Annotated in this window: 55 protein-coding genes (2 of these 55 running past the window's edge); 42 read left to right on the plus strand and 13 right to left on the minus strand. The window is 51.4% G+C overall.

Translation table 11 applies throughout. The features are described 5' to 3' along the window. The 10 genes from PAEVO_RS23320 to PAEVO_RS23365 all read left to right on the plus strand — a co-directional run. Positions 1 to 832: the 3' portion of an extracellular solute-binding protein gene (locus tag PAEVO_RS23320; protein WP_009595683.1), read on the plus strand. The gene continues 776 nt to the left of window position 1, outside the view; only the last 832 of its 1,608 coding nucleotides appear in the window; the start codon falls outside the window, past its left edge; the stop codon is at positions 830 to 832. 79 nt (positions 833 to 911) lie between these two features. Further along, a complete protein-coding gene (locus tag PAEVO_RS23325; protein WP_009595687.1) occupies positions 912 to 1,877 on the plus strand; it encodes an ABC transporter permease in 966 nt (321 codons plus the stop codon). Next, positions 1,871 to 2,752, plus strand: a complete 882-nt coding sequence (locus PAEVO_RS23330; RefSeq protein WP_009595681.1) for a carbohydrate ABC transporter permease — start codon at positions 1,871 to 1,873, stop codon at positions 2,750 to 2,752. The genes PAEVO_RS23325 and PAEVO_RS23330 overlap by 7 nt, the downstream gene beginning before the upstream one ends. A 65-nt stretch (positions 2,753 to 2,817) precedes the next feature. Further along, the gene (locus PAEVO_RS23335) at positions 2,818 to 5,058 is read left to right on the plus strand and encodes a helix-turn-helix domain-containing protein (RefSeq protein ID WP_100539911.1); all 2,241 of its coding nucleotides are present in this window, start codon (positions 2,818 to 2,820) and stop codon (positions 5,056 to 5,058) included. Positions 5,059 to 5,079: 21 nt separating this feature from the next. After that, positions 5,080 to 6,105 carry a zinc-dependent alcohol dehydrogenase gene (locus PAEVO_RS23340; RefSeq protein WP_100539912.1) on the plus strand — a complete coding sequence of 342 codons (1,026 nt, stop codon included), beginning with the start codon at positions 5,080 to 5,082 and terminating at the stop codon, positions 6,103 to 6,105. Positions 6,106 to 6,429: 324 nt separating this feature from the next. Next, positions 6,430 to 7,653, plus strand: coding sequence for a family 8 glycosyl hydrolase (locus PAEVO_RS23345; protein WP_100539913.1), 1,224 nt, complete (start codon positions 6,430 to 6,432; stop codon positions 7,651 to 7,653). A 275-nt stretch (positions 7,654 to 7,928) separates the two neighbouring features. Then, on the plus strand, positions 7,929 to 10,334 hold the full coding sequence (abnB, locus tag PAEVO_RS23350) for an arabinan endo-1,5-alpha-L-arabinosidase AbnB (protein ID WP_100539914.1): 2,406 nt from the start codon (positions 7,929 to 7,931) through the stop codon (positions 10,332 to 10,334). Between the two features lie 290 nt (positions 10,335 to 10,624). Beyond that, positions 10,625 to 11,029 (plus strand): DoxX family protein, encoded by a 405-nt coding sequence (locus PAEVO_RS23355; protein WP_090910112.1) that lies wholly within the window; start codon positions 10,625 to 10,627, stop codon positions 11,027 to 11,029. A gap of 22 nt (positions 11,030 to 11,051) precedes the next feature. Further along, the gene (locus PAEVO_RS23360; RefSeq protein ID WP_100539915.1) at positions 11,052 to 11,681 is read left to right on the plus strand and encodes a nitroreductase family protein; all 630 of its coding nucleotides are present in this window, start codon (positions 11,052 to 11,054) and stop codon (positions 11,679 to 11,681) included. 167 nt (positions 11,682 to 11,848) lie between these two features. Beyond that, positions 11,849 to 12,955 carry a hypothetical protein gene (locus PAEVO_RS23365; RefSeq protein WP_243390911.1) on the plus strand — a complete coding sequence of 369 codons (1,107 nt, stop codon included), beginning with the start codon at positions 11,849 to 11,851 and terminating at the stop codon, positions 12,953 to 12,955. A gap of 84 nt (positions 12,956 to 13,039) precedes the next feature. Here the strand turns inward: PAEVO_RS23365 and PAEVO_RS23370 are convergent, their stop codons facing one another. From PAEVO_RS23370 to PAEVO_RS23395, 6 genes are all read right to left on the minus strand, one after another. Then, entirely contained in the window at positions 13,040 to 13,474 is a 435-nt protein-coding gene (locus PAEVO_RS23370; protein WP_100539916.1) for a DUF6376 family protein, read from the minus strand. A gap of 146 nt (positions 13,475 to 13,620) precedes the next feature. Then, the gene (locus tag PAEVO_RS23375) at positions 13,621 to 14,118 is read right to left on the minus strand and encodes a hypothetical protein (protein WP_100539917.1); all 498 of its coding nucleotides are present in this window, start codon (positions 14,116 to 14,118) and stop codon (positions 13,621 to 13,623) included. 266 nt (positions 14,119 to 14,384) lie between these two features. Continuing rightward, on the minus strand, positions 14,385 to 15,035 hold the full coding sequence (locus tag PAEVO_RS23380; protein ID WP_100539918.1) for an amino acid ABC transporter permease: 651 nt from the start codon (positions 15,033 to 15,035) through the stop codon (positions 14,385 to 14,387). 42 nt (positions 15,036 to 15,077) lie between these two features. After that, positions 15,078 to 15,737, minus strand: coding sequence for an amino acid ABC transporter permease (locus PAEVO_RS23385; protein ID WP_100539919.1), 660 nt, complete (start codon positions 15,735 to 15,737; stop codon positions 15,078 to 15,080). A 136-nt stretch (positions 15,738 to 15,873) separates the two neighbouring features. After that, the gene (locus PAEVO_RS23390; RefSeq protein WP_100539920.1) at positions 15,874 to 16,683 is read right to left on the minus strand and encodes a glutamate ABC transporter substrate-binding protein; all 810 of its coding nucleotides are present in this window, start codon (positions 16,681 to 16,683) and stop codon (positions 15,874 to 15,876) included. 105 nt (positions 16,684 to 16,788) lie between these two features. Beyond that, a complete protein-coding gene (locus PAEVO_RS23395) occupies positions 16,789 to 17,562 on the minus strand; it encodes an amino acid ABC transporter ATP-binding protein (RefSeq protein WP_100539921.1) in 774 nt (257 codons plus the stop codon). Positions 17,563 to 17,709: 147 nt separating this feature from the next. Between PAEVO_RS23395 and PAEVO_RS23400 the strand changes: the two genes are divergently transcribed. From PAEVO_RS23400 to PAEVO_RS23445, 11 genes are all read left to right on the plus strand, one after another. Next, positions 17,710 to 18,891, plus strand: a complete 1,182-nt coding sequence (locus tag PAEVO_RS23400; protein WP_100539922.1) for an acyltransferase — start codon at positions 17,710 to 17,712, stop codon at positions 18,889 to 18,891. 225 nt (positions 18,892 to 19,116) lie between these two features. Beyond that, positions 19,117 to 20,757 carry a glycoside hydrolase family 5 protein gene (locus PAEVO_RS23405; protein ID WP_100539923.1) on the plus strand — a complete coding sequence of 547 codons (1,641 nt, stop codon included), beginning with the start codon at positions 19,117 to 19,119 and terminating at the stop codon, positions 20,755 to 20,757. Between the two features lie 28 nt (positions 20,758 to 20,785). After that, positions 20,786 to 21,250 (plus strand): pyridoxamine 5'-phosphate oxidase family protein, encoded by a 465-nt coding sequence (locus PAEVO_RS23410; protein WP_100539924.1) that lies wholly within the window; start codon positions 20,786 to 20,788, stop codon positions 21,248 to 21,250. A 303-nt stretch (positions 21,251 to 21,553) separates the two neighbouring features. Beyond that, positions 21,554 to 21,754, plus strand: coding sequence for a cold-shock protein CspD (gene cspD / locus PAEVO_RS23415; protein ID WP_006207896.1), 201 nt, complete (start codon positions 21,554 to 21,556; stop codon positions 21,752 to 21,754). 96 nt (positions 21,755 to 21,850) lie between these two features. Further along, positions 21,851 to 22,087 carry a cold-shock protein gene (locus tag PAEVO_RS23420; protein WP_071222231.1) on the plus strand — a complete coding sequence of 79 codons (237 nt, stop codon included), beginning with the start codon at positions 21,851 to 21,853 and terminating at the stop codon, positions 22,085 to 22,087. 188 nt (positions 22,088 to 22,275) lie between these two features. Next, a complete protein-coding gene (locus PAEVO_RS33945; protein ID WP_165789739.1) occupies positions 22,276 to 22,449 on the plus strand; it encodes a hypothetical protein in 174 nt (57 codons plus the stop codon). A gap of 342 nt (positions 22,450 to 22,791) precedes the next feature. Further along, positions 22,792 to 23,781, plus strand: a complete 990-nt coding sequence (locus tag PAEVO_RS23425) for an ABC transporter permease (protein ID WP_100539925.1) — start codon at positions 22,792 to 22,794, stop codon at positions 23,779 to 23,781. 31 nt (positions 23,782 to 23,812) lie between these two features. Further along, positions 23,813 to 24,694, plus strand: a complete 882-nt coding sequence (locus PAEVO_RS23430) for a carbohydrate ABC transporter permease (protein ID WP_100539926.1) — start codon at positions 23,813 to 23,815, stop codon at positions 24,692 to 24,694. Between the two features lie 136 nt (positions 24,695 to 24,830). Continuing rightward, complete coding sequence (locus PAEVO_RS23435) at positions 24,831 to 26,495, plus strand: extracellular solute-binding protein (protein WP_207797520.1); 1,665 nt, start codon at positions 24,831 to 24,833, stop codon at positions 26,493 to 26,495. Between the two features lie 183 nt (positions 26,496 to 26,678). Continuing rightward, the gene (locus PAEVO_RS23440; protein WP_100539927.1) at positions 26,679 to 28,604 is read left to right on the plus strand and encodes a cache domain-containing sensor histidine kinase; all 1,926 of its coding nucleotides are present in this window, start codon (positions 26,679 to 26,681) and stop codon (positions 28,602 to 28,604) included. Further along, positions 28,579 to 30,162 carry a response regulator gene (locus tag PAEVO_RS23445; protein ID WP_100539928.1) on the plus strand — a complete coding sequence of 528 codons (1,584 nt, stop codon included), beginning with the start codon at positions 28,579 to 28,581 and terminating at the stop codon, positions 30,160 to 30,162. Before PAEVO_RS23440 ends, PAEVO_RS23445 begins: the two co-directional genes overlap by 26 nt. 151 nt (positions 30,163 to 30,313) lie before the next feature. On the opposite strand, the gene PAEVO_RS23450 is transcribed toward PAEVO_RS23445, so the two are convergent. Continuing rightward, positions 30,314 to 31,081 (minus strand): ArsR/SmtB family transcription factor, encoded by a 768-nt coding sequence (locus PAEVO_RS23450; RefSeq protein ID WP_100539929.1) that lies wholly within the window; start codon positions 31,079 to 31,081, stop codon positions 30,314 to 30,316. A 251-nt stretch (positions 31,082 to 31,332) separates the two neighbouring features. Between PAEVO_RS23450 and PAEVO_RS23455 the strand changes: the two genes are divergently transcribed. The 4 genes from PAEVO_RS23455 to PAEVO_RS23470 all read left to right on the plus strand — a co-directional run bounded on the left by PAEVO_RS23455 (position 31,333) and on the right by PAEVO_RS23470 (position 34,074). Next, the gene (locus PAEVO_RS23455) at positions 31,333 to 31,884 is read left to right on the plus strand and encodes an NADPH-dependent FMN reductase (protein WP_100539930.1); all 552 of its coding nucleotides are present in this window, start codon (positions 31,333 to 31,335) and stop codon (positions 31,882 to 31,884) included. A 129-nt stretch (positions 31,885 to 32,013) separates the two neighbouring features. Beyond that, positions 32,014 to 33,207, plus strand: a complete 1,194-nt coding sequence (locus PAEVO_RS23460) for an SGNH/GDSL hydrolase family protein (RefSeq protein ID WP_100539931.1) — start codon at positions 32,014 to 32,016, stop codon at positions 33,205 to 33,207. 49 nt (positions 33,208 to 33,256) lie between these two features. Beyond that, positions 33,257 to 33,604, plus strand: coding sequence for an ester cyclase (locus tag PAEVO_RS23465; RefSeq protein ID WP_100539932.1), 348 nt, complete (start codon positions 33,257 to 33,259; stop codon positions 33,602 to 33,604). A gap of 68 nt (positions 33,605 to 33,672) precedes the next feature. Continuing rightward, a complete protein-coding gene (locus PAEVO_RS23470) occupies positions 33,673 to 34,074 on the plus strand; it encodes an ester cyclase (protein ID WP_100540248.1) in 402 nt (133 codons plus the stop codon). Between the two features lie 143 nt (positions 34,075 to 34,217). Here the strand turns inward: PAEVO_RS23470 and PAEVO_RS33950 are convergent, their stop codons facing one another. Together PAEVO_RS33950 and PAEVO_RS23475 are read right to left on the minus strand one after the other, a co-directional pair. Continuing rightward, a complete protein-coding gene (locus PAEVO_RS33950) occupies positions 34,218 to 34,370 on the minus strand; it encodes a hypothetical protein (RefSeq protein WP_164817478.1) in 153 nt (50 codons plus the stop codon). Positions 34,371 to 34,553: 183 nt separating this feature from the next. After that, positions 34,554 to 35,423, minus strand: a complete 870-nt coding sequence (locus tag PAEVO_RS23475; protein ID WP_100539933.1) for an AraC family transcriptional regulator — start codon at positions 35,421 to 35,423, stop codon at positions 34,554 to 34,556. A 156-nt stretch (positions 35,424 to 35,579) separates the two neighbouring features. On the opposite strand from PAEVO_RS23475, the gene PAEVO_RS23480 reads away from it, so the two are divergent. Continuing rightward, entirely contained in the window at positions 35,580 to 36,971 is a 1,392-nt protein-coding gene (locus tag PAEVO_RS23480) for an MATE family efflux transporter (protein WP_100539934.1), read from the plus strand. Positions 36,972 to 37,044: 73 nt separating this feature from the next. Here the strand turns inward: PAEVO_RS23480 and PAEVO_RS23485 are convergent, their stop codons facing one another. Continuing rightward, positions 37,045 to 37,383 carry a TipAS antibiotic-recognition domain-containing protein gene (locus PAEVO_RS23485; RefSeq protein ID WP_165789741.1) on the minus strand — a complete coding sequence of 113 codons (339 nt, stop codon included), beginning with the start codon at positions 37,381 to 37,383 and terminating at the stop codon, positions 37,045 to 37,047. A 25-nt stretch (positions 37,384 to 37,408) separates the two neighbouring features. Continuing rightward, a complete protein-coding gene (locus PAEVO_RS23490) occupies positions 37,409 to 37,615 on the minus strand; it encodes a cation transporter (protein WP_100539936.1) in 207 nt (68 codons plus the stop codon). A 229-nt stretch (positions 37,616 to 37,844) separates the two neighbouring features. Between PAEVO_RS23490 and PAEVO_RS23495 the strand changes: the two genes are divergently transcribed. From PAEVO_RS23495 to PAEVO_RS23560, 13 genes are all read left to right on the plus strand, one after another. Beyond that, positions 37,845 to 38,459 (plus strand): TetR/AcrR family transcriptional regulator, encoded by a 615-nt coding sequence (locus tag PAEVO_RS23495; protein ID WP_165789742.1) that lies wholly within the window; start codon positions 37,845 to 37,847, stop codon positions 38,457 to 38,459. Between the two features lie 159 nt (positions 38,460 to 38,618). Next, the gene (locus PAEVO_RS23500) at positions 38,619 to 39,161 is read left to right on the plus strand and encodes an RNA polymerase sigma factor (protein ID WP_100539938.1); all 543 of its coding nucleotides are present in this window, start codon (positions 38,619 to 38,621) and stop codon (positions 39,159 to 39,161) included. Next, positions 39,151 to 39,966, plus strand: coding sequence for a hypothetical protein (locus PAEVO_RS23505; protein ID WP_100539939.1), 816 nt, complete (start codon positions 39,151 to 39,153; stop codon positions 39,964 to 39,966). Before PAEVO_RS23500 ends, PAEVO_RS23505 begins: the two co-directional genes overlap by 11 nt. Positions 39,967 to 40,436: 470 nt before the next feature. After that, positions 40,437 to 41,657, plus strand: coding sequence for an asparaginase (locus tag PAEVO_RS23510; protein ID WP_100539940.1), 1,221 nt, complete (start codon positions 40,437 to 40,439; stop codon positions 41,655 to 41,657). Between the two features lie 315 nt (positions 41,658 to 41,972). Beyond that, entirely contained in the window at positions 41,973 to 43,010 is a 1,038-nt protein-coding gene (locus PAEVO_RS23520) for a LacI family DNA-binding transcriptional regulator (RefSeq protein WP_100539942.1), read from the plus strand. A gap of 334 nt (positions 43,011 to 43,344) precedes the next feature. Next, positions 43,345 to 44,658, plus strand: coding sequence for an ABC transporter substrate-binding protein (locus tag PAEVO_RS23525; protein WP_100539943.1), 1,314 nt, complete (start codon positions 43,345 to 43,347; stop codon positions 44,656 to 44,658). Between the two features lie 79 nt (positions 44,659 to 44,737). Further along, complete coding sequence (locus PAEVO_RS23530) at positions 44,738 to 45,619, plus strand: carbohydrate ABC transporter permease (RefSeq protein WP_090910407.1); 882 nt, start codon at positions 44,738 to 44,740, stop codon at positions 45,617 to 45,619. Next, positions 45,612 to 46,442 carry a carbohydrate ABC transporter permease gene (locus PAEVO_RS23535; protein ID WP_009591862.1) on the plus strand — a complete coding sequence of 277 codons (831 nt, stop codon included), beginning with the start codon at positions 45,612 to 45,614 and terminating at the stop codon, positions 46,440 to 46,442. Before PAEVO_RS23530 ends, PAEVO_RS23535 begins: the two co-directional genes overlap by 8 nt. Before the next feature lie 16 nt (positions 46,443 to 46,458). Then, positions 46,459 to 47,700: a Gfo/Idh/MocA family protein gene (locus PAEVO_RS23540; protein ID WP_100539944.1), complete on the plus strand. Its 1,242-nt coding sequence runs from the start codon at positions 46,459 to 46,461 to the stop codon at positions 47,698 to 47,700. Continuing rightward, positions 47,697 to 49,817 (plus strand): alpha/beta hydrolase family protein, encoded by a 2,121-nt coding sequence (locus PAEVO_RS23545; RefSeq protein ID WP_100539945.1) that lies wholly within the window; start codon positions 47,697 to 47,699, stop codon positions 49,815 to 49,817. Before PAEVO_RS23540 ends, PAEVO_RS23545 begins: the two co-directional genes overlap by 4 nt. After that, entirely contained in the window at positions 49,810 to 51,084 is a 1,275-nt protein-coding gene (locus tag PAEVO_RS23550; RefSeq protein WP_100539946.1) for a Gfo/Idh/MocA family protein, read from the plus strand. Before PAEVO_RS23545 ends, PAEVO_RS23550 begins: the two co-directional genes overlap by 8 nt. Before the next feature lie 45 nt (positions 51,085 to 51,129). Further along, complete coding sequence (locus tag PAEVO_RS23555; RefSeq protein ID WP_100539947.1) at positions 51,130 to 51,867, plus strand: glucosamine-6-phosphate deaminase; 738 nt, start codon at positions 51,130 to 51,132, stop codon at positions 51,865 to 51,867. Between the two features lie 14 nt (positions 51,868 to 51,881). Further along, the gene (locus PAEVO_RS23560; protein ID WP_100539948.1) at positions 51,882 to 53,042 is read left to right on the plus strand and encodes an N-acetylglucosamine-6-phosphate deacetylase; all 1,161 of its coding nucleotides are present in this window, start codon (positions 51,882 to 51,884) and stop codon (positions 53,040 to 53,042) included. A gap of 107 nt (positions 53,043 to 53,149) precedes the next feature. Here PAEVO_RS23560 and PAEVO_RS23565 read toward each other — a convergent pair whose 3' ends face one another. After that, positions 53,150 to 55,150, minus strand: coding sequence for an alpha/beta hydrolase family protein (locus PAEVO_RS23565; RefSeq protein ID WP_100539949.1), 2,001 nt, complete (start codon positions 55,148 to 55,150; stop codon positions 53,150 to 53,152). A 300-nt stretch (positions 55,151 to 55,450) separates the two neighbouring features. Here PAEVO_RS23565 and PAEVO_RS23570 point away from each other — a divergent pair, with 300 nt between their 5' ends. Both PAEVO_RS23570 and PAEVO_RS23575 read left to right on the plus strand, forming a co-directional pair. Next, entirely contained in the window at positions 55,451 to 56,035 is a 585-nt protein-coding gene (locus PAEVO_RS23570) for a nitroreductase family protein (protein ID WP_100539950.1), read from the plus strand. Positions 56,036 to 56,136: 101 nt separating this feature from the next. Next, positions 56,137 to 56,508: a hypothetical protein gene (locus PAEVO_RS23575; RefSeq protein WP_100539951.1), complete on the plus strand. Its 372-nt coding sequence runs from the start codon at positions 56,137 to 56,139 to the stop codon at positions 56,506 to 56,508. A 104-nt stretch (positions 56,509 to 56,612) separates the two neighbouring features. Here the strand turns inward: PAEVO_RS23575 and PAEVO_RS23580 are convergent, their stop codons facing one another. Further along, positions 56,613 to 56,804, minus strand: coding sequence for a hypothetical protein (locus tag PAEVO_RS23580; RefSeq protein WP_100539952.1), 192 nt, complete (start codon positions 56,802 to 56,804; stop codon positions 56,613 to 56,615). A gap of 209 nt (positions 56,805 to 57,013) precedes the next feature. Here PAEVO_RS23580 and PAEVO_RS23585 point away from each other — a divergent pair, with 209 nt between their 5' ends. Next, positions 57,014 to 57,671: the 5' portion of an aldo/keto reductase gene (locus PAEVO_RS23585; protein WP_100539953.1), read on the plus strand. It continues 167 nt past the right edge of the window; 658 of the gene's 825 nt are visible here — the first part of the coding sequence; its start codon is at positions 57,014 to 57,016; its stop codon lies off the right edge, out of view.

The following is a 57,671-nucleotide window of genomic DNA, read 5'->3' on the forward strand; positions in this document are numbered from 1 at the left end:
GGTATGGAAGTACGCTACCATACAGCCCGAGCATAAAGAAATGCTCGATTTCATGAAGAAGCTGTACAACGAGGGACTCCTCGATCCGGAATTCATGACGGACACCGACGATTCCTGGACGGCGAAAATGACGTCAGGCAACAAATCCTTTGTGACCTATGACTGGATCGGACGTTTGGACCTGTTCTACAACCAGGTCAAGGACCAAAATCCGAACTATGATCTGCGATACGGCAATCCGGTCGGGCCGACCGGAAACGGCAAGACGATTGAGAGCATTACGAACGGCTTCAGCATCGCGGTAGCCAACAATGACAACAAGGAAGCTTCCCTGAAGCTGCTCGATTACCTGACGAGCCCGTCCGGCGCCACGCTGGTGACGATGGGCGTGGAAGGCGAGACGTTCAAGATGGAAGGCGATAAAGCCGTCTATCCGGAGCTGACCGACGTGCCTCTGGTGGATATCAGCGTGCTGGAGGACCGCTATGGCCTGTGGCTGCAAGGAGTGTATGTCAATTCCGACAAGCGCAGCGTGTACTTCAACTATACGGAGAAGGAGCAGGAGGCTCAGGATAAGCTCCTGAACGGCAATAAATTCGAGCCGCTGGATCCGGTCGTGAACTTTACGGATGACGAAACCGCAACGATTGCGGAAATCCAAACCTCGCTGAAGAAATTGGCGGATGAATTTAACGCCAAATACATTCTCAACAAAAACTACGGCGATGCGCAGTGGCAGCAATGGCAGGCACAGGCTGAAAAGCAGGGAGCCAAGCAAATCGTCGATATTTTCAACGCAGCCCAGAAGAGATTGGATGAAGCCACGAAATAATCCGCAGAAGAAATAGGAGTGATGGCGGCATCCGGGTACAACGCTCGGGTGCTGCTCATCATCTAAAGGAGGGAACACCATGTCAAGTGCAGGGACAGAGACAAATCTCGCCAAACCCCGCGGCGGGTTTGGGAGAAGAATGGTTTCGGCCTTTCAGCATATGAAGCGGGACAGACAGCTGTTGATTCTGTTTATCCCGTGCCTGTTGTTTTATGTTATTTTCCGATACGGGCCCCTGTACGGCTTGATCATTGCCTTCAAGGACTACAGCGTATTTACCGGCATCATGGAGAGCGAATGGGTAGGGCTCAAGCATTTCGAGAAATTTTTCGGCAGTCCGGATTTCTGGCTGTTGTTCAAGAATACGCTCCTTCTTGGCGTATACAATTTGATTTTCGGCTTTCCTTTTCCCATCATTCTGGCGATTCTCCTTAACGAGGTCAGAGTGAAATGGTTCAAAAAGTCGGTTCAAACGCTCAGCTATCTGCCTTCGTTCCTGTCCGTGGTCATTATAAGCAGCATGATTATCGACTTCCTGTCGCCCAATCAGGGGATCATTAACCAGCTGATCGCGGCGTTAGGTTTCGAGAAGACCTATTTTCTAATTGAGCCGAGCTGGTTTAGAACCATCTATGTTTCATCGGATATCTGGGCAACCGTCGGTTATGAGGCTATCATCTATATGGCTGCGATTGCAGGGATCAGCCCGTCGCTTTACGAAGCGGCCAAGGTGGATGGTGCCAAAAGGCGCCACATGATTTTTAAAATCACGATTCCCGCCATTCTTCCAACGATTATTATCATGTTTGTCTTGAAGACCGGGTCGATGCTTCGGATCGGATACGAAAAGGTATTGCTGCTTTACAATCCGATGACTTACGAGGTGGCGGACGTATTCTCGACTTATGTCTACCGGAAAGGCCTTCTGGAGAGCAACTATAGCTATGGCGCGGCCGTGGGCTTGTTCGAAGCCGTTGTCGCCATGATATTGCTGCTGTCCTCCAACTACTTCAGCAAGCGACTGGGAGGTAGCGGACTATGGTAAACAACAAACGATTCAGCCTTCGAAACATCTCGTTATTCGGCATTATCAACACGCTGATTCTGACATGCCTTGCCATTATTACCGTGTACCCCGTCGTCTATATCACCGCCGTTTCCCTCAGCGCGACCTCCGAAGTGGTGCAGGGGAATATCACCTTGTTTCCCAAGGGTTTTAATCTCGACGCCTATGCCCAGGTGCTGAACGACGACCGGGTGCCGCGCGCCTATCTGAATACGATTTTTTATACAGCGCTCGGTACGGCCATTAACCTGCTGCTTACGGCGGTAGCGGCTTATCCGCTCGCTCGCAAAAATTTCTTCGGGCGCAAATTTTTCCTGCTGGCAATCATCATGACCATGTTCCTGAATCCGGGGATCATTCCGAACTACCTGATCGTATCCGAGCTTGGCCTGCTGGACAGCGTATGGGCACTCGTGCTTCCGAATGCGATCTGGACCTTTGAGCTGTTAATCCTCAAAAGCTTCTACGAGAACATGTCGGAATCCCTGCGCGAGGCAGCCGTCGTCGACGGCGCTTCCGAGTACCGCATCCTGTTCCAGATCGTGCTTCCGCTGTCCAAACCGGCGCTGGCCTCGATCGGATTGTTTTATTTCATGGGCCATTGGAACAGCTTTTTTATCCCGCTGATTTACCTGAACGACGCGAATATGTACCCGCTTCAGGTCGTGCTTCGCGATATGCTGATTTTCAGCGAGAACGGAAGCAATCCGAGCCTGGTGGATGCGTCGGCGCTTGCTCCGCAGGCCATGAAGAACGCAACGATCGTGTTGTCGATGATTCCGGTGCTGCTGATCTATCCGTTTGCCCAGAAGTATTTTGCCAAAGGGGTCATGCTCGGTTCCGAAAAGGGGTGATGGGAAGGTGCCGGGGGCTATCATGTTGAATATGAAGGGATGACATCCAAGAGAGGTGAATCCGTATGAATCGATTGATCGCCAACAGAGGCTTGCTCCAGATTTTCTTCGCTCTGCAACTGGTCATCGGCATCATGTTCATATTCAATTACATCGTGTACAAGAATTCCATTACCGGAATTTACGACAAGGTGAGCGAGAACAACCGGATGGTGATCAGAAATATTATTCAGTCGTTTGATACCAGTTTCTCCTCCATTAACAATTTGATTTTTAACATTCATGCGCTTCCTTCGGACCGGATGCAGTTGGATAACGGCAAACTTGACATGGAGAAAGTTATCTCTCTGCAGGACAGCGTCACCAGCATCGTATCCAACGTGGATATCGTGGAAGATGTGGTCATTTCGTTCGACAATCACGATTTGGCCATTACGACACGCGGAACCAGCAATCTGGACGCATTGTTTGACAGGCGATACAAATCCCAGAAGTTCAACTCGATGTTCTGGAAGACGTTTACCCGATCGGAGCACGAGCTTACGGTTTTTCCAGCGGAGGTTTATGCGGATCAGAGCAGCGGGTACGGCCGGAACCTGATGATTGCCGTAGACGGCAACAAGGTCAGAATGTCGAACAAAAACCTGATGATCCTGATTAACGTGAACCGATTGCTTAAAGGGATCGATCTGAATTCGATGATTCCGGGAGCCTCGCTCATCGTGCTGGATGCGAACCGGAACGTCATCTTGAGCACCGAGAAGGATCTGGATCTGGTAGGGATTCTAAACGACGTATACTTTAACCCGTCGCAGGAAGCCTCCCTCACGCATGACGATTTTGAGTACAATTTTTACAAGTCGGACTATAACGGTTTTATATATATCAACAAGCTGCCGTACAAGTTTCAAAATATCGATTCCGTTACCAATGCCAATACGTGGATCATGTACGGCGCGATTGCGTTGAACGTCATTCTGTCGGTGCTGCTCAGCATTTATCTGTACCGGCCCGTGAAGAACATCGTGCAGCTGCTCGGGGGAAGTTCTCTGAAAGGGAATGATTTTGTAAAAATCCAGAGCGGCATCATCAAGGTCCAACGGGAGAATGAATCCCTGAAGAAGCAGATGGACCTGGTGGATGAAGATATTCGCCGCGGCGTGTTTCTGCAAACGCTGGACGGCCATCACCATTCGCGCGAGCAGGAAATGCAGATGCAGAAGCATTACACGCATTTTTTTCAGTGCCGGCATTTCATGATGGCGGCCGTGTATTTGCAGCCTGCCGGCAAGGGAGCATCCAAGGCGGATTTTGTCCTGGAGGAATTGACGGCCCAGATCCGAAGCAGCCTGCAGGGACGCTATGAACATGTGGTGGTTTATCATGTCGAAGAGCTGAGGTTCCTCGCGCTCATCGGTTTGGATCAGCCCTCGGACCGCAAACAGCTGCTACGGAAATTCGAAGAGTATATCCGCCTGTGCAACCAGGAGTATACGGATATGTTCACGGTGTGGGGCTGCGTAAGCCGTACGTATGAATCCAAGATCAGCAACTGCTGCGAGGCATACCGGAACATTAAGGATGGCCGGTTATACCGGAACGTGAATGCGGACACGGATATGGTCGATACGGAGCAAATCCGTTATGTCCCGGATATTTATTATCCGCTTCAGAAGATTGAGAAGCTGAGCAACTGCATGCTGAGCGGCAAGGTGGATGAAGGCCTGCAGATCGTGAGTGACATTTTTCAGCAGAATGCGGATCTTCACATCCACCATCATCAGATGGTGCATATTGCCAAGAGCATGTTCTTTCTGGTCATGAAGCAGGCGGATTCGCCGTCCGTTGACCGCAACGAGCTGTTTTTGCTGGAGAGTGATTTCATCCGCAAGGTTGACCAAGCCTTTACCTATGAAGAGATTCAGAAGGCGCTGATGGAAGTGATGCGCGTGGTGGCCAACACGCGGAACCATGATCCGCGGAGCAAGCTGAATCCCGCCTTCATCTCGCAATACATCGAACTTCATTATATGGAGAATCTGTATTTGGACCATATGGCCGAGGTGCTGGATACAAGCTCCAAATATTTCTCGAATTATTTCAAGAAAACATTCGGCGTGAATTATGTGGAGTATTTGAACAAGGTCCGACTATCGCACGCACGTGAATATCTCCGGAACACGGATCTCAGCATTGCCGAAATCGGAGAGAAAACGGGGTATTCGAACTCTTCCACATTTACGACAACGTTTAAGAAGTATAGCGGCGTATCGCCGAGCGAATATCGAAAAGCATCAGGAAAATAAGGTGGAGCAGGAGGGTTCATATTGAAGGCTGTTGCCACGATTCATGGAAAAGTGATCGTTGATCAAATCGAGAAGCCGGCCGAATTGCCGGCAGGTCATGTGCTGATTCGTACCGAATACTCGGCGGTCAGCCCGGGCACGGAGATGATCTTTATACGAAGAGCATCGGATCAAAAAGTCATTATGGGTTACAGCGCCGCGGGGATCGTCGAAGACTTGGGAGAAGGCGTGAAGGGACTTGCCGTCGGTCAACGGGTGGCCTGCTATGGAGCACCTTACGTGCGCCATGCCCAGTGGCTTACCGTGCCTTCGAACCTGACGGCGATCGTTCCGGATGGAGTAGACCCGCAGGAAGCCGCGTTTGCGGGACTGGGAGCGATTGCGATCCATGCCCTGCGGATAGCGGATCTGCGCTTCGGCGAATCGGCCGTGGTGGTCGGGCTTGGCATCCTGGGGCAGATGATTGCCCAGATCGCTCACGCGGCGGCTTGTCCCGTTGCGGGATTTGATCTGAATCCGGAGCGGGTTCAGGGATTGAAGCGGCATATTCCTTATGCCTATGACAATCAGGAACGGCTTGAGGAGCAGATTGGCATAATGACGGGCGGGCATGGAGCCGACAGCGTCATTCTGTGCGCAAGCGGTCCCGGGGAAGAGCTCATCAACGCGTCGATGACATGGATTCGGGATAAGGGGAAAATCGTCATCGTTGGCGATTTATCCATGACGTACGCGCGGGACCGGATGTTTGGCAAGGAAGCGCAGGTGCTCATATCGCGGGCCGGCGGTCCGGGCCGGTACGACGCAAGTTATGAACTCCGTAACACGGATTATCCGATCGGCTTTGTGCGCTGGACGGAAGGTCGCAACATCGCGGAATATATCCGTTTATTGGCCGAGGGGAGAATCTCGGTCAAACCGCTGATCTCGCATGTGGTCCCCGTGGATGAAGCTGGCAAGGCTTATGAGCGGTATGGCCCCGGATCAACGACGCTGGGGACGATATTTAGATACGATTCGGAGGCGGTCGGTGCGGGGACCGACTAGAGAGGCCAAGCGGAATAGTGATTGCCGTCTTTCCGGGCAGTGAATACTGCTAGCGGAAAGGCGGCTTTTTTGCTTGTGGACGAATCCTGTCTGCGAAACTATTAATTTACAATAATATACAATTCTATTATACTAGTAGTAGATATGGATAATATCTCATTTTATATGGAGACAGTTACATATCTATTCTTCTTGTTCATACATACAAGCGGCAGTTCCCTCGTTTCCATCGATCATTGGAAGGGTGGTGGTTTATTCGAAACCGGTTTACCAGACTGTAGTGGTAATGGCTTTCCAATTCGAAAAACAAAGGAGCGAAGCGTGATGAAAGTATTCCGAAATTCGATCATCCGTAAGTCGGCTGTGTTGTTCTGTGCTGTTCTACTGATCTTGCCAGCCGGATTGTCTCTGGCGGCCAACAAGCCGTTTCCCCAACATACGTCGTATACGAGCGGTTCGATTAAACCAAACCATGTGACGCAGTCAGCGATGGACAATGCGGTCAAGAGCAAATGGAACAGCTGGAAAGGGTCTTTCTTGAAGCCTGCAGCGACAGGGCAATATTACGTAAAATACAATTCGGCGGGCGAGACGGTGTCCGAGGCTCATGGCTACGGGATGCTCTTCACTGTTCTGATGGCGGGTTACGACAGTAACGCACAGTCGTATTTCGACGGACTTTATCGCTATTACAAGGCGCATCCGAGTAATAACAATCCGTACCTGATGGCTTGGAAGCAGAACAGCAGCTTTCAGAATATAGGGGGAGCCAATTCGGCAACGGACGGCGATATGGACATTGCTTATGCACTCCTGCTGGCGGACAAGCAGTGGGGAAGCAGTGGATCGATTAATTACCTCCAGGCAGCTAAGGATATAATCAATGCGATCATGAGCAATGACGTGAATCAGTCGCAGTGGACGCTGCGCTTAGGCGATTGGGCAACCAGCGGCATTTTCGACACCGCCACGCGGCCATCGGATTTCATGCTGAACCATATGAAGGCATTCCGTGCGGCTACCGGCGATGCCCGTTGGGATAACGTCATTAACAAAACCTATACCATCATCAACTCCATTTATAACGGCTACAGCTCCAATACCGGCTTGCTTCCGGATTTCGTCGTCATGTCGGGCAGCAATTATCAGCCGGCGGAAGGGGGATTCCTGGAAGGGGCGAATGATGGAAAATACTATTACAATTCGTCCCGGACACCTTGGCGGATTACGACCGACTATCTGATGACCGGCGATACGCGCGCGCTGAATCAATTGAACAAGATGAACACATTCATTAAATCAGCCACAAGCAGTAATCCTGCCAACGTCAAGGCAGGGTATAACCTGAACGGCACCGCGCTGGTGACCTATAACAGTGGGGCGTTCTATGCTCCTTTTGGCGTAAGTGCGATGACTTCATCCAGCCACCAGAGCTGGCTGAATTCGGTATGGAGTTACACGGCGAACGCATCTGCAGAGGGATATTATGAGGAAAGCATTAAGCTGTTCTCGATGATCGTCATGTCGGGTAACTGGTGGACATATTAAAACATTACGCTGTTTAACTTCATGTAAACATAAAATAAAACCCCGATCCGTATTGGATCGGGGTTTTTTAGGACTTTCCTACCAATAATTGATTTATAGCAAAAAATGATAAAAATTCGCATTGATATTTTATGTTGAGCAGTGTTAATATCTTATCAAATATAAAACATTTTATATTATTCTAAATTAAACAACCAGAGGTTTTATCGTAATGGACATCTTGTTTTTTATTTATGAAAGGGTTTACAAAAAGAGCGAAACGAAGGGAGAAGCGTATGAACAAGAGCATGCTGCGCAAGACGGCTGCGGCAGGGATAGCCGCAGTTTTGATGGCTGGGGGCTTAGGCACTGCAGGCCAAGGGCCCGCATCAAGCAGTCCGGACGTTTACGCGGAGGCAGCCCCGCTGAAGAAGGGGGAGAAGGCACCGGTATTCCGGGAGGCTTCCGTGCACGATCCGTCCGTGATCAAAACAGGAGATACATACTATGTGTTCGGTTCCCATCTGGCTGCGGCCAAATCGAAGGACCTGATGAGCTGGGATATGGTCGCGTCCGGAGTCGCAACCGGCAATCCACTGATTCCGAACGTAACGGAAGAGCTAAAAGAAACGCTGGAATGGGCGCAAAGCGATACGTTGTGGGCGGCTGACGTGATTCAGCTGGCAGATGGCAAATTCTATATGTACTATAACGCCTGCAAAGGGGATTCCCCGCGATCCGCCATGGGGATCGCCGTTGCCGATCAGATCGAAGGCCCGTATAAGGATACCGGCATCATTCTGAAATCCGGCATGTGGGACGAGATCAGTGAAGATGGAACCATCTATGATGCAACAAAGCACCCGAATGTCGTCGATCCGGATGTGTTCTTCGATAAGAACGGCAAGCTGTGGATGGTATACGGCTCCTATTCCGGTGGCATTTTCATTATGGAGATGGATCCCAAGACCGGAAAACCGCTGCCTGGGCAAGGATACGGCAAGAAGCTGCTGGGGGGGAACCACAGCCGGATCGAAGGGCCTTACATGCTTTATAACCCTGCCACGGACTATTATTACCTGTATCTGTCCTACGGGGGATTGGATGCAGTTGGCGGCTACAATATGCGGGTCGTCCGCTCCAAAAATCCGGATGGTCCTTTCTACGATGCGGAGGGCAACGATATGACAGAGGTGAAGGCCGATCCGTCCCTTCCGCTTTTTGATGACCGGTCGATTGAGCCGTATGGCGTAAAGCTGATGGGAAATTACTTGTTCAAGCGCTTGATTGGCGATCCGGGAACGGGGATCGGCACCGGGGCCGTGTCGCCGGGCCATAACTCCGTCTACTACGATGAGCGGAGAGGAAGGACATTCCTTATCTTTCACAGCCGCTTCCCGCAGCGGGGAGAAGAGCATGAAATCCGGGTGCATGAATTGTATATGAACCAGGACGGCTGGCCGGTATCGGCTCCATACCGCTATGCGGGCGAGGAGGCCAAGGAATCCAAGAAAATTACGCCGAATGATGCGGCTGGAGACTACAAGCTGATTCAACACGGTAAAGATATTTCGTCCGTCATCAAAGAATCAGTGCCGATTGAGCTTCATAAGAACGGTAAAGTGACGGGTGGGGCATCCGGGACATGGAAGATCAGTGGAAAGCGGGATGTAATGCTTAATCTGGATGGGAAGAGTTATAAAGGCGTACTGACTCTGCAGTGGGACCCGGAGGCGAAGCGGCAGGTGATGACCTTTACGGCCCTTTCGGCGGACGGTACAGCGGTGTGGGGTGCGCGTCAGCTTGATCGCAGCGACAGGGAACTCGTGGATGCCGTGAAGAAGGACCTGTCCCTTGGGGATGTGAGCGGAATTTTCTACGATCTGGCTTTGCCGTCCGAAGCTTCCGGCGGTGCCGTCATTCGCTGGACCTCCTCTCATCCCGAGGTCATATCGACGGAGGGTAAGCTGAATCGTCCTGCAGCCGGGGCGGGGGACGCGAAGGTTACGCTGATCGCCCAGATTACGAAAGGCAAAGCGAAAACTTCCAAAGCCTTTGACGTGACCGTGCTGCAGCAGTCGGCAGGGCCATTGCTGCTGAACTATCCATTCAGCGAGAATAAAGAAGGCACGGTGTTCGACACCTCGGATAACGGATTTCATGGGAAGGTTCATGGTGGGGTCCAGTGGAATGAGAAGAGCTGGCAGGGAGGCGGAATGGACTTTAACGGCTCGGACGGCTATATTGAACTGCCGAATCGGGTTACGGATACAGAGGACTTTACCTTTGCTGCTTGGGTATATTGGAAGGGTGGAGCACCATGGCAGCGAGTGCTGGATGCCGGCAGCGGGCTCGCTAGGCATATGTTCCTGACGCCAACCCAGCACGCCGGCGTCCTCCAGTTTACGATTCACGGTAATGGCGGAGACCAGAGCCTCCTTAGCAGCGCGCCGCTTCCGGTAAATGCATGGACGCATGTAGCCGTGACCCTTCAAGGGGATACGGGCAAATTGTACGTGAACGGTCAAGTCGTGGCAGCCGGAGATCATATGAAGCTGAATCCGAATGAACTGCTGACAACGGAAGCTTATTTAGGTAAAAGCCGGTTTGCGGCCGACCCTTACTTTAACGGAAGCTTGGATGAGGTGCGGATGTATAACAAGGCGCTGACCGACAATGAAATCAGGAAGCTGGCGGAATGACTTTATAAAAAGCAATCATGAATTTTGCGTGTAGACTACGGTCTGCACGCTTTTTGTAATGGCGTTTAAAAATAACGGTTGACAGGAGAACCGATATCATATATCTTGATATTAAGTTAAGCGACTATATAAAAGTTAGTCAATTGAAAGGAGTAAGTATAAAGTGTATAAACGTTAGCAAAGTAAAGCAGGTTAATCATTCTACACCTATATATCTTTATATTAAGATATTAATGAACAGGGTCGATGAATTTCTATAAATAATGAACATGAATATGGAGGCGTACAAAATGGCTATAGATATTGGATTGTTGATACTTCGTTTGGTGGTTGGGTTGTCGTTCATGGCGCACGGCGCGCAGAAGCTGTTTGGATGGTTTGGCGGTTACGGGCCGAAAGGGACAGGCGGCTGGATGGAATCGGTGGGCATTAAGCCTGGGGTCGCGATCGCGGTGTTGTCAGGTTTGATGGAGCTGGTTGGCGGGCTGCTGCTGGCGGCCGGATTTCTCACGGTGCTCGGCGCCGCGCTGATCACGCTGACGATGCTGGGCGCAATTGTGAAGGTGCATGGCCGGAACGGGTATTGGTCCACAGCGAATGGATACGAGTATAATTTGCTGTTGATCGCAGTGGCCGTTGCACTGGCACTCACGGGTGCAGGCGCATATTCACTGGATGCGGTAATCTTTAACTAATCGATGATGGGGGCGTGCAGATATGAATGATCTGACAACATTAATTAAGAGCCGGAGATCGGCTAATCTGTTTATGGAAGGGATTGAAATCCCGGATCAGGATTTGAATGATATCTTTAATGAAGTTAAATATGCTCCTTCGGCATTTAATTTACAGCACACGCACTATGTGGTGGTTAAGGATCCCGATATCAAGCACAAGGTTTACGAAGCCGCCAACAAGCAGCATAAGATACTCACCGCGTCGGCCGTCATCGTGGTGCTGGGGAATAAGCAGGCCTACCAGGATATCGGAAGAATGAACGAGGGCTTTCTGAATTTGGGCGTGATCGACAAGCTTGAATATGACATGACGGTTGAATCGGTCACGAACTTTTATGAAGCGGGCGGAGAAACCTTTATGAGGGATGAAGCCATTCGCAATGCCAGTCTATCCGCCATGTTATTGATGATGGTAGCCAAGGACAAGGGATGGGATACCTGCCCGATGATCGGATTTGATCCCGAGGTTCTGCAGAAGGATCTGAGCATTCCGGACTCTTATGTGCCCGCCATGCTGATCGCGATTGGCAAGGAAGATGTAAGAAAACCTCGTCCCCGGGGCTATCGCAAGCCAGTATTGGAATTTGTAAGCTATAATCAATTTAATTAATGCATATGAGAAGGAGCTCCCGCTTCAGGTCTTTAGATCTGGCGGGAGCTTTTTTCATCCGCAATGATAAACATTCCTCTCTATTATGACGATGATGAATATAAAGAGATCGGTGCAGCGCCAATCCTAAAATACATTTGTACTCGTTATATATGGGGGTGAACGAAATGAAGACGAGGAAGCAGCCGAATCAGCGATCCGGACAGATCCTGGTTCTGACTTTCATGACGATTATGCTAATGGTCGCATGCACGAAGGAGGTGCCGGGATCCATACAGCAAAATAGATCGACTGCCGCCGTGCCGAGTGTAGGAGAAGTCGGGAATCAATCGGAAATGCCAGCAGCAGCGGAAAGTTTGCGTATGGCATTCCAGCCGGAAGATCAAAGCAATCACCAGGTTAAGCAAGAACCGGAGCCGTCGGAGGGGGAGTCCAACCACAATCCGATTGAAGCGGTTCTCGACATGTATGAGGCGCTTCAGGCTAACGATTCCGCCACGTATTTCCGCCATGCTGACATTCCGAGCGTCCGTATGTCCCCTGCCAAGCTGGAGGTGTTATTCGAAGAGGCCGGCAAGCGTGAAGTGAGACCGGAACGATTCAAGCTTTTTGATCGAGAGGGGCTGGATCGGGAAAGCCGCCAGTTGTTATCTCTCACGTACGGCAGCCAAGCCGAGATTGTGCTGGAGGAGCTCAGTCAGGGCGATCATAACCTGTGGTTTGTGACGGCGTTCACGGATGGACTTCAAGTGGTGGAGCAATCCACGGTTTATCCCGGGGCTTACGAGCTTGGAAGGGAAGCGACGATGGAAGAGCTTATCGCTATAGAGATTCAGCATACGGCTGAAGACCGGGCATTTCTTGCCGCAAAAGCGAAGCAGCCTGTATGGAAGCCGGTGCAGACCGTTTCTCTGCTGTATCAGGCAGCGCAGGCGGAGGATGCGGATACCTTTTACGCGATGTCGGGTGGGAGCGAGGGATACTTTTCGGGTCAGTACGCCCGGGACATGGTGGAATTTACGGAATGGATGAAGTCTTTTGAAAGCGTGCAGCATATTCCAATCGAATCGGTTCCGCGGGAAAATATGGCCGCGAGTTATAGAGAAGAATATAATGAACGCTTTGGCGATGCATGGCAATTCATTGTGGCTTGGGACCCGAAGGATGAAGCGGGCTACCAAGGGACATACTGGATTATGGCGCCTAGCGAAGACGGAACGCGATATGTCGTAAAGCAGACGCTTACCGCCAACCTCGAATCCTTTTTTAAATGAGGAATACATACATAGCAAAGACAAATATAGCAGCCCTGCTCATGAAGAGCAGGGCTGCTATATTGTCGGCAAGAGTTTGCCTGATTACGGCTGAAGATTTTGGAGCATATCCATCGTTTCGTTAATTTTATTGATGGTTTGAACGATGTTGGAATTCTGGAAGTCGGTCACTCCGTTCTGGATTTGATCCATATAGCCGTTGATGTCGGTCAGCAGCGTGTCGTTTAAAGCGACCAGCTGTTCATGGATGGTCTGTGCAAAAGCAGGGGCTTCGATGCCATTAAACTCCGAGATCCGGGTTTTCATCGCTTCGAGTTCTTGGGTCAGCGTTTCCTTGGCATCTGTATTCGTGGCGGCCTGTTGGGCCAGCTCCGGAATGGACTCGGCAAATTGGGAGGCATCATTTATAAAAGTGGTGGCTTCTTTCGTATAATCCAAGGAATTGTTCACGCTGTCCACCAAGGAACAGCCGGAGAGAACTCCCAGAACAAGTGATATCAACAATAATCTTTTGATCATTTCTCATCCTCCTGTCGTTTAAAAGCAGTTCTTATACGTTGTATACGTATGGCATGGAGAATGGTTGTATTTTTTTCACGCGAAGGAGCAGGTATTTTCAAGCAACCCTGAAACAGCCAACATTTCCTGAGAAGGCTGGGAAGGGATTAATATTTCCCCAGCAGGTAGCGAACAAGCTCAATCAAACCCGCCAGGATACTGCCGGACTTTGGGCTTTCGGCTGATCGAGCCGGTTTCTCGGGCTGGATGCCTTCCCCCAGCGAAGTCACGTCAACGGATGAGGAGGGACCGGTATTTCCGCATAGACGGGGTTTGAGCTTTTCCCCGCTTTTCTCGGCGAATACGATATATTCCTTGCCTGTAGCAAAGGATTCCCAGCCATTGGAATAAAGGGTGACGGTTGGTGAATCCGATTCTCCTTTCCACCACTCGGTAACCAGGAATACATATTTGCTTTTGGATATATCGGCTTTAGGATTGGACGAGGCCAACGTCCCCCTGAATACTGCGTCCGAGGATTTTAACTCCTCGGTAGCCTTTCGAGGCTCCGCGCATGACAAGGCGGATACCGTGGATTGATCTGCGCCAAGCCATAGTCCAACAGTAAGGGAAAGAGCGATCATGGCGATAAAGCCTTTTTTCATATCGGCGTCTCCTTTCGGGATGATTATGTATTTAGACGAGGAGGGTTTCGCCATTGTTGCAGCGTACTTGGAAATAAATCCGATGCCCATATGGCTGCATTGCGGGAAGCTTGGGTTCTAGAATTCGCAGGTGCTCCAGAAATGCAAATACTCCGCAAGCCAAAATGGCTGCGGAGCAGATTGGACGTAAACGCTTATGGCGGGCCGTTTGTTTTTTTACGATAATGGTTAGTAGTCCAGGACAGGAGCGGGAACAGCAGACCAGGTTAGATCTGTCTTGCTTCCAGCCGTTTGGCGATAATGGACAGAAGATAATTCAGCGTGAAGTACAGCAAGGACGCAAAAACAAGGGCAGGAATAACATAGGCATAGCTGGAACCGCTAAGAATTTGCACGTTGCGCATCAGCTCAGGCAGTGAAATGATCACGGCGAGCGATGTGTCTTTAATGAGCGAGATGAACTGGCTCACCATGGGCGGGGACATTCGGCGCAGCGCCAGCGGGAGAATCACGTGCCGCAGTGTCTGCATATAAGAGAGACCGGAGGCCCGGGCCGCTTCGATCTGGCCTTTATCCACCGATACGAGGCCGCTGCGGATAATTTCGGCGATCATGGCTCCTTCAAAAATGCTCAGGCCGACGACGGCCGCCCAGAAGGTGGGGATTCGAATCCCGGTCTGGGGCAGAACCATGCCGATGAAGAATATGATCAGCAGCAGCGGCAAATTGCGGATAATATCCACAAATATGGCCGTTGTCCTCGACAGGAAGGGGGTTTTCGTATACCTCACGGTCCCGAGCACGGTTCCGATGATAAAGCTGAATACAATGGATAAGCCGGCAACCTGCACCGTGATCCAAAAGCCTTGAAGGAGATATCGCAGATTCGGCCAGGAGTACGCACCGATAAAATCCATCTCATGCCACCTCCTGTTTATTAGGCAAACTTCGTGTTAACGTCAATTGCTTCTCGCAAAGCGGCGCTCCATGTAATGGACGGCCAAGCTGAGCGGTATGGTCAGGAGCAGGTAGAACAGGGCTACAAACGTATAGACGGGAATGCCTTTGAAGGTGCTCAAGTTAATCAGATCGGCGTAATACATCAGGTCGAGTCCGGCGATAACGCCCAGGACCGAGGAATTCTTGACCAAATTGATCAATTGGTTGCCGATGGCCGGCAGTACGATTTTGATCGCCTGCGGAAGAATGATGTAGCGCATGTTCTGGATATAACTCAGCCCGGAGGAGCGAGCAGCCTCCGACTGTCCGGAGGGTACCGCCTGGATCCCCGCCCGAATGGCTTCGGCAATGAAGGCAGCCGTATACACCATCAGCCCGAGCGTACCCGAGGTGAACGGATCAACCGGTATCCCGAGAGAGGGCAGGCCCAGGAAAAAGAAAAAGACAACCACCAAGAGCGGAATGTTGCGGATAAACTCTACATAGATGGCGCCGATGGCTTTCAATATGCGGAATGGGGCAATCCGCAAGATGGCGATCAAGGTGCCCAGCACCAAGCTGCCGATCAGCCCAAGCAGGCTGGCGAGAATGGTCTGGCCCAGGCCAGCCATGAATTGATCCCAATGCTGGGCCAGAATGTTGAAATCCCACAAGGTCACTATGCTTCACCTCCTATGGGGGATGATGGTCGTTTAGCCGGTCGAAAGCAGCCAGGCAGTCCCGCCCGGGTAAAAGGGAGGAACCTGATTGGAGCCATGACACTTTAGGACCGGCCCGACCATTACATGCTTGCGGTCATTCCGGTTTCACGCCCATCCATTGCTCATACAGTTTGTCGTATTCGCCGCTATCCTTCAACTCCTTCAACAGCTCGTTGACGGTTTTCACAAACTCCGGGTTTCCTTTTTTGATGGCCATGCCGTATGGTTCATCCGTAAAGTTGCCGCCGACCAGCTCAAAGCTCGGGTCCTGCTGCTGCATGCCGAGGAGGATGGAATTGTCGGTGGTCAGGGCGTCCCCCTGTCCCGCTTTAAGCGCGGTGAAGGCATCCTGATAATTCTCGAATTCGAGAATGACCGCGTCGGGCGCCTTCTCGCGGATATTTTGCGCAGAGGTAGAGCCCTTTACCGTGAGCACCTTCGTATCCTTGTTCAGGCTTTCCAGACCCGTGATCGGGCTTCCCTTCTTCACCAGCAGCGATTGGCCGGCCTCAAAGTAAACATCGCTGAAGTCCACCTGCTCCTTGCGCTCCTCCGTTATGGTCATCGTGGCGATAATGATGTCGATGTCCCCGTTCTTCAGCATATCGATCCGGGTTTTGGAGGTAACTTCCTTCAGCTCGACCTTGGTCTCGTCACCGAGAATCTTTTTGGCCAGCGCTTTGGCGATGTCGATATCGAAACCCTCCACATTGCCGGTGGCAGGGTCCTGCAGTCCAAACAGCTTGGTATCATATTTTACGCCGGCTACAAGCTTGCCCCGTTTCTTAATCGCCTCGAGGGTGTCCGTATTGCCGGAGCCCCCGCATCCGGATGCGATCAGCATGATCACTAACGCTAATAAAGCCGCGCTCCACCTGAAGGTCCTCGTAAATTTTCTTTTCATATCCCCAGTTCCCCCTAAAAAGTATAGTTTCTCTTCATGAGCAAGCCCCTGAAGAGCAGCATTGCGGAAGTTCAATCCTTTCCGCCCCTACGCACGAAGTCCGGGTTAGTGATGCAGCAGACGACTCAGGAAGGCCCGTGCTCTTTCTTCCCGCGGCTGATTGAAAAAATCGGAGGCGGGCGCATCCTCGATAATCCGGCCTTCGTCCATAAAGACGATTCGATCCGCGGCTTCGCGGGCGAAGCCCATCTCATGGGTAACCACGGCCATGGTCATGCCTTGGTGGGCGAGTGAGCGCATGACGTCGAGCACTTCGCCGATCATCTCCGGGTCGAGTGCGGACGTCGGTTCATCAAACAGCATAATCTTTGGGTTCATGGTCAATCCGCGGGCAATCGCAACCCGCTGCTGCTGGCCGCCCGAGAGCTGGGATGGATAGCTGTCCGCTTTGTCCGCGATGCCGACCCGCTGCAGGTACGTCATCGCTTTTTCCGTCGCCTCCGCTTTGGACATCCCCAGCACCTTCATGGGGGCGAGAATGATGTTGTCGATCACCTTTTTGTGCGGGTACAGGTTGAAATGCTGGAAGACCATCCCGATATTCCGCCTGAATGTATTAATGTCGATCTTTCTTTCATGCAGCTTGACGCCATTCACGACAAGCTCCCCATCCGTAATGCTTTCGAGCCGATTGATGCACCGCAGCAGCGTGCTTTTACCGGAGCCGGAAGGTCCAACGATGACAACGACCTCCCCCTGGGAAATGGTCAGGTCGATTTCTTTCAGAACATGGAAGGTTCCGAAAAATTTATTGACGCGGCTAAATTCAATCAGTAGAAATCCCCTCCTATTCACTTCGAATTGGACGCCTGCATGCATGTAAGCTATTGTCCTGTTTGGGTGCCAGGCCCTTTTTACACTGGTATGGCAAAGGGAGCTTGTTCCATGCCACTTTTAGGAAAATTTAGTATCCAAGCGTTGGGGAGTGAGATATAATAGGGGGCGTAATCATATGGAGGAGGCAACATGGAGAAACGTACAAAATTAACCGAAATCGACCTGGTTCGGGGCTTTGCGATGATGGGCGTGCTGATGGTGCATGCAACGTCGTTCGCCACAGTTCAGATGCGCGGGGACGATTTTTTTGGCTTGTATAACTTCCTGAACATATTTTCGAAGGTGGGAACGACGACCTTTATATTTCTGAGCAGCTTCGTGCTGTTCTATAATTATTATCACCGTCCGTTCAAGGGCCGTGACCTTGCGCGGTTCTTCAAAAACCGGCTGATGTATATCCTGGTGCCGTATTTGCTGTTCTCGGTTTTGTTCTTTACGGTGGCCTGGTATCATCGCGGGGGCGAGCCCGATCTGGCGGCGATGCTGGAGAGCTTCTGGCCCAAGCTGGCAACGGGAAAATCCTACACGCACTTATATTTCATCTTCATTAACATTCAGTTCTACGTGCTGTTCCCGCTCGTGCTGATGCTGCTGAAGCGATTCCGCGGCTTCGCGGCGGTCTGCGTGCTGGTGGGCATTGCATTGCAGTGGCTCTTCTATTTCGGCAATGATGCCTGGTGGGACGTAACGAACCGAAACAGCTGGTCGCTGTCGTTTCTGTCGTATTATTTTCTCGGAGCATGGACCGGCATTTATTATGACCGGGTCAAGGATTGGCTGACATCAGCGCAGCATGCTGCAAGACCGGCGCTGCGCAAGCTGGGCTGGATCTCGCTCTGGGCGGTATGGCTGGGCGCCGCGCTGGTGCATATCGGCCTTCGATATAATCAGCGGCTGCTGGGGACGGAATATCATCCGCTGCTCTACGATGCTTTTTGGAATGTGCATACGTTAACCACCGCCCTGGTCATGCTTCAGGTCGCGCTGCTCTTCGGGAATAAGAGAGTTTGGTGGTTGAACGGGTTCCGGCGGCTCGGGGTGTATTCCTTCGGCGTTTATCTAGTGCATCCGCTGGTGCTGCTCCTCTACCGGGATTTTCCTCCGCAGACGGAGAACTCCTGGCTGCTGCTCGCGTGGTATGCCGGCGGTCTTGTCAGCGCGGTGGCGGTTTCTTATATAGTGGTCTACAGCATGAGCCGCCTGGGAGGCTGGACCTGGATCTTCTTCGGTAAACTGCCGGGCAGCTTGCAGAAGGGTAAAGCATCAAGTCCTTCAGTTCCGGCCAAGCCGGTTGCGGAGGTATCATCATAATCTTGGTAGACGGGAAAGGCGTTATCCTCGATAAGAGGAGAGCGCCTTTTTCTTTTGGCCGGTGGCCGATATTTCAGAATGGTTCCCTGATTTTCGGAATGAGGTTTATTGCCCGGCATGACATGTTATATTTTGTTTGATGTTTGGCCTGTAGGACGCATGTCGTCATTGGTATGGACAGGTCAATTACATTCGTTACAGACATGGAAGCGAGGGAATGCCAATATGAATGATAGCAGAAATCCTTTGGTAAGCGGTTTTGTTAAGGCAGACGGCAAACGCGTGGTGAATGGGGACGGGCAGGAAATTCTGCTGCAGGGAGTCGGACTTGGCAGCTGGCTGCTGCCGGAAGGATACATGTGGAAAATGCCGGAGCAGGGGGACCGCCCGCGGCGCATCGAAGGCATGATCAGGGATCTGATCGGCGAGGAGAAGGCATCCGTGTTCTGGGAGACCTATTACGAGCGGTATATCGCAGAAGCCGACATCCGGCAGATCGCTGCTGAGGGCTTTAACTCCATTCGGGTACCGATCAATGCCAGGTTTATGATGGAGGAAGGACAGCAGCCACCTTTTGTATTCCACGAAGGACATTTGAAGCTCATCGATCAGGTGATCGATTGGTGCAGGACGTATTCGCTGTATGTTATTCTGGATTTGCATGGCGCGCCCGGCGGACAGACCGGCGCCAATATCGACGATTCCGAGCGGGATTTGCCGGAGCTGTTCACGGATCGACTGAACGCGGAGCGGACCGTAGCGCTGTGGCGTATGCTGGCGGAACGATATAAAGACGAGTGGATCGTTGCCGGTTACGACCTGCTTAACGAACCGCTGCCTGACTGGTTCAGCAAGTATAATGACCGGGTGATGCCGCTGTATAAGGAAATCACCGCGGCTATACGCGAAGTGGACAAGCGTCATATGATCATTCTGGAAGGCGTGCACTGGTCTACGGACTGGAGCATTTTTGACGATACATTCGATGATAACCTGATGCTGCAGTTCCATAAGTATTGGAACAATCCCGACACGGAGAGCATTCAGAAGTATATCGATCTGCGCGAGGAGTGGAATGTGCCGATCTTCATGGGAGAAGGCGGGGAGAACAACCCGCAGTGGTATACGGGGGCCTTCCGGATGTTCGAGGACCACAACATATCCTGGAACTTCTGGACCTGGAAGAAGATGAACACCCAGAATTCGCCGTTCTCGATCCGCATGCCGGAAGGCTGGGATAAACTGACGGGTTACCTGGAAGGCGGTGAGAAGCCGTCTTCAGCCGAAGCCGAAGCGATTCTTGACGAATACCTGGACCGTCTTCCGCTGGCAGCCTGCGATGCTTACCCGAACGTATCCCGGTCGCTGCTGCGCCGGCTGCCCATTCAGATTCCGGCGGAGTTTTACGGATATCGGGGCGAGGGCATTTCTTATCATATTGAAACGAAGGCCAGCCAGGATATCGGCTTCCGGATCTCTGACGGCGTTCCGATGCGGATGATGACGGGCAAGGCGGAGAAACCAAGCTACGCTCCGGAAGGCGGCAAGCCATGGGTAGAGGATAACCTGGTATGCGTTCAGCTCCGGGAAGGCGATTGGCTTGCTTATGATGCGTATTGCGCTTCTGTAGATGTCTTTCATCTGGACATGCGGGCCCTGATTCCCGAGGGAACGGTGGATATTATGCTCCAGATCGGGGACCGGGAGCCTGAGCTTATCTCCTTGTCCGACTCTGGCGAAGGACAGTGGGACATCCATAGGGTGGCTGAGGCTATGCCGATGGAGGAAGGCCCTGTGGATCTGGTGTTGATGGTGAATAAGGGCCGAATCGAGCTGGATTGGCTGGAATTTACCGAAGCGCGTTAAATTTATTAGCTGAAGGGGAGAGGGCGCTGTGACGGAACAGGCGGCAATATCAGAAGGGTTGTGCCAATGGCTGGATGGCTCGGATCTGGAGTCGAAACAGTATGAAGCGATGATGCTATTGAGCGTAACCGAGGATGGATGGCCGAATACGGCCATGCTCAGCGTGGGGGAGGTGCTGGCTTTAGACCGGAGCCGGCTTCGACTTGCATTATGGCAGGGAACGGTTACGACTGGCAATCTTCTTCGCACCGGACAGGGCACGTTGGTGGCGATCCATGATGGAGCGGCCCATTATGTTCGGCTGCGTCTTCAAGCGCTTCCCGATCTGCCGGACGCCCGGCATCCGCTGCAGCGTTTTGATGCCGAGGTAGTGGCTGTTCGCGAGGATATCGCGAAGTATGCGGATATTATATCGGCCGTGAAGTTTCAGCTGCACGACCCGGATGAAGTCCTGCAGCGCTGGAAGGAAACGCTGGAGGAATTGCGAAAGTAAACGTTTACGCGTAAAAAACCTGCTCCGGATACAACTCCCGGCATATGCCGGGAGTTGTATATGCCTGCTTGTGCTTAATCGGAATGATGCCGAATAAAATAACTTTAATTATTCCGCAGAATCTTTTGCTTTGGTATTTGCTATCGGCAGTCAAATGTGTTAAGATATGAATATCGAAATCGACCTGAATTCACATATTGTAGAGGGTTGTCATTTCTGGTAACCTTGTGCAATATGTGAATTTTTTTATTCCGTCTGCGAAGAAAAAAGGTCATGTAAATATATATCAAGGAGGATTCCCCCATGCAAACAGGAACTGTTAAATGGTTTAATGCTGAAAAGGGCTTTGGTTTCATCGAAGTTGAAGGCGGTAACGATGTATTCGTTCACTTCAGCGCGATCCAAGGCGACGGCTTCAAAACGCTTGACGAAGGCCAACGCGTTGAATTCAACATCGTTGAAGGAAACCGTGGACCACAAGCTGAGAACGTTGTTAAATTGTAATTACAATTGAAAACTGCCCTTAATGTGTGACATTAAGGGCAGTTTTCTTTTATACGGCGTTTCTATTTTCTAAGACGAGAATAAGGAGGAGCGTTCATGTATTCGCGTAAAAACTCGATGGAGAGTATTCCTGAAGAAATAACGGAAGTTTGGGCATGCACAAAGGAAGACTGCAAAGGGTGGATGCGGGACGATTTTGCGTTCGACACGGAACCGGTATGCCATTTGTGTCAATCCCCCATGGTCAAGGAAACGAGAAGCCTGCCGCAGCTAGTTAATACCAATAAACAACAGAAATCTCTGGCTAAGGGGATTCAGATCGAGCGCAAATAGCAGCTAATACCTAGAGAAAGCGCTGGGCAAACACAAATTCTTCTTGAAGCTACCTTCGGATTTTATGGTAAATCCGTCTATTTCTGTTTCATTGGAAGGAGAATGGTTAGTAATACGTGTACCCTTTCATTCTGATTCAGAATGATGTTACATCATAAGGGACGCAAAATTCAAAGGAGTGAAATGTATTGAACACGCAAACCGAGGTACTGAAGCGAAACATTGACAACATGATCATCCAGGATAACCAAGGCGGCTTGAACGATCAGGAGAAATTCATCATGCAGAAGCTGATGCGTGAGAAATACCAACAGGAACACGAAAGCAAACAGGAACAGCACGGGGAAGACAAAGGGGAATAACGGGGAAACCGTTTGATATACGTAAGGAAAAAAACGATAACGCCGCCGTGAGACGATCCGATGGATCGCTTGTGGCGGAAAGATCGTTAGTAAGAGGGAAGGCATGAATGGCAGCTATGGAGGCTGCTGTTCATGCCTTTTTTTTGTGCCTTTGAATGAGCGCAGGGCGCAATATTTCGCTTTTGGGGAAATATTTTTTCGTAAATGCCGCAGTCTACCCGAAAAATGAGCCCCTTGAAACGAAATCTGAAACCTTTCGTGCAGAGAAAGGACGATCTACAATATAAACATAGAGAATGTAAAGGTTTTCAAAATGATAGGATCAACCTGGAGGTCATAACCATGCAAAATCAACTTCATGCCGACGTTTCCGAAACCGGTGTCGGTCCCTCAATGGAGCCTTCTGTACAGAAGAAGCTTGACAGAAAAAGATGGCTCAGAAAGCTCTACGGCCAACGACATCTCCAAATTATGGCGCTGCTCGGCGTTGCGTGGATGATCATCTTTAACTACATTCCCATGTACGGTGTCATCATTGCATTTAAAGAATTCAATATCGTGAAGTCCATTGGCGAAGCTCCATGGGTAGGGCTTGCGCACTTCAAGGAGTTTTTCTCGGACGAGGACTTTACAAACGTCATGCGGAACACGCTCGGGATCAGCTTGCTGAAGCTGTTTATCGGATTTCCGCTTCCGATCGTTTTTGCACTCTTTCTGAACGAAATCCGGTCCGTTCGCTACAAGCGGACCATTCAAACGATTTCTTATCTGCCTCACTTCCTGTCATGGGTCATTCTGGGCGGCATTCTGATGACCTGGCTTGCGGATATCGGGATTATCAACAATATCTTGCTGGCTCTACATGTTATCGATGAGCCGATCACCTATCTGGCCGAACCGAAATACTTCTGGGGAATTATTATCACTTCGGATATATGGAAGGAGCTTGGCTGGTCCGCGATTATCTATCTGGCAGCCATTGCCAGCATTTCGCCTGAAATGTACGAGGCGTCGACGATTGATGGCGCAGGCCGGTTTCAGAAAATGTGGTATATCACGCTGCCAAGCATCAAATCGACCATATCCATCCTCTTCATTCTTGCGGTTGGTGGTGTGCTGAACTCCAACTTCGATCAGATTTTGGTGCTCCGAAACTCGCTGAACGAAAGCGCGAGCAACGTCATCGATATTTTTGTGTACCACACCGGGATGCAGAACGGACGGTACTCTTATGCGCAAGCCGTCGCATTGTTCAAATCCGTCATTGCGATTATCCTGCTGTTGATCGCGAACAAGGTAACCAAAAAACTGAACGACACATCACTATTCTAGCGAGAGCAGCGAGAAGGGAGACGAATAATCCATGTTTAAGCGCAGAACCAAAGGCGAAGCCTTCTTCGATATATTCAATAATTTCGGTATGCTGATCGTATGCTTTCTGACCATCTACCCGATCTGGTACGTGCTGGTGAATGCCTTCAATGACGGGCAGGACGCCATGCGCGGAGGGATTTATTGGTGGCCGCGGATGTTCAGTCTCGAGAATTTCAGCGCGGTGTTTCAGAGCTCCGGCATCATGACGGCGATGGGCATTACCGTAGCCAAAACCGTGATCGGCGTGTTCATTCACGTCCTCTTCACCGCCATGGTGGCTTATGCATTTTCGCGGAAGGGTCTGATCGGCGGCAAATTCTATATTTTGCTCGGAACGGTAACGATGTTTTTCGGCGGCGGACTGATTCCTACGTATCTATTGATCAAGGATTTGAATATGCTCGACAGTTTCCTGGTTTACATCATACCGGCCATGTTCAGTTTCTTTGACCTCATCATCTTCATGACCTTCTTCCGGGAAATTCCGGACGGTCTGGAGGAGGCGGCGAAGATTGACGGGGCTAATGACTGGTCCATCTTCCTCCGGGTCGTGCTGCCTGTATCCATGCCGGTTATCGCGACGATTGCCTTGTTTCATGGGGTGTTTCAGTGGAACGACTATTTCACTGGCGTCATCTATATCAACAATACGGATCTGCAGCCGATTCAGACGTATCTGTATAAGGTCGTCGCTCAATCCAGCTCCAATCAGATGATGGCCCAGGTGCCGGGCGGCGTGGCCAAAACAGTCACCTCCCAATCGATCAAGATGGCAACCATGGTCGTAACGACGGCGCCGATCGTATTCGTTTATCCGTTCCTGCAGCGATACTTCGTTAAAGGGATGATGATCGGCTCCATTAAAGGTTAATTCTCGGTCTCTGATAACGCAGCTTCCCTCTCCCGGGAACATCCGGGAGAGGGGATATTTTACAGGTAGCTTCTCTTGCCTAATCCGGCGGGAGTTCTATATAATCATATTTCTAAATAAGAAAAGGGGTAAACACATGAGCAAGATGCTTAAGCCAAAGAGCCTTCTGTTGTTGATGTTCGCACTGGTCATGGCCTTTACAACAGCATGCTCGTCCGGCGGTGATAATAACGCGTCGGAAAAAGAGGAAGACAAACCGGCAGAAGAAGTAAAATTGACTCAGGATCAGCCGGGATGGGAAGTCGACACATCCCCGATTACTTTTGACTGGTACATCAACTTTGCCTGGTTCCCGAACAAATGGGGCGAGGACATTACTTCCCAATACGTAACGAAGAAGACGGGAGTGAATGTCAACTTCATCGTACCGGCAGGGAACGAAGCTGAGAAGATGAATACGATGATTGCTTCCGGCACACTGCCTGATTTTATTACGCTGGGATGGTATGAAGACGCTGTCAAAAAAATGATCGAAGGAGACCTCGTTCTGCCGCTGAACGAACTGGCCGACCAATACGATCCGTATTTCTATAAAGTAACCGACCCTGCGAAGGTGTCGTGGTACACCAAGGATGACGGCAACATTTACGGTTACCCGAATGCCTCCTCTTCACCGAAGGACTATGAGAAGTTTGGCGATAACATTACCTCCAACCAAACGTTCCTGGTCCGTAAAGACATGTATGAGGCGCTCGGAAGCCCGGATATGCGTACGCCGGAAGGTTTCCTGAAAGCGCTTGAGGACGCCAAGAAAATGTTCCCGGACGTGAACGGACAGCCGCTCATTCCGTTTGGATTGCATGATTTCCATGAAAAAGGCAACAGCTCCCTCGAGGGCTACCTGCAGAACTTCCTCGCCATTCCGCAGGATAAAGACGGAAAGCTGTATGACCGCAGCACGGATCCGGAATATGTAAGATGGTTGAAGACGTTCCGTATGGCGAATGAAAAAGGATTGATGTCCAAGGATATTTTCGTGGATAAACGTCCGCAGATGGAAGAAAAAATCGCACAGGGCCGCTATTTCGCCATGCTATATCAACGCAGCGATATGGCGAACCAGCAGAACGCGCTGTATGCAAACGATCCGAACTCCGTGTACATCGCAGTGGACGGACCGGCTAACTCCAATCTGGATCAGCCGACCTTGTCGGGTCCTTCAATCTCCGGCTGGACGGTTACCCTGATCTCCAAGAACGTCAAAGACAAAGCGCGCGCCATCCGCTTCCTGGATTACCTGATCTCCGAAGAAGGTCAGCGTGATACCTATCTTGGTGAAAAAGGCGTGACATGGGACACGATTGACGGCAAGGATCAATTCCTGCCTGAGGTTGCAGAACTGCTGAACAGCGACCGCGGCGCGTTCGACAAGAAGTATGGCGCATCCCATACCTTCTGGATGATGATGGATACCAACATTACGCCGGCTTGGGCGCCTCCGGCTGTGGAGCCGTTCAAGCAGATGGAAGACTGGACTCGCGGCAAGACCCAGAGCTTCTCGCAATTCGATCAGCTGGATCCGGATGCAAGCTCCGAGGAAGGCATCATTAACGACAAGGTATTGAACGAGTGGGGTAAAATCCTGCCGAAGCTGATCTTTGCCAAAACCGATGCCGAGTTCGACCAAATTTGGAACGATTACCAAGCGAAGCGTGAATCCCTCGGATTCGCGAAGGTTCAGGAATACAGACAGAAAGAATACGAAGAGAACGTCAAGAAGCTTGAGGAGTTCCTGAAGTAAGGATTTTCGCTCGAGCGTGAAAAAAACAGAATGCAGGCGCAAGGTACCCTATGATCGATTTTGTCGAAATAGGGTGCCTTTTGTCGCATCACGAGCTAATATAGGATGGTATCCGATCAGCTATGCTGCCTTTCCATCCAGGACTCGGTTACGGTCATTTCATGAAAACGGGATGTGACAGTCATGATCACGCGAATGAGATCGCTTATTCAATCGTTTACGTATTGGTTTGGTCGCAGGTCGATGCAGAGCCGTTTGGTTGCTGCCTATATCTTGATTTTGCTCATTCCGAGCATGATCGTGTCGAACTATTTTTTCAAGCAGATTCGGGATACCTATATCAGCGATGCGCTCAACCAGAATTCATTCCTACTGGAAATCGAGAAGATGAACATGCTGAATCAGATTGAGGCGATTGAAATGGCGGCACAGCTGGCGATCTCGGATGACGGCATCAAGGATTATCTCCGAATCCATGAAGAACCCGAGCCGGCGTGGCTGATGAATTTGGCCTGGGGGCCTTTTAAGGATATCCAGCGGATCCAAACCAACAATCCGAATATTACGCACCTTCGGTTATATACAAACAACTCAAACGTGACGGAAATGTGGCCGATTATTTTCCAGGAGAAACGGATCGCTAAAGAGCCTTGGTTCCCTAAAGTCAAGGATTTGGATGGCGGAGAACTGTGGGTGTTCAACCACCGCGATCCTGATATCCTGCAGCGCTATGCAGCGGACGTGTCGGAGGAGCTGCCGAAGGTGTCCTTGATTCGCCAAGTCCTTAACGGGAGTTACAGTGGCGTGATCCAGGTGGATATGCTGCTCAAGTATTTTGCTCCGAAGACCTTTGCCGGTATCGTGGATGACAGCTCGCAGATGGTCATTGTCGATCAGGAAGGGCGGCTGTTCATGGACCGAAGCCAATCGTTCATGACCAGTCACGAGGGACTCCGGGACGAGGTGGAGCTTCAATTCGCAAAGCTGAAGTTGCAGGGGGGCGACGCCGAGGAGACCATACATGCCAGATTCAGCCTGGACGGTTCCTGGTTCCTGCTGATTGCGACGCCGATGGAGCGGCTTCATGCCCACGTGCTGAATGTCGTTTCCCTGGAGGGGGCACTGAATAACGTATCCAAGGCCCAGTGGCAGATTATAGCGGCGAACATTGTATTGATTTTTCTGCTGTCGATCATTACTTATTATCTAAATTCCATTATCCTGAAGAGCCTGCGTCGTTTAACGGAAACGATGAAGAGAGTCCGCAAGGGAGAAGTGACCGCGACTATTGCCATTCGAGGCGGCGGCGAGGTGGGAGAACTGGCGCATCATTTTAACAAACTGATCCGAACCATTAATGAACTGATTGCCCAAGGGATCCGCAAGCAAGCGGTGACCAAGGAAGCGGAGCTGCGAACGCTGCACAGCCAGATTGACTCCCATTTCCTATACAATACGCTTGAAAATATTAAGATGCTGGCCGAAATCGAAGGGCAGCGCACGATTTCGGACGCGCTGACCTCCCTTGGCGGGATGATGCGCTACAACTTCAAATGGTCGGGGGAGTATGTCAAGCTTAGGGATGAACTTCGCCATATTCGCAACTATATCGATGTGATGAATATCCGGTTCGATGAGCCGATTCGGCTTGAACTCAACATTCCGTCCGAATTCATGGAGCTCGAGGTATTGAAAATGTCTCTGCAGCCCATCGTGGAAAATGCCGTCAAGCATGCCTGGCCCGAGTTCCCGGATCAGGAGAAGCGAATCAAGATTGATGCCATTGCATGGGAAGAGAACCGGATCACGATTAACGTCACGGATAACGGCATCGGGATCGAGCCATATCGACTGGGCAGGCTGGGCGAGATTCTGAGAACGGCGGACAATGAGGAACTCCCCTCCGTAGATTACGGGCGCGGCGGCGTGCAGGCTGGAGGAATCGGGCTTCGGAATGTGCACCAGCGAATCCGGTTGTTCTACGGGAATGAATATGGAATCGAAGTGAAGAGTCAAGAGGGGGAGTTCACGCAGGTGACCATGACATTCCCTAAAGTTCTGTTAACAGGAGGAGGCAGTGGACATGAGAAGTCTGATGATCGTGGATGATGAGAAGAATATCCGATATGGATTGAAAACGATGATTGAACGGGAATTCCCGGATCAGTACGAGATCCGCTTGGCTGCCCAGGGGCAGGAAGCGCTGGATTCCTTCCGCGAGGCACCGGCCGATATCGTCATTACGGACATCCGGATGCCTGTCATGGACGGAATCCGCCTCATTGAGGCACTTGCTGAACTGGAAGGAACACTGGAGATGAAACCCGTCGTTCTGATCCTGAGCGGCTATGACGATTTTGAATATGCGAAAGCGGCGATCCGCTACCAGGTGAAGGAGTACCTGCTTAAACCGATTCGACGGGATGAGCTGTTCGCTGCCCTCCGAAAGACAGAAGAAGTTTTGATCCGGCAAGCGGAAGTGCACAACCGGGTGGCTGCCAGCGAGGTGTATCTTCAGCAGCTGCAGACCCATCGGCTGAAGGAGCTGCTGGAGCTGCCCCAAGGGCAGGGGATGGACATGGGGGCTGCTGCGAACGAAATCGGGTTTGATTCGTTCGTGAAGCCATTCCGAGTCGCTGTGATGAAATATAAGTACGAAGACGGCAATCCCATGAACAAGGATGAGCTGAAGCAATTGATTGATAACATGAGGGCTTCAGTGGAGGGACGGATCAACGCTTGCTTTCTGGACAGCAAGGGGAGGATCGTGCTCATCGGCAGTCCGGACGGACAATTCGAGGAGTTGGCACGGCAGTTTACCGAACGGGAGATGGACGGGCTTTTCGTGGGCATTAGCCGGGAAGGCTTCCGGATCGAAGATATTCGGATCTGTTACATTCAGGCGCTGACCGCTCTGAGCTATACGTTCATCCATCCCAACGTCAGGCTGATGAGCCATGATGATATTCAGGGGGAGCTGCGCACGTATCCAGTGCCGGAAGAGAGCATTCGCAAGCTGGGCAACATGCTCGGCACGGAGCGGGAGCGGGAGATCAAGGCGCTGCTGCTGGATATTTTTCATATCGGGGATATGCCGCATGTGGCTATCGATTATTTGGAACATGTCAGCAAGCGGATCAATGAGCAGGTGCTGGATGAGGTGTTCCGCGTGTACGGGGAATCCATGGTAGAAGTGTTGAAGCTGTACCGCAAGGTAGGGACAATGGACAATTACCGTCATTTCCATACGTATTTCAGGAATCTGGAGCATCTGCTGCTGCATGTGAATGAATATGTTAAAGGGATTCGTTCCGCCCACAGTGAGCATTCCGAGATCAAGGCAGCGGTGAGTTACATGGAGGAGAATTATCACAGGCCGCTGAACATGGCGATGGTCAGCAATTATGTGTCTTTGAATTATTCTTATTTCAGTGAAGCGTTTAAGGCCCATACGGGTGAGAACTTTGTGGTTTATCTTAAAAAGCTGCGGATTACGAAGGCCAAGGATCTGCTCCTGGACGGTACCATGAAGCTTGCGGACATTGGCAAAGCGGTCGGCTTCGAGAACACCAAGCAATTCTCGCGCGTATTCAAAGAGCTGGAAGGGATCTCGCCGCATGAATACCGGATCAAGGTACAAACGGGTGCGGGATTGCAGCAGGGGTAGTTTGGAAAATGCCGGGAGGACATGGCAGCAATAATCATATTGTCTTATACAAGTAGGGAGAATCTTGACCGTCAAGCGGCAGGGTTCTCCCTCTAATATGAAATGGCGTCTGTTATTTTACATTCGAATCCGTTTTTCACCGTTGATGCCATTATGGACTAGTAAGCGTTGAACCCGTTTCAAGTAAGGTTTTCAATCCCGACAGTACAATCGGCAAGCCTAGCTTGAGCGTATTCGCCGTATGTTTGGCCTGCTCAAACTCATCATGAATAACCGTTACAAGGGTCACACCATCAAGCTCAGCATGGGGATCAATTTCCCACGTAATGCGTGAGGGATTCTCGCTGGCAGTATCATCATTTATTAACATCCTCCAGCTCAGGACCAGCTTATGCGGAGGATCTAAGCTTATAATGCTCCCTTCTGCTTGTACCTTGCCCTCGGGGTTCTTAAGTTCGAAAGGAGAACCGATTTCCCAGGTGGATTGGATGGAGCAGTTGTACCAGAACTTTGATGTCTTGGCCGGATCGGTAATGGCGCGCCATATTTGCGCGGGTGCTGCTTTAATAGCAATCTGGTTTACATGCCGGGGTTTCTGTTCCATATTCGGCTCACGCTCCAATTCATTTTTAAGGGATGTTAATTCCAGGGCCCAGGGCTCAGCGTATTTGCTGACCCACCGGTCGTATATTTGACGGAGCGGCACGGAGTTCAAATAATGCAGCTTCTCCCTGCCGACCTTTCTCGTTGTGATAAGACCGGCTTCCTCCAGTATATGAAGATGTTTCATGACACCGAATCGGGTCATCTCCAGGGGAACACACAGTTCGCTTAAACTTTGCCCATCTGATTTATACAGCAGATCCAAGAGAATTCGCCGGCTGGGATCCGCCAGTGCTTTAAAGATTTCATTTTCCAATCGTGACATCTCCTTCTTAACAGCATGCTAAGAAAATTTAAATGGCTATTGACACGTGACTAAATGGTAACGTATTATAAACGTGACAGTATAGTCACATATTATCATACACCGAATCATTTGTCAGCTTAAGGCATTTGAATGGACTAATAGGGAGGTAAGAAAGTGACGAAGCAGAATAGCAAATTGCATAGGTCTGGATGATTAAGAATCCATATGGGTTAAAAAGTACAGGGAGGATGAGGAAACATATGAAAATTGTTATGATCGCGGGCAGTAATCGCGCAGGAGCCACAAGTACGTTTTTACTTCGCTATATCGGGAGGCTGCTGCAAGGTCACCAAATTTCAGTCACATGTATTGAATTGAAGGAATTGGAGTTACCGTTATATTCGCCTGACAACGAGGAATTGAACCCCAACGTCCAGTATGTATTGGAAATGGTCAAAAGCGCGGATGGGTTGATCCTCGCAACACCGGAATATCATGGCTCGATTTCAGGGGTGCTCAAAAATGCCCTGGATTACATGAATGCAAGTCATGTATCGGGTAAGCCGGTGCTTTCCGTGAGCTCTGCGGGCGGACCGGTCGGAGTGAGTTCGCTGACTCATCTACAGAGTATTATACGCAATTTGCACGGGGTTAACAGTCCGGAGTGGATCTCTATCGGAGCGGGCTCCCACGGTTTTGATCCGGATGGTGTTCCGTTAGATGCGGGGATGAGGGAGAGGGTTGAAGGTGCTGTGGAGAAGTTCCTGGACCTGACCCGGATGCTTACTGTTGATGTCATGTCACTACGGTAAAACAGGACTTGGCGGATACTAAATCCGCGAATCGTACTGAGGGTAGCTGCGCATTTACAGGTAACTTGATAACGACGCGTCCAATACGTGACTATATGGTAACGTATAAAGCTTGAAAGGAGGATTCATTTGGAGGTTATTCAACCAAGCATAAGGAAGACGGGAGCAGCCATTGTAGAGTCGGGCAATCGTTGGTTGGGCTCTTGGTTTGCAAGTCAGACCTACTACGATGCAAGATTCGCCATCGACACATTTGATAACCAGACCATCCGCATGATTGTACACCCCCATTCAGCCGGCTCGACCATACGATTAAAGCTATCCAATCTGTATGGTTCCGAACAGGTTTTATTCGGCAGTGTAAACGTAGCGCTTTCCATTAAAGATGGGCATACGGTTCCAGGCAGCAATAGACATGTCACAATCGATGGGAAAGCCACAATCATCATTCCGGCCGGTCAAGAAATCTATACCGACCCCGTGGATCTTAACGTGAGCGGAGCTGTGGATGTGGCCATAAGTATATATGTACCTAAACCAACTAAAACTTCCACGTGGCATTTTTCTCCACCTCAATCGACCTATATTGCCGATGGGGACCACGCTTCGGATAGCAGTGCCGATTTCTTTAAGCAAAAGACCCACTCCTGCTACTGGATATCCGGTATGGAGGTTTTGTCACAGGAATGGAATTCACGTGTGATTGTTGCCCTGGGCGACTCGATTACAGAAGGGAGCACGTCCACCTCAAATGCTAACCACCGTTGGCCCGACTTTTTTTACGATCGTCTTGTTCAGGAATGGTCTGACCGGGGAATTTCGGTCCTTAATTCCGGCATCGTCGGGAATCAGATTCTAAAGAGCGGTCCAGACGTTGGTCTACCCGTAGCTGGAGAACATGTGCTTTCACGCTTGGATCGCGACGTATTCTCTCATCCGGGAATTACAGACATGATCTTTTTTGAGGGCATTAACGATATCGGCTCTGGTGATGCGACTGCAGATCAAATTGTGGCAGGCATGACAGAGGTGGCTATTGTAGCGAAAAGGAAGGGGGTGCGCATTTATATAGGTACCCTCACTCCGTTTGGCAAAGCAGAGTATTACTCGGAGGAAAAGGAACGGGTTCGCCGAGAAGTGAACCAGTGGATCCGTACTCAACATGTATTCGATGGAATGCTTGACTTTGACAAGGCATTAGCTAATCCCGAAGCTCCCAACGAACTGCTTCCCGCCTATGATTTTGGCGACCATCTGCATCTTAGCGATGAAGGATATAAGGCATTAGCTGATAGTATCCCATTGTCTCTGTTTGAGGGATAAAGAGCAGCCTGCTTCATAATGCAAATAACCAACAAAGGAGATGTTTTTCATGAAGACCATAGAGCAGAACAATATCGAAATGGTGACCGCAAAGATTGAGGAGATGTGGAATAAAGGGGATATTTATCATACGGATCAGTTTTTTGCTGAACAGATGGCACAAGCCTTCGAGAATCAACACTATATACTAGCCGAGACCTTAGCCCAAGGGGAGAAGGTCATAGCAAGGATCGTTATTACAGGAACGCATAACGGCAACTTTGCAGGAAACCCGCCGACGGGCAAATCCGTTCAGATTACCCAGTTCCGGGAATTTCATATCGTAGATGGGAAGATTGCAGATCAAAGCGGTTGGTTCGATACAGGGACGCTGCTGCCCCAAATCCAGGCAAAGTAGCTGCGGATGTTAACGGCATAGCAGGCATAGCAATCGGAAAGCCCAACGAACAAAGGAGATGTTATATGATGAAAACAATAGAACAGAACAATATGGAAACGGTATCCGCGTTTATCGAGAGTTTCTGGAATCAGAGTGATATGGACAGCACGGATCAATTTTTATCGGCCGATTATCAAGAGCATTCTTATCAATCGAAAGAAGGTCTGAAACAATTTGCCTTAACCATACTGGGGGCATTTCCGGATAAACACTATAACGTGGAACAGATGATCGCCCAAGGGGATAAGGTATTAGTAAGAATGGGAGTAAAAGGTACGCATACCGGCATGTTTTTTGGCAGCTCTCCAACAGGGAATACCATTGATGTCACGCTGTACCGTCAATATCGGGTATCCGATGGTAAAATAACCGAACATCGCGGTTGGATCGATATGGTGACGATGTGGCGCCAAATTCGAGGCAGCTAAAGAACCGGCGATCCAGTCCCGTGACTGGGTCGTTTATTCTATTCGCAAAAAAAAGACACCGGATCGGCTTTCCTGGGACATGCCTGGAATTCGCGATCGGGTGTCTTCCTATATGCAGGATTATGTAATCCCTATGATATTATTTATTGAGTTGCAGTCTCCAGCGTAGACAGCGTCATTTCCATTTTGCGGGTGATTTCTTTCTGCCATTTCACGTCTCCAAGCTGGATGGCGAGGTTCAGCAGGTCCAAATAATCATCGATTTGCAGAGAACAGCGGCGGGAAGTCGTCTTCATAAGTCAATCGGCTCTCCTTTATATATAAACTTTCCAAGCGAAGCGTGTAGGAGCTCAAACGTCCATTCTCAACACATTCTCACTTGTCCGGTAATGATAATCATTATCATATGGTTAATTCTCATTATAAAGACTTCCCGCACAGGTTGCAAGCCACTTTCTAAGATTTTGCGTAAAAATGAATTAATTCATGAAGAACCGCTGCCTGTATTTACGCGGTGAGATCCCTTCCTGCTTTGTGAAACAGGAGGTAAAGTACGCTGCATGATTGAAACCAACCTCTTCAGCAACCCGGCTGATGCTGAAGTCGGTCTGCATGAGGAGCATTTTGGCCTGCTCGATCCGGTAACGCTGCAAATATTCAACGGGCGAACAGCCGAATTCCTTCTGCATACAGCGTGCGATATAAACAGGGTGGAAGTTAATACGTTCACCCAGCTCCTGCACCTTGAACTCTTCGCGATAATGCTTCCGCAGATAAGCCGCGGCCCGCTCGGCACAAGCGGAGGAAGGGGAGGACACCGGCGTATCCAGTGCGGCGGCCAGCTGCTCGATGAGCTCTTGGAACACCACCTGCTGCCGCCACAGAAATTTGGCCTGGTGACCGTACTGAACCAACGAAGACATGGTAGCCAGAAGCTCCAAGGCCTTTTCCGGTTGAGGCAGGGTACCGAATTGGGGGATGTTGACGGAAAAATAGTTCGGCGTCATCGCCTTCAGTTCCGGAGCCTCTTCTCTTCTAGGCGATTGGCAGGCTTCGTCCGCGTGCCAGTCCCCGGAGGTTTGGAAATGAAGCCAGTAATAATCGGTCTCCTCCGTACATCCCTTCGTGCCGAAATGATGCGTATCGGGACGCAGGATGAGGAACATGCCAGGTTGGATTTCATAAGGATTGCCATTCTCCGTGACATGGAGCTGCCCCTTCATGACCACGAGCAGATCAAAGATGCCAATGTTCTTGCGGTTGGGATGTCCACTGTGAATGGGGGCCCGGGTAAGCCCGCTATTGATGTATTCCGGCAGCGGCGGAACGGTAAAATTCAGGATCGTCATAAGAAAGCCCTTTCGTGATTCGTGAGGTTTGAATTTTGATAGTTTTCGTTCGGAAAATGATATTATAACTCCAGTATACCATCTATAATTTGAGAAGGTTAAAGACCGTTTCATCATGAATTGTGTTTAACCCTTACATCATGGGTGGAGGTTGGAATGTTGGATAAAAACACAAACAAATTTACATTATGGGTTCTTGCATGGCCCATATTCATCGAGCTGTTCCTGCAGTTTTTGCTGGGAGCGGTGGATACATTGATGGTCAGCCGGATTTCCGATGATGCGGTTGCGGTGGTCGGATTCTCCAATCAGCTGTTTCAAGCCATGACAACGCTGTTCATGACGGTTGCCAGCGGTGCCGGCATTCTCATCGCCCAGAAGATCGGCTCGCATAAAACGGGCGATGCCCGAACGATCGGCATCATGGCGGTGAGTGCCACCACGATCATCGGATTGGTGTGCAGCGTCATATTGTTTGCGATGCCGGAGGCCATCGCTTCGATTCTCCAGCTGCCGGATCACCTGCTTCCGCTAGCCGGAACGTATATCTCCATTGTCGGCGGCGGGATGGTGCTGATTGCCATGATGGCTACGATGAGCACCGTCATCCGGAACACCGGCAACACGCGTGCGCCGATGTATGTAGCGATCGGAATGAATATCATTCACGTCATTATGAACTATGGGTTTATTTTCGGCGCTTTCGGCTTCCCGCAGTGGGGACTTACCGGTGTCGCCATTTCGACGGTGGTCAGCCGGCTGCTCGCTGTGCTCTTACTGCTGTATATATTCCTTCGTTCATTTGAATACCGGATCAAATGGAACGAATTCCGGGTGTTTAACCGTCCGCTGTTCGGCGAAGTCCTGAAGATTGGATGGCCGCTCGGCATCAATATGTCTTGCTGGGTGTTTACGCAGCTGATCATCTATTCCTTCATCGCAACGCTGGGCGCTGCCGAGCTGGCAGCACGTACGTATATGAATACCCTGGAATCCTTCTGTTTCTTGCTGGGCTCATCGATTGCGATGGCTGCCCAGATTCAGATCGCGAATCTGTTCGGCGCAGGCCGGATCAAGGAGGCTTATCGGAGCGCGTACCGCGCGCTGGGCATCGGGGCTATTTACGTTGTCGTCAATGCCTTCCTGCTGTATGTGTTCGGGAAGCAGCTGCTGGGGCTGTTTACGGACGATAAAACCATCATTGCGATCGGTGCATCGCTTCTGGGCATGAATCTGATTCTCCAGCCTGGCAAAATGCTCAACATGGCACTCGGCAACTCGCTGAATGCCGTCGGAGACACAAGGTTTACGATGTATATTTCCCTTGGCTCGATGTGGCTGGTCGCGACCGTGCTCTCTTATGTACTCGGTATTCACATGGGGTGGGGGCTCATCGGCATATACTCCTGCATGATTGCCGACGAGTATTTGCGGGGCGTGCTGTCCTTCTTCCGCTGGCGCGGGCAGAAGCACTTGAGAAAGGCAGAGCAGGTCGAGCCGGTGAGCCATCAGGCACAGCCGATGGAACCTGCCCCAGTCCATGCTTGAGTATTAACCATCTATACGAAACAACAAAGGGATATCCGAGTTTTGGCTCGAGATATCCCTTTGTTTCACAACGTTACCGGGCTGATGCGGCCTTTTGAATATATTGATAAAACCTTAAGTTGATTCCGTGATCTTCCTGATAGGGGTGTTCTAGATGAAAACGTTCAATGGCTCGTTCATATTCAGGATCATGATCATGAAAAAGCGCTTTCTGCTCCTCAAGAAGCCGAGCGAATGAGACGATAGCTGGGTCGGTTGGCGGTATCTCTGCTTCCAATCCGGCTCGCAGCTTACCAAGGATTTCATTGGATTCTTTTCTCATTCGCTTCAGCTGCTCCGGGTCGAATTGCTCGAACTTCTGTTTTAATTTGTTCTGCTGCTCCGGCGTAAAGTATTCCCACGGACTGCTCATCCGGGTCACCTCCATTGGACTGATTTCATGACTGCAGGACTTTATACCCGTGCTCTTCAATCGCTTCTTTTATCTTCTCCAGGGATTGTTGGCTTTCATCATATTCTACCGTTACTGTACCGCTTGCCAAATCTGCAGAACCTTTGCTCCCTAGCTCCCGCAGCGCGGATTCGATCGACATGACACACAGTTCACAGCTCATACCTTCAATTTGTAATGCAGCTTTTTTCATAACCTGCCCCTCCTTCATCGAAGATTTGGACATTCGAACATTCAGGTATTCGCTTTTTCTAATCGAATTAATCGACATTGATGTTGATTATTGACTACAATGGGATCATATAATAGGGAATACATGGGATCAATCCGCAATCTTTTTCAATGTGTTGCATAGTAGATACATTCATCCGGAACTGTCTAATTTCTTATAAATGACTTTTTTTAAAAGAGGAGATTGCGCCATGTCAGAGAAACTGGATCGCCGTAAAGCAAGGACAAGGGAGCAGCTGCGTAAAGCATTAATTGAGATCATGGAGGAGAAGGGGCCGGACCGTGTCACCGTAAGCGATTTGACTGAAAAAGCCAACATTAACCGCAGCACCTTTTATTTGCATTATACGGATGCAGTCGATCTGCTCTCACAGGTTAAAGGTGAAGTGTGGGAGGGATTGAGGAGTAGAATGGAAAAGCTGAATCCTTATGAATATTTGTCCTATGCAGCGAGGAGCAAGCCGGATCCCGCCATGGTGAACGTGATCGAATATTATGCGGAACATGCCGATTTTTTTCGGGTGATTCTCGGTCCTAAGGGCGACCCTGCTTTTGCGGTACAAATCAAGGAGTTTTTGCAGACCCAGCATATTTCTAAAATACTTGATCTCAGGCCCGATTTAGCGGAGACGATTGTGCCGAAGGATTTTATGATCGCTTATTTTGCTGCCTCGAACCTTAGCATTCTCCTGCATTGGATAGAAAGCGGGATGCAACAGTCTCCAAGCAGCATTGCCCTGATGATTACCCATATTCTTGGCAGTGCAGTAAGGCAGTTGTATGGCATTGAAGCGGGGAAGGTTTAATCTGTATAAGGATCGATATGGTGTAGAGGATATTCCGAACAGCGTGTAATCGGGGTATCCTTTTTTTGCCATACTATAAAAATGACGCATTCGAAAACTTTTTACCCGCATGGCGGGGTATTGTAAGTGATTGGCCAAGTGAAAGGAGGAAAGCGCGGTTTGGTACACGACCTTATACAACGACTAAAGACGGAATACAGTGACGAATGGTTCGAAGAGCTTTACCGGTTATACGCGGATCGGGCGATTCGAACGGCTACCGCAGTAACCGGAAGTCCGGCAAGCGCTGCCGACGTGGTCCAGGAAACGTTTATCCGGGTTTACCGAAACCTCGGTGCCTATGATGGAAGCAAACCCTTTGACCCGTGGTTCAACCGGATTCTCTATAACGAGTGCAACCGATATTTGAAGAAACATGCGAGAGTAGTGCCTTCCGAGATATCGGAGGAGAGGGATCTTCCCGCGGAAACCGACACCTACGATTTTGACCGGCACGGCGAGATATATGAGATGGTACAGCGGCTGGATGACCAGCACCGGATTCCCGTGATCTTGAAATATTTGAATGATTTTGCCGAGAAGGATATCGCGGACATGATGGAGCTGAATGTTAACACGGTGAAGTCCAGATTGTTCAAAGCCCGAAAGAAGTTGAAGGAATGGATGCTGCAGAATAGGGGAGGGAATCAGCATGGGACGTGATCCATTGGATCAAGAGATTAAAGACGGCTTGAAAAAGGGTACGGATGACGCGATGCGACAAAAAGACGAAATTTGGACGGCGATTAAGGAGCGGATTCATAGCGAGCAAGCCCAGCGGCCAGTGGAAGCCGAAACAGCCTTTGCTCCGCGGGAATCGAAAGGACGCCGCCGTTCCGGTCGAAGATCGGCAGGATGGATTGCGGGAACCGCCGCTGCGGCAGCCATTGTGCTGACCGTCAGCTTCCAGACGGCACCGGTTCAGGCGTTTATTGATCAGGTGAAGGAATGGTTTGCTCCTCAGAAAACGGTCGAGCAGGAGCTTGAGGGTACGCCGGAAACGAGCGTAGATCAGCTGCATGAGGGTGCGGATTATGTGATTTATATTGATGAGAGCCGGTTTAAAATGGTCCATGAATCGGGCGTGGACCGCATCGAATTGAAGGAGAAACCGACGGATGACCGCTATCCGGACGTGTTCATGGAAATTTCGCAGGCGGGCATGGATCCGAAGACCGCTGCGGAGCAGATCCAGGCGGAACTGCAAGAGTATCCGAAGGTCGAGACGAATCTGGTGGATGAACCGATTCAAGGCTGGGAGGTGCGTGCAGTAGGCGGAACCGGCGGTAAAGCGTGGGATGATCCGGTGATACGATATTACGTTTTTGATAACGGGCAGGGCGGCAGCTTTGTCGTGAAGCAGCAGTATTTCCTGGAGGCCGCCGAAGGCTTCGGTGCACGCTTCCATAACATGATGAAGGAATTCCATATAACGACCCATACCAATGCAGAGTCTGACGGTGCGTAGGGAGCTTAAGTTCATTGATTTCTTTTAAGAGAACGCGCGGTAGCGAGCTCCTATTCGATCAGTCACATCGTGGTTGATAACATTATGGCCTATGACGCATGATGATGCCGGTATGAACTTAGATCGATAACCAACGACAGTATGTACAAGGATAGTCCAATCGTATGATGAGGGGCTATCCTTTTTTGTGTTCAAAGGATCGGTTTAAAAAGTTGAGCGGCTAATCCATATGTGATGTTATGTTACACAATCCGCATCTATCATATCATTTAAGCACTCCCTTATTCTGGAATATAATATTTTAAATTCATTGAAAAAGTGTGAAAATTCAATGATATTGATGTTTATCTTTAATTGTAAACGATTTCTCTATCATATGTTCGGTTTGTTATATTAAATAACATTAAATAGAATAACTCTAACAAATACATATTTATATGTAACATATTATAACATTAAGGGAGAGTGCCATGATGAAACCAAAGTCCAAACGTCCTTTAGCGGTCTGGAGTACCGCTGCATTCACCGCTTTTGTTATTTCCTTATCTCCTCTTGGAACCTATGCGGCACATGCTGCCACGGTGACGGAAGTGAAAGGCACGGTTAGTACGGCTGCACCCGTACAGACCTCTGCAGCGCCGGGAAGGAATACGACGGTACCTCCTCTATCGGAAGTTTCCAAGCAATCGACCAAGCCCAACGTGCTGGTGGTTGCGACTGGCGGCACGTTGGCGGGCCAATCGACGGATGCCACCAGCTTCCAATCTTATCGGGCAGGTACGCTGAAGATCGAAGATATGGTGGGCGAGCTTCCCAATACGGACAAGATCGCGGATATCAGCACGCTCCAGTTCGGCAATTCCGGATCAAGCGCGTATACGATGGCGGACCTGTATGATCTGTCCCAGACGGTGGACCATGCGCTTGAGGTCTATGACAGTGTCGTGGTAACGACGGGGACGGATACGATGGAAGAGATTGCGTACTTCCTTGATCTGACGGTGCAAAGCGACAAGCCTGTAGTCATTACCGGCTCCATGCGGCCTTGGACGGTAATCGGCTCCGATGCGCAGGCGAACTTGTACAATGCCATCAAGCTGGCTGGAAGCGGCCGCACGGAATCCTTCGGCACGGTGCTTATGCTGAATGATACGATTCATCTGGCGCGCGGCGTAACCAAGACCAATGACTACCGTACCGACACGTTTGAAACGCCTATGCTGGGCGCCGTCGGATATATCGATGATGAGAATATTCGAATATACCGTGCTCCCCTTCGAGCGATGAAGGCGGAAGGGGAAGGCAAACCGGTATTTGATCTGAGCAAAATCACGAAAGAGGACCTGGCGAAGGTTGAAATTGCAATCTCCTATCAGGAAGCCGGCGGTGGTGCGATTAGAGGCTTTGTGGCAGACGGAGCTAAAGGCATTGTTACTTCCGGTACCGGTGCAGGCGGCATCTCGAGAGAGATGAGCGCGGCCCGCAAGGAAGCCATTGAGAAGGGGGTGGTTTTCGTAACAACGACCCGTACAGGCTCCGGCAGCGTATACGGCGGCGGTGAAGGCATCATTTCAGGTGACAACCTGAGTCCTCAGCAAGCCCGCGTTCTGCTGCTGCTCTCCCTGTCCTTTACGGATGATTTCAATACCATTAAGGGTTGGTTTGCAACCTACGGAACACCTGAAGTGTAATCTCAGTCTTAGTCATTTTTTAGCTGCTCCTTATTCCTACTGAACCATGAAATTCCTTCCACCAATATATTTGCCGCCGGGGATGACCCGGCGGTCTTTTTTTGTTTGCAAGCGGCACGGAAAACTAATCGATATTGGCGTTCGTCACATTCAGCGGCTAAATATAACGTTTCTGCCAATGGGATTATAGCCGAGAAATGCGGGATCTGCGGATCGGGCATGAGCGTTAAGGATATTTTCATCGGTTTATTGCTTTCTATGTCAGCTATTTGTATACTTTACAATAGTAAACGATTACTATAAGTGAGGGATCCTATGAAGAAGCCGACCACGATACATGATATAGCGAAGATGGCAAATGTTTCTTCGGCGACGGTTTCGCGCGTGTTAAGCAACAGCAGTTATCCTGTCAGCAAGGAGCTTAAAGAGCGCATCCAGAAAATCGCGAAGGAGTCCAATTATATTCCGAATATGCTTGGCAAGCAGCTGAAGAAGAATAGCAGTAATACGATCGGAGTCATCATTCCTTCTATTGTGAACCCATTTTATTCTTCCGTCATTTTCGGGATCGAAGAGGTGGCTCGGCAGAATAGTTTTACGGTAATCGTATGCAATTCCCTGCAAGATCCATCGCTGGAAGACGAGTATCTAAGGACGATCATGGAGAAACAGGTCAAAGGCCTGATCATCTCCTCGATCTCCAAGGATAAGAGCCAGTTGATCCAGTTGATGAAGCTTGGCCTGAACGTCATCGCCATCGATCAGAAGATCGATGAGGACAACATTAACCAGATTGAGTTCGACTACCACAAAGCTGGTTACATCGCAACCAAGCATCTGCAGGAGAAGGGGCATGCGCGCATCGGTTACGTCACTTCCAAGCTGGATCGCCCAAGCCGCCGAAGCATTCATCAGGGCTATATGTCGGCGATGAAGGACGCGGGTCTCAAGCCGCTGGTGGTCGAGTCCCCGACCGAGGAAGTGTATAATGCTATCACCGAATTCGACACGGGTAAGCAGCTCACGCAGAGACTACTGGAACATTCGCCGCAGCCGACGGCGATATTTGCGTGCAACGACATGATGGCCTTTGGGGTGATCAACGAATTGTCGCAGCGCGACATCCAGGTGCCGGAGCAAATTTCAGTGATGGGCTTTGACGGCATTGATGTGGGACAGATGATTCATCCGCCGCTCACAACGATGAAGCAGCCCGATTACGAGATGGGGAAGATGGCCTGCAAAATGCTGCTGGATATGATGCAGGGCGACGATAGTCCGATGTTTGATGTGATGCTGCAGCCTAAATTGCTGGAGAGAAAATCGGTCCGGGATATCCGGGAGATCAAGTAAATACAAGGATGGCATAAAGCCCGGGCATAACACAACTGCTCGGGCTTTATTTGTTTGTAGTAAAAGATATCGATTACTAACTTTTTTCCTATCTGTTTCTTGATTTAGCGAATGGAAAACAATTCATGCTGAACCTTGGAATGCCTTATATAGCGCTTGAATTCAGACTTTTATTGTAAAAATAATCGTTGGGAGCATAGAAAACGCTATTCAAGAAAGGGCTTCCATGCTATACTCGTTACAGAAATCGATTACTATAAAATGGATACCTTTGGAATGAGCTGGAGCAGAAAACACGCAATCTCTATTTGTAACTCAAAAAGGAGGGTTTTCAATGTCAAAAAAGGTAAAGGTATTCACCCTGATGCTTGCGTTTATGATGGTGTTCACCGCGTGCTCCTCATCCGGCGGGTCAACCGACGGGGAAACTCCGCCGGGCGAACCGGGAGGCAGCAAGGACAAAGTGACGCTCAAAATTGGGCTACCCGGCAGCTACGAGGTGACGAGTAAGGAGATTATCGACGGCTTTATTGCGTCCCATCCCCACATCAACGTTGAAATCCAAGAGGCGCCTTGGGGGGACTTTACGTCCAAGATCGCCACGCAAATTGCAGGCAACACGATGCCGGACGTCTGGTTCCAGGAGAACGCCACCATACTTAGCTACGGGGAACGAGGCGTGGCAGAGGACTTGTCCTCCTACATTGATGCCGACCTGAAAGCGGACGAATACATCGACGGCCTGTTCTCCGCCAAAACGCCGGAAGGGAAGATCTGGGGTGTCCCCCACGGCATTAACCCGATTGCGCTGGCGTATAACCAGGATGTCTTCGAGAAGGCCGACGTGCCGGTACCGACCGACGACTGGACCTATGACGACCTCATTAAGGCCTCCAAGCAGTTGACGATCAAGGAAGGAGACCAAACCAGCCAATTCGGATTCATCGGTTCCTTTTCCATAACCAACGGCTGGTTTCCTTGGATCAAGCAGGCAGGCGGCTCCGCCTTGGACGACACCCTGACGAAATCGCGGTTTGACGACCCCAAAACCGCGGCCGGATTACAGCAGCTGTATGACGGTTTGGATCAAGGCTATTTTGCCGATATCGATTTCCTGAAAGCGAACGGCGGCGAGCTCGAAGTATTCGCGAGCGGCAAGGCCGCGATGTATTTCCTTCAATACAGCCTGCAGGTGAATATGAACGAGAGCTTTGCCGATACGAACTGGGATGTCGTCAAAATTCCGAAAGGGGTTGACGGCAAGCGCTATGTTCCGATGGTAGCCAACACGTGGCTGGTCTCCTCCAGAGCGAAGCAGGAATCGAAGGATGCCGCCTGGGAGTTCCTGAAATATTACCTCAGCGATGAAGTGCAGGATATCATCGTCAAGACTGGATCCACGCTGCCCGTAAAAAAGTCGGCGCTGGATCAATTGAAGGACAGCACCGCCAAACCTCTGAACAAAGCGGCTTTCACGGACGGCATTAACGAAGGCGGCGTTACCCTGGATGAGAATGCTACCTGGAGCGAATGGCGCATTCTGGTGCAGCAGGTGGTCAATGAAATCATGGTAGGCAATGTTTCGGTGGAAGACGGCGTGAAGGATATTCATGCCAAGGTTCAGGATGTGCTGGACTCCGGTAAATAACTTTCATGGATCAGGGAGATGCAGTCTTGGCGACGTATCGGACTGCATCCCTGCTCCGTTAACGAAAGGCAGGTGTGTCATGCAGAAACAAGGATACTGGGGTTATATCTTCACATTGCCGTTTGTCATCAATGTCGTGGTGTTTCTCTTATTTCCGATCCTCTTCTCCACGTATATTTCATTCACGGAGTGGGATTTGTTTAACCCGCCGCGGTGGATCGGGCTGGACAACTGGGTGCGGGTCCTGAACAAGCACGAGTTCTGGGTGTCCATCCGGAACGTGTTTGTGTTTGCGCTCATCTTCGTGCCGATTCAGACGTTAATGGCGTTCGTGATCGCTTTTATGCTGAATCAGGCCATCCGGGCCAAGGGCTTGTTCCGGCTGTTCTATTTCCTGCCCGTTGTGACTCCGTGGATCGCCGGCGGCGTGGTCTGGGTGTGGATGTTCAACTATCAATACGGCGTGATCAACTGGGTGCTGGAGTCTGTCGGGCTTGCCCCCGTCAAATGGATTGACAGCAGCCATTGGCTGATGGTCATCTCCAGCATCGCGATCGTTCAGGTATGGAAGGGCGTGGGCCAATCCATGATCATGATTCTGGCCGGCATGCAGAACGTTCCGAAAGAGGTGCTGGAAGCCTCGCAGATCGATGGCGCCAATGGCTGGAAGCAGCTGACGAAGGTGGTATTCCCGATGGTAACGCCGATGGTGTATCTCGTCATGATTTTGTCTACCATCTCGGCATTCCAGGCGTTCGACGTGTTCCTCGGTCTGTTCGGTTCCATCACCACGGGCATACCGGAGAGAAATATGGTGCCGAATCTGCTGGTGTACCGGGACGCGTTCCTGCTCTTCAAAATGGGACCGGCATCGGCAACGGCCTGGCTGCTGTTTGTCATCATCCTGAGCTTCACGTTGTTTCAGAAGTATTTCGAGAAAAAGTGGGTGCACTATGACTAAGACGACTCACCCCTTGCTTAAGGTGCTGATGTACCTGCTGCTGATTGCCGGTGCGGTTTTCATGGTGTTCCCGTTCATATGGATGCTGTCCACATCGCTGAAGACGGTTGGCGCCATCTCGCAGATGCCGCCGCAGCTCATCCCGAATCCACTGAATTGGGATAACTATGTGACGATATGGAATAAAGTCGACTTCGGTCGATATACCTTGAACAGCTTTTTCATCGTTTCGATCGAGATGGTGGGATCCTTGGTCTCCAGCGCTTTCGTGGCCTTCGGGCTGGCGATGTTTACCTTTCGGCTGCGGGGGCTCATTTATATGATCATGCTGGCTACCCTGATGATTCCGTCGCAAGTGACCATGATCCCGACCTATTTCATCTGGAAGGAATTCGGGGCGTTAAATTCGTATTACCCTTTGATCGTCCCCAGCTTTCTGGGCGGGGCGTTCGGTATTTTCCTGATGCATCAGTTCATTAAATCCTTGCCCAAAGAGCTGTATGAATCTGCTACGATCGACGGCTGCAGCCCGCCGGGCATATTCTTCAAAATTTATCTGCCGCTGTGCAAGCCGGCGCTGGCGGCGCTGGGCGTATTCACCTTCATGGGCGCGTGGAACAACACGCTGGGCCCGCTGATTTACCTGCAAGACAAGGAATTGTACACTTTGCCGCTCGGCTTGCTCTACCTGAAATCGGAGAACGTCAATCAAGCGCTGCTGATGGCGGGGGCCGTTATTACGACGCTGCCGGTCGTTATCGTCTATCTGTTCGCGCAGAAGCAATTTGTTCAAGGCATCGCTTCGACAGGGATGAAAGGCTGAAGGAGGAACTTACGACATGAAGAAGTACGTGCTGGTCGGCGCTGGATCGAGAGCGCTGTATATGTTTGCTAAGCCGATGGTTACTGACTGGAGAGGCGTCCTTGCCTTTGAAGGCGTGTATGATGCCAATCCCATGCGGGCGCGCTTTCTGAGCGAGGAGTGCGGGGGAATACCCGTGTATGATGATTTTGACGAAATGATCGCCGCCGCGAAGCCGGATGTCGTAATCGTGGCGAGTACGGATTACACGCATCATACCTATATCGTGCAAGCCTTGAGGGCAGGCTGCGACGTCATTAGTGAGAAGCCGATGACGATTGACGAGGACAAGTGCCGAGAGATCCTGCAGGCGGAGTCGGAGAGCGGGAAGAAGGTGACGGTCACGTTCAACCTTCGGTTTGCGCCTTATTTTGCGACCGTGAAGGAACTGCTGCTGCAAGGAGTCATCGGAGATGTTTACCATATTGATCTGGAGTGGTTTCTGGACCGCCGGCATGGCGCGGACTATTTCCGCAGATGGCACGCCGAGATGAAGAACAGCGGCGGGCTGCTGGTTCACAAGTCCACGCATCACTTCGACATCGTAAACTGGTGGATGAACAGCCGTCCCGCGGAAGTTCATGCGTTCGGGACGAGACGGGTGTACGGGGACGACCGGCAGGATCACGGAGAACGGTGCCTGACTTGCCACCGGAAAGGCGAGTGCGAGTTCTATATGGATATCGAAAAGGATCCGTTTCTTGAAAAATACTATCGCCAGGCGGAAGAAGCCGACGGCTATTTGCGGGACCGGTGCCTGTTTGACGGCCGTATCGACATTTGTGACACGATGTCGGTCAATGTCCGGTATGACAATGATGCGATGCTGACCTATTCTCTCGTCGCCTATAGCCCGTATGAGGGTTGGCGCGCCGCGATCAACGGCAGCAAAGGCCGGATCGAGGTTTCGAATGTATACAGCAACGCGGATATGAAGCAAGGGGAAGCGAGCCGGATCCATATCTTCAGAGCCGATGGCACGGAAGAGCTGGTCGAGGTCAATACATCGGCCGCCGGTCATGGCGGCGGGGATGCGAAGCTGCGCAAGGCACTGTTCGAAGGCGGGATCGAGGATCCGCTAGGCCAACAAGCCGACAGCTCGGTAGGCGCGGAATCCCTTCTGATTGGCGCCACAGCCAATCGCTCCATTGCCGAAGGCCGGGCGATGAAGCTTCCGGACGTTTCGCCGACGTTTGTCAACGGGAGTTCATCGAGATGAACAGCGTTCAGGAACTGGAGCAGTATATCTGCACGTTATACGACACGCGGGATCAATTGAAGGCGCATGTGTTCGAGCGTTCCGATGCCGCATTTGCCGCCGGGGATGCCATTCGGGACGCCATCGTCACGGCCGAGGCGGCAAGAAAGCGGCAGGAGGACATAAGGGCGGCCTTCCTGGGATCCATCGGTGGTCTTCCCAATGCATTCGCGAACCCGGAAAGGGAGGAAGGGCCGGTTTTCGGGGAGGAAACATCGCCTGACAACTCTCCGCTTAAGGAGCATTCGCACTGGTTCGCCGGGAACGCCGGTAACATGTCAGGTGGTAGAACCGATTCCCTTCGTAACGGACGCACGACGGGAAGTATTCGCGGAACCGGCTTTCAAGTAGAGAAGGTCATGTTCGAGTCCCTTCCGGGGTATGATGTCACGTCGAATCTGTATCTGCCCGATCACCGGGAAGAACGCTCCGCGGCCGTCCTGTTTCTGAGCGGGCACGAGCTGGGGGCGAAGCATGATGCCTATTATCAGCGCGTCATCCAGCACTTCGTCCGGGCGGGCATCATCGTGCTGGCCATCGATCCGATCGGGCAGGGCGAGCGCCTTAGCCTTCATGATTTCGAGGATCGGGAAGGGGGCGTCATATGGGGAACGAAGGAGCATCAGCAGTACGGCGTCCAGTGCCATATGCTCGGCGACAGCGTAGCCCGATATTTCGTTCACGATGCCATGCGTGCCATCGACTACTTGTACGGACGGCCGGAGGTCGATCCGTCGCGGATCGGCGTAACGGGAAATTCCGGCGGCGGAACGCAGACGGCCATGCTGATGGTCTGCGATGAACGCATTGCGGCAGCGGCTCCGGCCACCTTCATCATGAACCGGCAGCTTTACATGCATGCCGGGGGCGTGCAGGACGCCGAGCAGGTATGGCCTGGCCTGTCCGGGCTGGGTTACGACCATGAGGATCTGCTCATCGCTTTTGCACCGAAGCCGTTGATCGTGCTGGCGGCGGAATACGATTTTTTCCCGATTGAAGGTACGAGGCGCACCGTTGATCGCTGCAGGCGCTTCTGGGAGCTGCTCGGTCACCCGGGTGACCTGCAGCTTGTGACCGATGCCTCGACGCACCGCTATACGGACCGGATGGCCGCGGCAGCGGCGGAATTCTTCGTCCGGCATCTTGAGGTGAAGGCTGCTCCCAACGATGCCATGAAGATAGAGGCGCTGCCTCCGGAACAACTGTGGTGCAGTCCCAGCGGTCAGGTGTATCGGGATAATGCTGATGCAAGGTCGATCCGGGATTTCAATGCCGATCGCTACGACCAACTGGCAGCAGCCCGTTCGCTGCTGCCGACGCAGCAAAGACAGGATCAAGCAAGGCAGTGGCTGCTGGAGAAAATCTGTGCCTTCCGCAAGCCTTGCGAATTGAACCCGCGCATTATTGGATTGGGCGCAGTGGAGGGCCTTGAGGCCGATTATCGCTTGTGGTGGTCGCAGGAAGGCATCATGAACAGCGGTTATGTATTCCGACTGGCCGGGGTTACAGCCGAACGAAGGAAGCCGCTGACCGTTGCGGTTTGGCGTGGTGGGACCCGCCACTTGAAGGATCACTGGGCCTGGATTCGGGAGACCTGCCGATCCGGCCGTGCGGTACTGGTGCTGAATACGTCCGGCGTCGGTCCCCATGAGCCTTATCCGATATACGGGAAACCAGCGCATTCCTACTTTGGCGTGCTGCATAAGCTTGCCGATGATTTGATCTGGCTCGGGGACAGTTTGGCTGCGCTGCGCACGCACGATGTCCTCCGGTGCATGGAGGTCATCTCGCATTTTGATGAGTGGCAGGCGGGAGCGATCCCGTTCTATACCGTGGGTCGGGAAGGGCTGTATGTGCAGCTTGCCGCGGAGGTTGACCGAAGAATCGGGAAGATTACGGCCGTTCATCCTGTGAGCAGCGCGGCTGATCTGGTCAGGGCACGGCAGCTTGAGGAGGAGGAAGCGATGAGCGTCGTGTTTCCCGGTATTTTCAAGGTGCTTGATCCCTCCGAGCTGAACCAATCGCGGGGAGAAAGTCGCAGGCGACTAGAGGGAAAGGAAGTGGAAGAACATGAGTAAACCAAAACCATTGACGGTCACGCTGGTCGGGGCCGGCCTTCGCGGCATGATCTACAGCGGTTATGCGATCCAGCGGCCGGAGGAAATGCAGATTGTTGCCGTTGCCGATCCGGATGAGGTGCGGCGCAGCCGCTGCCAAGCGAAGTTCGGGATAGCGGATGAGAAGTGCTTCACGAGCTGGGATGACCTGTTTGCCGGACCCCGTCAATCGGATGCGGTCTTCATCTGTACGAGGGACCGTGACCACTATGAGCCGACCATGAAGGCGCTGGCAGCCGGGTACCATGTGCTGCTGGAAAAACCGATGTCGCCGGAATGGCAGGAATGCATCGATATGGGCCGGCAGGCGGAAGCCTACGAACGCACCTTAACGATTTGCCATGTTCTCCGGTATGCGCCTTTTTTCCAAGAGCTTAAACGTCTGCTTGATGAGGGAAGGATCGGCCGCTTGATGTCGATCCATCACAATGAGAACGTCGGCTATTGGCACCAGGCCCACTCGTATGTGCGGGGATATTTCAATAACAGCGAGTCATCCAGCCCGATGATTTTGGCCAAATCCTGCCATGACCTTGACATTATGCAATGGCTGGCGGGGGGCCAATGCCTAAGCGTGGCCTCTTATGGACATCTGTCCCATTTTCGACCGGAATCGGCTCCGCCGGGCGCGCCGAAGCGCTGCCTGGATGGATGCCCGGTATCCCATGAATGCCAGTATTATGCGCCGAATACGTATTTGATCGAGAATGCGGGCTGGAAAGGCGAGGCCGCGAGCAACGACCCGAGTTACGAAGCGCGTTACCAAGCGATGCTGGAGGGCCCTTTTGGCCGGTGCGTCTACCACTGCGATAACGATGTCGTGGATCATCAGGTCGTCAGTATGGAATTCGAGCATGACATAACGGCGGTGTTCACGATGAGCGCGTTCACGGAGAAATGTAACCGTACCATCAAGCTAATGGGGACCGAGGGCGAGATTCGGGCCACAATGGAAACCAACGAGATCGAGATCCGCCGCTTCGGCAGCGGGAAGCAGGAAGTCATCCGACTCGTCGATCCCGAAGGTCATGTAGGCCATGGCGGCGGGGATATGCGTTTGATTGCGGATTTTGTGAAGTCGGTCCAATCTCAGGGACGGCATAACAGTTCAACCTCTGCCCAAGCGTCGATACAGAGTCATTTGATGGCCTTTGCCGCCGAGCGTTCCCGCGTAGAGAAGCGCATGGTGAGGCTGGAGGAGTTTCTGAATAGCAGCGTTCTCGTTTAAGGCTTGCCGTTCGATAACGCTGTACAACAAGGAGGAATTATCATTATGCAGTTGAACATCTTGGAACATGCGGATCAAGCAGGTTTGGAGGCGGCCCGCGCTTGCGAGGCCATTCTCCGCGAAACGATCGCGGACAAAGGAAAAGCGCGCATCGTCCTGTCGACGGGCGCGTCGCAATTCGAGTTTTTGTCGCACTTCGTGAAGCTGAATCTGGAATGGGAAAGAATCGAAATGTTCCATTTGGACGAATATATCGCGCTGCCGGAATCTCATCCTGCGAGCTTTCGTAAGTACTTGAGGGAGCGCTTCCTGAAATATGTGAGCGTCGGCCAAGCTTGGCTCATCAACGGGGAGGGCGATCCCGAGGAAACGGTGAAGCGGCTGAATGAGGAGATCGTCGAAGCGCCCGTGGATTTGGCCCTGATCGGAATCGGGGAGAATGCGCACATTGCCTTTAATGATCCGCCGGCTGATTTTGATAACGATTCGCCTTATACGATCGTGAATCTCAGCGATACATGCAAGAGCCAGCAGGTAAGGGAAGGCTGGTTTGCATCGAAGGAGGACGTGCCTAAACAGGCGATTACGATGACGGTCAAACAGATTTTGAAGAGCCGGCATATCGTATCGGTCGTGCCCCATCAGGCGAAAGCGGCAGCCATTCAGAATACGATTCAAGGCGTGGTGGATAACCGGGTGCCGGCTACCATCCTGAAGACGCATCCCAGCTGGATGCTATATCTGGATAAAGCATCGGCAGCGCCGATTTATCAATGGGCTTAGTTAGGGGGATGCCTATGATGTGGCGTGGAAAGCTCCCGCATACCGGTGAGCCGGTAGAGGTAGAAGCGTTAGACGGTCGGATTACGGCTATCCGGCGGTTGGGGCAAGACGAGAAGACGGCGGCGCTGCCCTGGATCAGCAGCGGCTGGATCGATGTGCAGGTTAACGGCTTCGGCGGATACGATTTGAATGGAACCGTGACGTCGCCGAGCGATATTGAAGGCGTTACGCGGGCGCTGCACCGCAGAGGGGTTGCCACATACTTGCCGACGGTTATCACGGGCAGCTATGACCGGATGCGTCAGGCATTTCGAGGATTGTACAAGTATGCCGAGTCCAAACAGCTCGGAAGCGCCTCGATTGCCGGCATTCATATGGAAGGCCCCTATCTATCCGGTGAAGATGGAAGTCGAGGGGCGCATCCGAGGGAGTATATCCGGAATCCGGATTGGGACGAGTTTCAGCGGCTGCAGGATGCGGCCGGCGGGCTTATCCGGATGGTGACCCTCGCGCCGGAGCGCGAAGGCTCGGTTCCTTTTATAGAGAAGCTGGTCCAGGCGGGCGTGGTCGTGGCGATCGGGCATACGATGGCTGCAGGGGAACAGATCGATCAAGCGGTGCGGGCGGGGGCGACGGTTTCGACGCACCTGGGAAACGGTTCGCAGCCCGTTATGCCGCGCCACCCCAATTATATCTGGCATCAGTTGGCGGACGACCGGTTATGGGCCACCTTTATACCGGACGGCCACCATCTGGCGCCCCCTGTGCTGAAAGCGATGCTGCGGGCGAAACGGGACAAAGCGGTGCTTGTCAGCGATGCCGTCATGTTCGGCGGCATGGCTCCCGGTCGCTACAGCAGCCTCATCGGAGGCGAAGTGGAGCTGACGGCAGACGGGCGCCTGCATACGGTAGCGAATCCGGCGATACTGGCCGGATCCGCTTCTTCGCTGGACGTTGGCATTGCGAATGCGATCCGCTATACGGATATGACGCTGGCGGAAGCGGTAAGCGCGGTCACGGACCGCCCGGCTATGGTATTGGATATGCCGCAGTTGGGCGGTCTTGCGATCGGGAACCCGGCGAACCTGACGCTGTTCGACTGCGGTGCGGACGGTTCGGGCATGTTGGTCAGGGAGACCGTTGTAGCGGGCGAGACGGTGTACGGTCCTGTTTGATGAAAGGTCAAGAGGAGCTTGGTTTTGCGCAAAACCAATATAAAAAAACCATCCTGATGCGAGCATTCATTGCGCCAGCTCGCACAGGGATGGTTTTTCTTTTTATGTTATTTTTCGATATGCTCCACAAACCAACGGACGATATGACTCAAGCGTTTAACCCGCAGATGAGGATGGCCGCTTCGGGACAAGTTATGATCCGCGCCAGGGAAGCGAATCAGCTGGGTTTCCCGGCCCAGTCGCTTCAACGCGATAAACAGCTGTTCTCCCTGCTCGATCGGGCAGCGGAGGTCCTGTTCGCCGTGAAGGATGAGCAGCGGTGTATTGACGTCCTTCACATAAGCGAGCGGGGAGTGCTTCCACAGCTTCTCGAGATCGTCCCAAGGATTGCCCCAGATTTGATCCTGTGTAAAGGTATAGCCGATATCGCTGACGCCGTAGAAGGAGATCCAGTTCGATATCGAGCGCTGGGTTACCGCAGCCTGGAACCGGTCGGTATGACCGACGATCCAGTTGGTCATGAAGCCGCCGTAGCTGCCGCCGGTTACGCCAAGACGGGAGGCATCGACATAGGTGTAGGTATCCAGAACATAATCTACCGCTTCCATCAGATCCTGGTAATCCCGACCGCCGTAATCACCTCTAACGGTATTGACGTGTACCTGACCGTACCCGTGGCCACCCCGAGGGTTGGTGTAGAATACCGCATAGCCGGCTGCAGCAAGCAGCTGGAACTCATGCATGAACGTATGTCCGTACATGGCTTGCGGACCGCCGTGAATTTCCAGCACGGCCGGGACTTTCGCGCCTTCCGTGAAGCCGGCTGGCTTCATGATCCACCCTTGGATCGGCCAGCCGTCCGACGTCCGGAACGTAAAGGACTCCGGCGTGCTTAACGTAAGCTCGTTCCACAGCTCCTCGTTGCAGTTTGTCAGACGTTTCTCCTCGTTCTTGGCGATAGAGAAGCTGAACAGATCGCCGGGCTGCAGCGGGTCGGCAGCGGCGAACACCACGTTCTCCTCCGATGTCAGAGCAAATTGGTACACCTCACGTTCACCCGATACCACCAGTTCGTAAGAAGAACCGTCCAGGGCAAAACGTCCAATATGGACGCCGCCATCCTGGCTGAGCTGGATGTATACGGATTGACCGTCCTTACTGAACAGAGGAGGCGTTCCGGCTCCGGCTCTCATGTCGCTGACCGCGGCGTGCCCCAGCTGAATATCCATGTCCGTGAAGAGGACGCGGGATGCTCCGCCCGAGAGCGGGACCAGGTGGATTTTGGTCAGCGTGGCAAAACCGCAGCTGAGATCGCTGGCAAGCATGAGCATATACTGCCCGTCCGGGGTGAATGCAATGGAGCCGATCGAGAGGGTTCCATCCGTCAATTCGGTTACGGATCCGCTGGCAAGGTCCATGACGAACACATCGCCGGTCAAACGAAGATCCGGATCCGGGAATTGCTCCGTGGCAAGGCTGCTGCTGTATGCGATGCGGGCACCGTCCGGTGACCAGGCGAAGGCATATACGTCAAAATCTCCTTCTGTAATTTGCTTGGACTCTTCCGTTGCCGGATTCACGAGGTATAGATGATGTCGGCGTTCATTCCACAATCCGGCGCCATCGGCTTTATATTTAATGCGATTAATGATCTTTTCCTCAGGCAGCTTGTTGTTACCGTCTTTGTCTGATTCTTGGCTTTCCGTAGGTTCTGCAGCTTCTACCTCGCTTCTAACGAGCAGGCGTGCGCTGTCCGGAGACCATCTGAAGGCGCTGACTCCGTGCTTCATGTCGGTAACCGGCCTTGCTTCCCCTCCGTTGGCAGGCATGATCCATACCTGCGGCTTATCGCCTTTTTTGCGCAAGAAGGCAAGCTCCGACCCGTCAGGGGACCAAGCGGGTGCTGTATCCGCCTCGCCGGATGTGAAAGGGACGTCCTGGTCTCCGTTTGGAGGAAGCAGACGGATATGGGAACGGTAACCGTCGAACTTTTCGCTGACGGATTTATGTACATAGGCTATGGCTCCACTAGCTGGGGAGACGACAGGGTCATTTACCCAATGCATCCGGTACAAATCCTCTGGCGTTATGAGTCGCTTATCAGTCATGAATCATCCTCCTAATCTTCTTGTGAGTTAAACCTCATTATCCCAGATAATGGCATGGAAATCTAGATAAAAAATGAGAGAGCAAATGTGAATGTTTCGTACCAAATGCTAGTAAAATAGAGGGTTAATTACAATATTTCTAGATTGTAATAGGAGGATTTAGAAGTGAAAACAGCTCATTAATTTTCAACTGGTCAATTTAGAAGCGATATGGTGTGCTTTTTGTTATAATTGAGACAGGCTCTCAATTAGGAGTATGCAAATTACACCAACTATATATAGCTCGGGAGGAAATGAGATATGAACGTAAGTGAAGCGATCCGCACGCGCCGCAGCCTTGGCAAGGTCAAGCCTGACGCCGTGCCGCAGGAATGGATTGAACAGATCATAGAAGCAGGAACCTGGGCGCCAAATCACAAGCTCACGGAGCCGTGGAAATTCTTTGTCATGCAAGGGGAGGGACGCGACGTGCTCGGCAACGCCCTTGGTGACATACAGGCGGCAGGCGGCGATGATACGAGTGAAGAGGCTGTAAATGCAGCGCGCGAGTCGGGACGTACGAAGGCATACCGGGCTCCGGTTGTCATCGGTGTGGCGGTTGAACCGTCCCCGGATCCCAAGGTGATCGAGCTTGAAGAGTACGGAGCGGTATTCGCCGGCATTCAGAATATGCTCCTGCAAATTCATGAGCTGGGTCTGGGTGCCGTGTGGAGAACGGGCGAGCCGTGTTTCCATACGCTGATGAATCAAGCGTTCGGATTGAAGCCTGAAGATAAGATGCTAGGTTTCCTGTACATCGGATATCCGGATATGGAACCTAAGCAGGGGAAACGTCAACCGGCAGCGAACAAAACGGTATGGCTGAATAGTGCTGCAGACCTGTAGTTGATCTACCCTCAGCCGCAAAAATCCGGTATAATGAACCCTAAGTTTGTTTAAAGGATGTTATGGCATCCGGGCGATTGACACTAGGGGAGTGTACATGGATGAAATTTCGGTTCAAGCAGTGGGATCTGGGGAGCAAGTTGATTTTTATAGCCACCTGTTTAGCGATGGCCTCTTTCTTTTTTAAATGGCTGGATATCGGCGTGGCTGCAGAGAATGGTTTTTTGCAGGGCGGCGTGTTTTTTATCGTATGTTTCATCTATCCATTTTTGAAAGTGGTTCGCGAGAAAAAGATGAATAAAATCATAGCATACGCCTTTGCGCTGGTCGCAATTTTTTTGACGATGATGTACGTGTCATCCAAGACCGTAGAATTCTTTGGCCAGACGATAAGAGGGGCGGCCGCGGGGCCGTATCTGTTCTTGGCGTCATGCGGACTGCTGAGCTTCGGTATTTTTAGACGCAAGTACTAGACTCGCGGCGCATTGCTTTTGCATATGGAGTGATAGGGATGAAGGGCTGAACCCGGAGGCGACATACCTCTGACAGGGACGGCCCTTTTTCTATTGGAGACGGATCACCACCGGGTGAGAAGGACAAAGCCGCTGATCGACACCGCGTACATGATTAACAGCACCACGGCGTACTTTTTGGCACGGATGTTCAGGTTGAAGGCGGCGGAGAGTCCGTTGTTGATGATATTACCGATGAATAGAATGAGGATGAGAGCGAGTGCGGTGATCGCAACGATGAGCGTAACGGTTTCCATGTGTTTGTGAATCCTCCTGTTTAAGCTGCTAATGGTGTATAAGATAGATTCCATTGTAACGGACGAAGTTTAAACCCCGGTTAAAAGTAGTTAAAAAATGAAAGCAACCTTGTTAAGTAGTCTAACGTTGAGCGGGATACTGGGATTTTGATATACTGGAGAAAGCGGCTTTACAACCGCTGCATTACATAAACAGGAGGGATTTCAGAATGGCCAATCAAACCGATGGACCTACTTTGAATGACGGCGTAAAAATGCCATGGCTGGGCCTTGGCGTATGGAAGACCAAAGAAGGCGAAGAGGTTATTCAGTCCGTAAAATCAGCAATCGCTGCAGGGTACCGCAGCATTGATACTGCTGCCATCTACGGCAATGAAGAGGGCGTAGGGCAAGCCATTCGCGAATCCGGAGTTTCGCGGGACGAGCTGTTCATCACCACCAAGGTGTGGAACGATGACCAGGGGTATGAGAAGACGCTGCAAGCGTTTGAGACGAGCCGCAAGAAGCTCGGGCTGGATATCGTTGATTTGTATCTCGTGCACTGGCCGGGAAAAGATAAATACCTCGACACGTGGAAAGCATTGATTTATCTGCAAAAAGAAGGACTCGTTCGTTCCATCGGCGTCAGCAACTTCCAGATTCGCCACCTGCAGCATATCATCGAGGAAACCGGTGTCGTACCGGTTGTCAACCAAGTCGAATTGCATCCGCTGCTCTCCCAGAAGGAGCTGCTGGGGTATGCACGTGAGAACCGTATCGTCCTGGAGGCGTGGAGTCCGTTGATGCAGGGCAATCTTGATCAACCGGTGCTCGCGCAAATCGCGGAGAAATACGGAAAAACCACGGCGCAAGTCATTCTGCGCTGGG

The organism is Paenibacillus sp. GM2FR (genome assembly GCF_002803325.1).
GTDB lineage: Bacteria > Bacillota > Bacilli > Paenibacillales > Paenibacillaceae > Paenibacillus_AQ > Paenibacillus_AQ lautus.

Bases quoted from the DNA above. Each gene is read 5' to 3' on its own strand.
- PAEVO_RS23325 (WP_009595687.1), top strand. From the start codon at position 912: ATGTCAAGTGCAGGGACAGAGACAAATCTCGCCAAACCCCGCGGCGGG.
- PAEVO_RS23330 (WP_009595681.1), top strand. From the start codon at position 1,871: ATGGTAAACAACAAACGATTCAGCCTTCGAAACATCTCGTTATTCGGC.
- PAEVO_RS23335 (WP_100539911.1), top strand. From the start codon at position 2,818: ATGAATCGATTGATCGCCAACAGAGGCTTGCTCCAGATTTTCTTCGCT.
- PAEVO_RS23345 (WP_100539913.1), top strand. From the start codon at position 6,430: ATGAAAGTATTCCGAAATTCGATCATCCGTAAGTCGGCTGTGTTGTTC.
- abnB (WP_100539914.1), top strand. From the start codon at position 7,929: ATGAACAAGAGCATGCTGCGCAAGACGGCTGCGGCAGGGATAGCCGCA.
- PAEVO_RS23355 (WP_090910112.1), top strand. From the start codon at position 10,625: ATGGCTATAGATATTGGATTGTTGATACTTCGTTTGGTGGTTGGGTTG.
- PAEVO_RS23360 (WP_100539915.1), top strand. From the start codon at position 11,052: ATGAATGATCTGACAACATTAATTAAGAGCCGGAGATCGGCTAATCTG.
- PAEVO_RS23365 (WP_243390911.1), top strand. From the start codon at position 11,849: ATGAAGACGAGGAAGCAGCCGAATCAGCGATCCGGACAGATCCTGGTT.
- PAEVO_RS23370 (WP_100539916.1), bottom strand. From the start codon at position 13,474: ATGATCAAAAGATTATTGTTGATATCACTTGTTCTGGGAGTTCTCTCC.
- PAEVO_RS23375 (WP_100539917.1), bottom strand. From the start codon at position 14,118: ATGAAAAAAGGCTTTATCGCCATGATCGCTCTTTCCCTTACTGTTGGA.
- PAEVO_RS23380 (WP_100539918.1), bottom strand. From the start codon at position 15,035: ATGGATTTTATCGGTGCGTACTCCTGGCCGAATCTGCGATATCTCCTT.
- PAEVO_RS23390 (WP_100539920.1), bottom strand. From the start codon at position 16,683: ATGAAAAGAAAATTTACGAGGACCTTCAGGTGGAGCGCGGCTTTATTA.
- PAEVO_RS23395 (WP_100539921.1), bottom strand. From the start codon at position 17,562: ATGCATGCAGGCGTCCAATTCGAAGTGAATAGGAGGGGATTTCTACTG.
- PAEVO_RS23400 (WP_100539922.1), top strand. From the start codon at position 17,710: ATGGAGAAACGTACAAAATTAACCGAAATCGACCTGGTTCGGGGCTTT.
- PAEVO_RS23405 (WP_100539923.1), top strand. From the start codon at position 19,117: ATGAATGATAGCAGAAATCCTTTGGTAAGCGGTTTTGTTAAGGCAGAC.
- cspD (WP_006207896.1), top strand. From the start codon at position 21,554: ATGCAAACAGGAACTGTTAAATGGTTTAATGCTGAAAAGGGCTTTGGT.
- PAEVO_RS23420 (WP_071222231.1), top strand. From the start codon at position 21,851: ATGTATTCGCGTAAAAACTCGATGGAGAGTATTCCTGAAGAAATAACG.
- PAEVO_RS23425 (WP_100539925.1), top strand. From the start codon at position 22,792: ATGCAAAATCAACTTCATGCCGACGTTTCCGAAACCGGTGTCGGTCCC.
- PAEVO_RS23430 (WP_100539926.1), top strand. From the start codon at position 23,813: ATGTTTAAGCGCAGAACCAAAGGCGAAGCCTTCTTCGATATATTCAAT.
- PAEVO_RS23435 (WP_207797520.1), top strand. From the start codon at position 24,831: ATGAGCAAGATGCTTAAGCCAAAGAGCCTTCTGTTGTTGATGTTCGCA.
- PAEVO_RS23440 (WP_100539927.1), top strand. From the start codon at position 26,679: ATGATCACGCGAATGAGATCGCTTATTCAATCGTTTACGTATTGGTTT.
- PAEVO_RS23445 (WP_100539928.1), top strand. From the start codon at position 28,579: ATGAGAAGTCTGATGATCGTGGATGATGAGAAGAATATCCGATATGGA.
- PAEVO_RS23455 (WP_100539930.1), top strand. From the start codon at position 31,333: ATGAAAATTGTTATGATCGCGGGCAGTAATCGCGCAGGAGCCACAAGT.
- PAEVO_RS23465 (WP_100539932.1), top strand. From the start codon at position 33,257: ATGAAGACCATAGAGCAGAACAATATCGAAATGGTGACCGCAAAGATT.
- PAEVO_RS23470 (WP_100540248.1), top strand. From the start codon at position 33,673: ATGAAAACAATAGAACAGAACAATATGGAAACGGTATCCGCGTTTATC.
- PAEVO_RS33950 (WP_164817478.1), bottom strand. From the start codon at position 34,370: ATGAAGACGACTTCCCGCCGCTGTTCTCTGCAAATCGATGATTATTTG.
- PAEVO_RS23475 (WP_100539933.1), bottom strand. From the start codon at position 35,423: ATGACGATCCTGAATTTTACCGTTCCGCCGCTGCCGGAATACATCAAT.
- PAEVO_RS23480 (WP_100539934.1), top strand. From the start codon at position 35,580: ATGTTGGATAAAAACACAAACAAATTTACATTATGGGTTCTTGCATGG.
- PAEVO_RS23485 (WP_165789741.1), bottom strand. From the start codon at position 37,383: ATGAGCAGTCCGTGGGAATACTTTACGCCGGAGCAGCAGAACAAATTA.
- PAEVO_RS23490 (WP_100539936.1), bottom strand. From the start codon at position 37,615: ATGAAAAAAGCTGCATTACAAATTGAAGGTATGAGCTGTGAACTGTGT.
- PAEVO_RS23495 (WP_165789742.1), top strand. From the start codon at position 37,845: ATGTCAGAGAAACTGGATCGCCGTAAAGCAAGGACAAGGGAGCAGCTG.
- PAEVO_RS23505 (WP_100539939.1), top strand. From the start codon at position 39,151: ATGGGACGTGATCCATTGGATCAAGAGATTAAAGACGGCTTGAAAAAG.
- PAEVO_RS23510 (WP_100539940.1), top strand. From the start codon at position 40,437: ATGATGAAACCAAAGTCCAAACGTCCTTTAGCGGTCTGGAGTACCGCT.
- PAEVO_RS23520 (WP_100539942.1), top strand. From the start codon at position 41,973: ATGAAGAAGCCGACCACGATACATGATATAGCGAAGATGGCAAATGTT.
- PAEVO_RS23525 (WP_100539943.1), top strand. From the start codon at position 43,345: ATGTCAAAAAAGGTAAAGGTATTCACCCTGATGCTTGCGTTTATGATG.
- PAEVO_RS23530 (WP_090910407.1), top strand. From the start codon at position 44,738: ATGCAGAAACAAGGATACTGGGGTTATATCTTCACATTGCCGTTTGTC.
- PAEVO_RS23535 (WP_009591862.1), top strand. From the start codon at position 45,612: ATGACTAAGACGACTCACCCCTTGCTTAAGGTGCTGATGTACCTGCTG.
- PAEVO_RS23540 (WP_100539944.1), top strand. From the start codon at position 46,459: ATGAAGAAGTACGTGCTGGTCGGCGCTGGATCGAGAGCGCTGTATATG.
- PAEVO_RS23545 (WP_100539945.1), top strand. From the start codon at position 47,697: ATGAACAGCGTTCAGGAACTGGAGCAGTATATCTGCACGTTATACGAC.
- PAEVO_RS23550 (WP_100539946.1), top strand. From the start codon at position 49,810: ATGAGTAAACCAAAACCATTGACGGTCACGCTGGTCGGGGCCGGCCTT.
- PAEVO_RS23555 (WP_100539947.1), top strand. From the start codon at position 51,130: ATGCAGTTGAACATCTTGGAACATGCGGATCAAGCAGGTTTGGAGGCG.
- PAEVO_RS23560 (WP_100539948.1), top strand. From the start codon at position 51,882: ATGATGTGGCGTGGAAAGCTCCCGCATACCGGTGAGCCGGTAGAGGTA.
- PAEVO_RS23565 (WP_100539949.1), bottom strand. From the start codon at position 55,150: ATGACTGATAAGCGACTCATAACGCCAGAGGATTTGTACCGGATGCAT.
- PAEVO_RS23570 (WP_100539950.1), top strand. From the start codon at position 55,451: ATGAACGTAAGTGAAGCGATCCGCACGCGCCGCAGCCTTGGCAAGGTC.
- PAEVO_RS23575 (WP_100539951.1), top strand. From the start codon at position 56,137: ATGAAATTTCGGTTCAAGCAGTGGGATCTGGGGAGCAAGTTGATTTTT.
- PAEVO_RS23580 (WP_100539952.1), bottom strand. From the start codon at position 56,804: ATGGAAACCGTTACGCTCATCGTTGCGATCACCGCACTCGCTCTCATC.